The 48536-nt window shown below is 50.3% G+C and carries 49 protein-coding genes and 3 pseudogenes; 16 read left to right on the top strand and 36 right to left on the bottom strand.

What is annotated here, in order from left to right; all coding sequences use genetic code 11:
• From BCV73_RS00245 to BCV73_RS00200, 10 genes are all read right to left on the bottom strand, one after another.
• The coding region (locus BCV73_RS00245) for a VWA domain-containing protein (protein ID WP_256992700.1) at positions 1-2626 on the bottom strand (2626 nt) is incomplete at its 3' end.
• The gene (locus BCV73_RS00240; protein ID WP_089545530.1) at positions 2610-4610 is read right to left on the bottom strand and encodes a vWA domain-containing protein; all 2001 of its coding nucleotides are present in this window, start codon (positions 4608-4610) and stop codon (positions 2610-2612) included. The genes BCV73_RS00245 and BCV73_RS00240, both read right to left, overlap by 17 nt.
• 33 nt (positions 4611-4643) lie before the next feature.
• Positions 4644-5579: a DUF58 domain-containing protein gene (locus BCV73_RS00235; protein ID WP_089545529.1), complete on the bottom strand. Its 936-nt coding sequence runs from the start codon at positions 5577-5579 to the stop codon at positions 4644-4646.
• Positions 5576-6565, bottom strand: coding sequence for an AAA family ATPase (locus tag BCV73_RS00230; RefSeq protein WP_089545528.1), 990 nt, complete (start codon positions 6563-6565; stop codon positions 5576-5578). Before BCV73_RS00230 ends, BCV73_RS00235 begins: the two co-directional genes overlap by 4 nt.
• Before the next feature lie 23 nt (positions 6566-6588).
• Complete coding sequence (locus BCV73_RS00225; protein WP_089545527.1) at positions 6589-8271, bottom strand: phage tail tape measure protein; 1683 nt, start codon at positions 8269-8271, stop codon at positions 6589-6591.
• An 85-nt stretch (positions 8272-8356) separates the two neighbouring features.
• On the bottom strand, positions 8357-9292 hold the full coding sequence (locus BCV73_RS00220) for an ABC transporter permease (protein WP_089545526.1): 936 nt from the start codon (positions 9290-9292) through the stop codon (positions 8357-8359).
• Positions 9289-10218: an ABC transporter ATP-binding protein gene (locus tag BCV73_RS00215; protein ID WP_089545525.1), complete on the bottom strand. Its 930-nt coding sequence runs from the start codon at positions 10216-10218 to the stop codon at positions 9289-9291. Before BCV73_RS00215 ends, BCV73_RS00220 begins: the two co-directional genes overlap by 4 nt.
• On the bottom strand, positions 10215-12587 hold the full coding sequence (locus BCV73_RS00210) for a DUF7408 domain-containing protein (RefSeq protein ID WP_089545524.1): 2373 nt from the start codon (positions 12585-12587) through the stop codon (positions 10215-10217). The genes BCV73_RS00215 and BCV73_RS00210 overlap by 4 nt, the downstream gene beginning before the upstream one ends.
• Positions 12588-12953: 366 nt before the next feature.
• Positions 12954-13853: a formyltetrahydrofolate deformylase gene (gene purU / locus BCV73_RS00205; RefSeq protein ID WP_076173460.1), complete on the bottom strand. Its 900-nt coding sequence runs from the start codon at positions 13851-13853 to the stop codon at positions 12954-12956.
• 70 nt (positions 13854-13923) lie between these two features.
• Positions 13924-15045 carry a deoxyribonuclease IV gene (locus tag BCV73_RS00200; RefSeq protein WP_089545523.1) on the bottom strand — a complete coding sequence of 374 codons (1122 nt, stop codon included), beginning with the start codon at positions 15043-15045 and terminating at the stop codon, positions 13924-13926.
• A gap of 180 nt (positions 15046-15225) precedes the next feature.
• On the opposite strand from BCV73_RS00200, the gene BCV73_RS00195 reads away from it, so the two are divergent.
• On the top strand, positions 15226-15639 hold the full coding sequence (locus BCV73_RS00195) for a DUF2621 family protein (protein WP_240913435.1): 414 nt from the start codon (positions 15226-15228) through the stop codon (positions 15637-15639).
• Positions 15640-15837: 198 nt separating this feature from the next.
• Complete coding sequence (locus tag BCV73_RS00190; protein WP_089545522.1) at positions 15838-16743, top strand: TIGR01777 family oxidoreductase; 906 nt, start codon at positions 15838-15840, stop codon at positions 16741-16743.
• A gap of 17 nt (positions 16744-16760) precedes the next feature.
• Here BCV73_RS00190 and BCV73_RS00185 read toward each other — a convergent pair whose 3' ends face one another.
• The 10 genes and pseudogenes from BCV73_RS00185 to BCV73_RS00140 all read right to left on the bottom strand — a co-directional run bounded on the left by BCV73_RS00185 (position 16761) and on the right by BCV73_RS00140 (position 27192).
• Positions 16761-18863 carry a DUF6382 domain-containing protein gene (locus BCV73_RS00185; protein ID WP_143811812.1) on the bottom strand — a complete coding sequence of 701 codons (2103 nt, stop codon included), beginning with the start codon at positions 18861-18863 and terminating at the stop codon, positions 16761-16763.
• A gap of 46 nt (positions 18864-18909) precedes the next feature.
• A complete protein-coding gene (locus BCV73_RS00180) occupies positions 18910-19416 on the bottom strand; it encodes an A24 family peptidase (protein WP_256992699.1) in 507 nt (168 codons plus the stop codon).
• A gap of 170 nt (positions 19417-19586) precedes the next feature.
• On the bottom strand, positions 19587-20618 hold the full coding sequence (locus BCV73_RS00175) for a pilus assembly protein (protein ID WP_143811811.1): 1032 nt from the start codon (positions 20616-20618) through the stop codon (positions 19587-19589).
• Positions 20587-22812, bottom strand: coding sequence for a TadE/TadG family type IV pilus assembly protein (locus BCV73_RS00170; RefSeq protein ID WP_089550040.1), 2226 nt, complete (start codon positions 22810-22812; stop codon positions 20587-20589). Before BCV73_RS00170 ends, BCV73_RS00175 begins: the two co-directional genes overlap by 32 nt.
• 32 nt (positions 22813-22844) lie before the next feature.
• Positions 22845-23531: a TadE family protein gene (locus tag BCV73_RS00165; protein WP_256992697.1), complete on the bottom strand. Its 687-nt coding sequence runs from the start codon at positions 23529-23531 to the stop codon at positions 22845-22847.
• Positions 23512-23700 (bottom strand): Flp1 family type IVb pilin, encoded by a 189-nt coding sequence (locus BCV73_RS00160; RefSeq protein ID WP_076173469.1) that lies wholly within the window; start codon positions 23698-23700, stop codon positions 23512-23514. The genes BCV73_RS00165 and BCV73_RS00160 overlap by 20 nt, the downstream gene beginning before the upstream one ends.
• 11 nt (positions 23701-23711) lie before the next feature.
• A complete protein-coding gene (locus BCV73_RS00155; protein WP_089545519.1) occupies positions 23712-24584 on the bottom strand; it encodes a type II secretion system F family protein in 873 nt (290 codons plus the stop codon).
• A gap of 13 nt (positions 24585-24597) precedes the next feature.
• Positions 24598-25377 carry a type II secretion system F family protein gene (locus tag BCV73_RS00150; RefSeq protein ID WP_089545518.1) on the bottom strand — a complete coding sequence of 260 codons (780 nt, stop codon included), beginning with the start codon at positions 25375-25377 and terminating at the stop codon, positions 24598-24600.
• 206 nt (positions 25378-25583) lie between these two features.
• A pseudogene (locus BCV73_RS00145) lies at positions 25584-25940 on the bottom strand (CpaF family protein); the annotation flags it as partial.
• A 148-nt stretch (positions 25941-26088) separates the two neighbouring features.
• Positions 26089-27192 (bottom strand): DUF3800 domain-containing protein, encoded by a 1104-nt coding sequence (locus BCV73_RS00140; protein WP_089545517.1) that lies wholly within the window; start codon positions 27190-27192, stop codon positions 26089-26091.
• A gap of 329 nt (positions 27193-27521) precedes the next feature.
• On the opposite strand from BCV73_RS00140, the gene BCV73_RS00135 reads away from it, so the two are divergent.
• The 3 genes from BCV73_RS00135 (at position 27522) to BCV73_RS00125 (ending at position 30916) form a co-directional block, all read left to right on the top strand.
• Complete coding sequence (locus BCV73_RS00135; RefSeq protein ID WP_089545516.1) at positions 27522-28208, top strand: DUF4365 domain-containing protein; 687 nt, start codon at positions 27522-27524, stop codon at positions 28206-28208.
• Positions 28209-28367: 159 nt separating this feature from the next.
• Positions 28368-29732, top strand: a complete 1365-nt coding sequence (locus BCV73_RS00130; RefSeq protein WP_019007868.1) for an ISNCY family transposase — start codon at positions 28368-28370, stop codon at positions 29730-29732.
• The gene (locus tag BCV73_RS00125; RefSeq protein WP_143811810.1) at positions 29666-30916 is read left to right on the top strand and encodes a hypothetical protein; all 1251 of its coding nucleotides are present in this window, start codon (positions 29666-29668) and stop codon (positions 30914-30916) included. Before BCV73_RS00130 ends, BCV73_RS00125 begins: the two co-directional genes overlap by 67 nt.
• Positions 30917-31061: 145 nt before the next feature.
• Here the strand turns inward: BCV73_RS00125 and BCV73_RS00120 are convergent, their stop codons facing one another.
• From BCV73_RS00120 to BCV73_RS00100, 5 genes are all read right to left on the bottom strand, one after another.
• Positions 31062-32429 (bottom strand): VWA domain-containing protein, encoded by a 1368-nt coding sequence (locus BCV73_RS00120; protein ID WP_089545514.1) that lies wholly within the window; start codon positions 32427-32429, stop codon positions 31062-31064.
• 3 nt (positions 32430-32432) lie between these two features.
• Positions 32433-33527 carry an AAA family ATPase gene (locus tag BCV73_RS00115; RefSeq protein WP_089545513.1) on the bottom strand — a complete coding sequence of 365 codons (1095 nt, stop codon included), beginning with the start codon at positions 33525-33527 and terminating at the stop codon, positions 32433-32435.
• A 199-nt stretch (positions 33528-33726) separates the two neighbouring features.
• Positions 33727-34086 carry a hypothetical protein gene (locus BCV73_RS00110; RefSeq protein ID WP_120460073.1) on the bottom strand — a complete coding sequence of 120 codons (360 nt, stop codon included), beginning with the start codon at positions 34084-34086 and terminating at the stop codon, positions 33727-33729.
• Between the two features lie 145 nt (positions 34087-34231).
• Entirely contained in the window at positions 34232-34573 is a 342-nt protein-coding gene (locus tag BCV73_RS00105) for a DUF4258 domain-containing protein (RefSeq protein ID WP_009225706.1), read from the bottom strand.
• 25 nt (positions 34574-34598) lie between these two features.
• A complete protein-coding gene (locus BCV73_RS00100) occupies positions 34599-35495 on the bottom strand; it encodes a DUF6744 family protein (RefSeq protein WP_089545511.1) in 897 nt (298 codons plus the stop codon).
• 885 nt (positions 35496-36380) lie between these two features.
• Between BCV73_RS00100 and tnpA the strand changes: the two genes are divergently transcribed.
• The 11 genes and pseudogenes from tnpA to BCV73_RS00050 all read left to right on the top strand — a co-directional run bounded on the left by tnpA (position 36381) and on the right by BCV73_RS00050 (position 43757).
• Entirely contained in the window at positions 36381-36521 is a 141-nt protein-coding gene (gene tnpA, locus BCV73_RS35565) for an IS66 family insertion sequence element accessory protein TnpA (protein ID WP_249413059.1), read from the top strand.
• Positions 36522-36599: 78 nt separating this feature from the next.
• A complete protein-coding gene (locus BCV73_RS35560) occupies positions 36600-36812 on the top strand; it encodes a hypothetical protein (protein WP_256992696.1) in 213 nt (70 codons plus the stop codon).
• A gap of 9 nt (positions 36813-36821) precedes the next feature.
• Positions 36822-37070 (top strand): IS66 family insertion sequence element accessory protein TnpB, encoded by a 249-nt coding sequence (gene tnpB, locus BCV73_RS00090; RefSeq protein WP_089545510.1) that lies wholly within the window; start codon positions 36822-36824, stop codon positions 37068-37070.
• Positions 37071-37155: 85 nt separating this feature from the next.
• Positions 37156-37371 carry an IS66 family transposase zinc-finger binding domain-containing protein gene (locus BCV73_RS36180; protein ID WP_374705976.1) on the top strand — a complete coding sequence of 72 codons (216 nt, stop codon included), beginning with the start codon at positions 37156-37158 and terminating at the stop codon, positions 37369-37371.
• Positions 37284-38028, top strand: a pseudogene (tnpC, locus tag BCV73_RS36175) (IS66 family transposase); the annotation flags it as partial. The gene BCV73_RS36180 and the pseudogene tnpC, both read left to right, overlap by 88 nt.
• Positions 38023-38277, top strand: a complete 255-nt coding sequence (locus tag BCV73_RS36170; RefSeq protein WP_374705975.1) for a transposase domain-containing protein — start codon at positions 38023-38025, stop codon at positions 38275-38277. The pseudogene tnpC and the gene BCV73_RS36170, both read left to right, overlap by 6 nt.
• A gap of 381 nt (positions 38278-38658) precedes the next feature.
• Complete coding sequence (locus BCV73_RS00070) at positions 38659-40017, top strand: AbiJ-related protein (protein WP_068786869.1); 1359 nt, start codon at positions 38659-38661, stop codon at positions 40015-40017.
• Positions 40018-40257: 240 nt separating this feature from the next.
• Positions 40258-41868: a TIGR02391 family protein gene (locus BCV73_RS00065; RefSeq protein ID WP_068786870.1), complete on the top strand. Its 1611-nt coding sequence runs from the start codon at positions 40258-40260 to the stop codon at positions 41866-41868.
• A gap of 237 nt (positions 41869-42105) precedes the next feature.
• Positions 42106-42291: a hypothetical protein gene (locus tag BCV73_RS00060; protein ID WP_068786871.1), complete on the top strand. Its 186-nt coding sequence runs from the start codon at positions 42106-42108 to the stop codon at positions 42289-42291.
• 115 nt (positions 42292-42406) lie between these two features.
• A complete protein-coding gene (locus tag BCV73_RS00055) occupies positions 42407-42625 on the top strand; it encodes a hypothetical protein (RefSeq protein WP_068786872.1) in 219 nt (72 codons plus the stop codon).
• 94 nt (positions 42626-42719) lie between these two features.
• Positions 42720-43757, top strand: a complete 1038-nt coding sequence (locus BCV73_RS00050; RefSeq protein WP_089545506.1) for an RNA-guided endonuclease InsQ/TnpB family protein — start codon at positions 42720-42722, stop codon at positions 43755-43757.
• Positions 43758-43840: 83 nt separating this feature from the next.
• Here the strand turns inward: BCV73_RS00050 and BCV73_RS00045 are convergent, their stop codons facing one another.
• The 11 genes and pseudogenes from BCV73_RS00045 to BCV73_RS35325 all read right to left on the bottom strand — a co-directional run.
• Positions 43841-44248: a hypothetical protein gene (locus BCV73_RS00045; RefSeq protein WP_089545505.1), complete on the bottom strand. Its 408-nt coding sequence runs from the start codon at positions 44246-44248 to the stop codon at positions 43841-43843.
• A gap of 69 nt (positions 44249-44317) precedes the next feature.
• Positions 44318-44608: a stage V sporulation protein S gene (locus BCV73_RS00040; protein ID WP_009226418.1), complete on the bottom strand. Its 291-nt coding sequence runs from the start codon at positions 44606-44608 to the stop codon at positions 44318-44320.
• Positions 44608-44772: a hypothetical protein gene (locus tag BCV73_RS34895; protein WP_179231838.1), complete on the bottom strand. Its 165-nt coding sequence runs from the start codon at positions 44770-44772 to the stop codon at positions 44608-44610. Before BCV73_RS34895 ends, BCV73_RS00040 begins: the two co-directional genes overlap by 1 nt.
• Complete coding sequence (locus tag BCV73_RS00035) at positions 44769-45257, bottom strand: JAB domain-containing protein (RefSeq protein WP_009226417.1); 489 nt, start codon at positions 45255-45257, stop codon at positions 44769-44771. The genes BCV73_RS34895 and BCV73_RS00035 overlap by 4 nt, the downstream gene beginning before the upstream one ends.
• A 136-nt stretch (positions 45258-45393) precedes the next feature.
• A complete protein-coding gene (locus tag BCV73_RS00030; protein WP_256992695.1) occupies positions 45394-45750 on the bottom strand; it encodes a hypothetical protein in 357 nt (118 codons plus the stop codon).
• Positions 45751-45775: 25 nt separating this feature from the next.
• Positions 45776-46117 (bottom strand): type II toxin-antitoxin system PemK/MazF family toxin, encoded by a 342-nt coding sequence (locus tag BCV73_RS36165; RefSeq protein ID WP_157273511.1) that lies wholly within the window; start codon positions 46115-46117, stop codon positions 45776-45778.
• A complete protein-coding gene (locus tag BCV73_RS34890) occupies positions 46092-46253 on the bottom strand; it encodes a hypothetical protein (protein WP_157259345.1) in 162 nt (53 codons plus the stop codon). The genes BCV73_RS36165 and BCV73_RS34890 overlap by 26 nt, the downstream gene beginning before the upstream one ends.
• Positions 46254-46339: 86 nt before the next feature.
• A complete protein-coding gene (locus BCV73_RS00020; protein WP_009226414.1) occupies positions 46340-47221 on the bottom strand; it encodes a hypothetical protein in 882 nt (293 codons plus the stop codon).
• Between the two features lie 18 nt (positions 47222-47239).
• Positions 47240-47920, bottom strand: a complete 681-nt coding sequence (locus BCV73_RS00015; protein ID WP_009226413.1) for a RecB family exonuclease — start codon at positions 47918-47920, stop codon at positions 47240-47242.
• Positions 47920-48351: a single-stranded DNA-binding protein gene (ssb, locus tag BCV73_RS00010; protein ID WP_068786896.1), complete on the bottom strand. Its 432-nt coding sequence runs from the start codon at positions 48349-48351 to the stop codon at positions 47920-47922. Before ssb ends, BCV73_RS00015 begins: the two co-directional genes overlap by 1 nt.
• A pseudogene (locus tag BCV73_RS35325) lies at positions 48348-48536 on the bottom strand (hypothetical protein); the annotation flags it as partial. The pseudogene BCV73_RS35325 and the gene ssb, both read right to left, overlap by 4 nt.

Raw genomic sequence — 48536 nt, 5'->3', positions numbered from 1 at the left:
GCGCCGCCAGCCGGCCCAGGCCGGCGTCCGGGGCCTCCGCCCCGCCGGCCGGTGCTTGCCGCCGCCGCAGGATGGCGGCGGCCCGCGCAGCGATGGCGCCCCATGGGAGCGCCAGGCGGCGGACGGCAATGTCCGCCACCCACAGCACCAGGGCGGCCGCCAGCAGCGCATAGCTCCAATCATGGAGCTGGCGGCTCGGCTTGGCTTTGGCGGCAAATACCTGCTCCGGATGGTCCATCGACAGCATCCGGCCGCCGGTCAGCTCAGCCAATCGCTGAAGCCCCTGATCCGCATTCCCGTCCGCAATCCGGTATTCCGGGGAGTAAGGGACGACCAGCCCGGTGCCGGGCGCAGCCGGCTTGCCGCTGCCATCGAGCAGCGTCATCAGATACGAACCGGACTGGTCCACCGGCAGCTCTCCGGTATAGCTTCCCGGCGCCTCCTGAACGAGATCCACCTTATGCTCCTGCAGATCATCCCCGGTAATGACCGCCTGCAGTTGATCCGTGCCCGCCGTATCCGCTTTGACTTCAAAACGGACCCGGTTCCCCTCGATCTGCGTGCTTACCTCATACGGGGAAGCCGTAAACTGAGGGAAGGTCCACTTCACCATCTGGGTCACGACATTGGAGAAGGCGGGCCAAGCTACCCAGTCCTTCGACCATTTGCCCATCAGGTCGCTTGTCCAGGCGACGGTTCGGCCGGATCCGTACTGCCACCTCGCCAGCAGCGGGTCGGGCTCCGGACTGGTCAGCACCGTCTGCGCCCCCTGCTTCGGCGTCGTGGCGACATAGCCGTAAACTTGCGGCACGCCATTTTCGAACAAAGACGTCCAGTCCCCGCCGTTTTGCAGTGCCGGCACAAACGGCTTGTCCACAATGTAGGACTTGGACATCATCGCGGCTTCTCGGCTGAAAATCGACGGTATCGACGAAGCGTCATCCACAAAGTAGTATCGGCCCTTGGCCTCATCCGCCAGCGACTGCAGCAGATTGACGTCCGCATCCATTCCGACCGCAACCGTGGACATCGTGATTTTGCCGCCCTTCATTTGCTCGATCAAATCGCTGTATCCGCCGTTTCCGGCCGACTGTCCGTCGGTCATCAGAATGATATGCTTCCGCTGGGCCTTGACCTTCAGCATTTCCTCCACTGCGGACGCCGCGGCCGGGTAAATATCGGTCCCTCCATCGCTTTGGATGGACTGAATCTGTGAAATAACGTCTTCCTTGCCGTTCGCCAGGGGCTGAGGCGTCACGACCCACCACGGCTGGGAATCAAAAGCGAGCACGCCGACCGTATCCTTGGATCTCAGCATTTCCACCGTACGGATCGCCGCTTCTTTGGCGAGCTCCATTTTGTCCCCGCTCATGCTGCCCGAACGGTCAATGACCAGGATCAGACCGAGGGACGGGATCTCCCGCTTGCCCTCCAGCTCCATGGAGACGGGGAGCAGCTTTTCGATCGGTGTCTTGAAATAACCGCCCATGCCGTAACTGTCCTCGCCACCGGCCATCATAAAGCCGACCCCGTAGGTGCGGACCGCCTGTTCGATCATGGCCATCCGCCGCTCGCCCACCTGGTCGCCGGAAACGTTGTTAAAAATGATGGAGTCATACGCTGCATATTTCGCCGGCTCCAGCGGCAGAACACTCGGATCGATCCGCTCATACTGAACCAGGCCCGATGAGAGGGCCGACGCAAGATTGGCTGCGTTCCCCTTCTCGCCTTCCACGATCAGCACCTTGGGCGGACCTTCCACCCGGGTAAAGGCATATCCCGCATTGTTGGCCGACTGGCGGTCGCCGTCCATGAAAATTTCGGCACGGTAGCGGTGAAGCCCCGTTTTTTTCGCCAGCCCCTTCACGGCGTACCGGTTGTCTCCCGGGGTCACGTCCACCGACTCGCGTCCGATCTCGGCGTTGTCTTCATACAGCCGGAGCTCACCCTTGCCTTTATAGGTGCTCCGCACCAGCACTTCAATATAATAGGACTCTGCTTGGTAGAGCTTCTCCGGGACTTTGACTTCCTCCACGGAGACGTCCTGCTGTTCGGACGAAGGCATCTCCAGCACGTCAACCGGGATGCCCTGGTCCTTCAACAGCCGTCCAGCCGACAGCATGCTGCCGACATTCTCCTCCCCGTCGGTGATCAGGACGATCCGGGAATCCGAGCGGCTGTCCAGCATGCTCCCGGAGAGCATCATGCCGGCTTCCAGATTCGTGTATTCCCGCTTCAGGTCCGCATTCAGCCGAAGGGAGCCCGGGAGCTCACGGGTCTCTTTTTGCTCAACAGCCGCGTCCAGACCTGTGGATACCACCGCGATGGTGTCCTTCGCTTCCTTGCCTTTGGCCGATTGTCCAATAAACGCTTCGGCGCTTTCCGTGTCCGTCATGCTCATCGAGCGGTCAACGACATATACGACCTTCTTTTGGTGCAATACAGTATAAGACTGCAATCCGGACAGCATCAGCACGAGCAGCAGCAGGATCACGGAACGGATGGCGATCGCCCAGGTTTTGCGGCGGCCGGCCAGGCGAAAGTCCGATTTGTACGCATACACCATCAGAAGCGCCAGCGGAAGGAGCAAGAGCAGCAGCCAAGGGTGATTAAATTGAACGCCCACGCTGGTACACCCCCCATTCGGTCACGATCATCAGCAGTACGACGGCGGCGGCCAGCCACATGAGCGAGTAGCGGCTTTGACCGATTTTCCCATCCGTTCCCGGATCCCCTGCCTGTTCTCCGGCACCTGCCTCAGCCCTGCCTGTATCGTCTTGGCCCGATTTCAAAACAACCGGCTTAGAGGAGGCAAAGGTCCCCTCAAAAGGATCGGCAGCCGCCTCCACCAGATAGCTGATGGTGTTCCCCTGACTGTTTCGCTCTTCAAAAGCATACAATCCGGGTACTTGCGGCGCCGTCTGCAGGGAGGATATCGCCCGCTCCCGTTTTTGCACCTCCGGAACCGGCGCTCCCGCACCAGGCACCCCGGTATGCTGCACCTTCCATTCCGCTTGCTCCGCATCCGCTGCGATCGGCACCTCCATTCCCGATCCGGCTGTTACCCTGCCGAGACCCGTACCTTCGCCTTCGTTCAGCCAAGAAACCGCGTTATGGACGAGGATCGGAAATTCCGCCGACAGCGGCAGATCCGTGTCCTGCAGCCGGAACAGAAACGACAGCCGCGGATGTCCCGCTTCCTTGCCTGCATATATTGCCGGCGTACCGCCGATCGTCACCAGCGGCTCGGCCCAGGCCGGCAGCGGTTCCTTGTGCAGCTCGCCCACGTAGAGGCCTTTCAGCGTGATGTACCGGTTCACCGGATGATCGGATACTTTAGGCTCCTGACCGTTCACCTTGACTTCCGGACCGCTGCCGCCGATCGACCACAGCGGGGTCTCTTCAAGCAGCTGCTTCCAGGAACCTTCCTTCGTAAATGCAGGCGCCTGCCCGTCCACAACGATCAAATCCGGCGGATCCTTGGGAACCTGTGGAACAGACGCAGCGTTCCCTGAATCCGCCGTTTTCGCGGAATTGCTGGGCTCTTCCGTTGTCATCCGGGTCACCTGCGCTCCGGTCAGCTGCAGCGCCTTTTCCAGAAACAGATTGCCCGGCGTCAGCAGCAGAATGCTCGGCTCCCGGCTGCTTTTCCCAAAAGCGTAAGCTGCGTTGTCCGCGGGATATCCGTCATCGCCATCCAACTCAATCCGGTACACGTCAGCCGGCGGCAGAGACTGCAGAACCAGCGTGGCGCTGTGCCGGGTAAGATCGGCCGATTCGGTACGAAGCAGCTTGTTGTCCCCATAAATGCGTACATCGACCGGCGCCTCCCATGTCCCGCACGAGCCGAGCACAGCCACCGCATCATTACCTTCCTTGCCCTGCTGAATGCCAAACTGCTGGATGCCGGCATTTTTCACCGGACCGTTTCCAACCAGGACTGTATGTGCAGGAACTTCAAACGTCACCTGGTCGCTGGCGCCCTTCCATTCGCCGTCCGTAAAAAGAACAACCTCCGCGTTCTGCTCCTCCCGCGTAAGCGCAGAGGCCAGCGACAGCGTCTCATTATACGCCGCCTGACCATAGTAAGGCGTGAGACCGTCGATCGCATCCTGAACGCGCTTCGCATCCTTTTCCCGGGAAATGATCACGTCGGGCTCGGATTTCATGCTGAGCAGGGTGACCTCGCTGCCGCGGGCATGCTTCTTCACGTACTGCTTCATCTCGGATTTCATTCGTTCGATCCGCGTCTCCTGCGGGTCCTGGGAAGACTGTCCTGCATTGCCGGCTGGCGGCGCCGCTATTGCACCCATGCTCCCGGATGTATCGGCGACGAAGACGATATGCCCCCCGCTATTTCCGGATACCCACAGATAAGGCTGCAGCAGGGCAAAAACGAGCAGCGCGGCGGCAAGCAGCTGCAGCCACAGCAGCAGACGATTTTGCAGCTTCTGCCACGGGCGGTTGGCTTCGATATTTTTCAGCACCCGGTCCCACAGCAGGTGGCTGGGCACGGTGGTGTCTATAAACTTGCGTTTGAGCAAATACATCAGCAGAATCGCCGGTATGCTGAGCGCAAACCACAGCCCTGCCCATGAACCGATTCCCACAATGCTTCCCCCTTTCTCTGTAAGCCAAGCTCGTCAGGCGATGACGAGACCTGCCTCCGCCATTACGCCAAACACCGCCTTTTGCAGGCTCATATCTGTCGAAACCCGGATGAAGGTCATGCCGCGATCTGCAGCCAGCTTCATCAGGTATTCCTGATACCGTTCAAGCTCGTCCTGGTAGGCCCGTAACACTTTGCCGGTGAAGGCGATATCCTTCCCGGTGCCCAGCTCGCTGTCGATCAGTCTTAGGTCGCCGCTGTAGGCCGGGTCGATTTCCTCCGGGGCCAGCACCTGAACGAGTACGACCTCCTGCCCCGCCCCTCTTAGGCGGCTCAGCATCAGCCCGAGATCCTCCTCCCGTTCATCCAGCCAAAAGTCCGAGAAGATCCAGGTCATCCCCGGCAGTCTGGGCATCGCTCCCGGTGCGCCGAAGGCGGCCGCGAGGCTTCCTTCTTCTCCGGGGGCCGCGTCCTGAAAAAACCGAAACAGCCGGTGGGCCGCCCCGCGCCCGCGGAGCACGGGCAGGCGGGCGTCGATCTGGCTGCTGAAGCAGCAGGCCTGCAGCCGTTCGTAAGAGCACAGCGCAACATATCCGATGCTGGCGGCCAGCTGCTTCGCATACCGCAGCTTGGAGGGAATCGCTTCATTCCCATCCCCTTCCCGTCCCCGGGTTCCGCCTGCAAAATCCATCGATGCCGAGCAGTCCACGTACAGGCTGACCATCAGCTCCTGCTCGTCCATAAACTGCCGGACGAACGGCTTGCCTGTCCGCGCATACACGCCCCAGTCGAACCTGCGGATGTCATCCCCGGGAGCGTAAGGCCGGTAATCGGCGAATTCGAGCGAAGAGCCGAGCCGGCTGGAGCGCCGCTTGCCCTGCAGGGTACCGGCCACACGCTTCGCAGAGCCAAGGCTCATCCGCTCCAGCCGGACCATCCAGTCCGGGGGCAGCAGGTATTCCGCGCTCATCCCTGCGCCTCCGCCCGCTCGAGCATCTCGCGGATCACCTGGTCCGTCGTAATGCCCATGGCCTGGCCTTCAAAGTTCAAAAATATCCGGTGCCGCAGTGCCGGCACCGAGACTGCATGGATATCGCCGGTGGACAGGTGCATCCTGCCTTGGCAGACCGCCCGGACCTTCCCCGCCGAAATGATCGACTGGATGCCGCGCGGCCCCGAACCGAAGCGCACGTACTTCTTGACGCCCTCCGGCGCCGACGCCTCTTCCGGATGGGTCATCATCAGCAGCCTGGCCGCATAATCCAGCACTTCGTCGGCGACCAGCACTTCCCTTGCTCCCTGCTGGATTTCCAGCAGCTCAGCGGCACCGGCCTGCTTCCGCACCTCGGGCTGACGGTTCGTCGTTGTCCGCCGAACGATTTCCTTCAGCTCCTCACTTCCCGGATACGGCACGAGAATTTTGAGCAGGAACCGGTCCAGCTGGGCTTCCGGCAGCGGATAGGTCCCTTCGTTTTCAAGCGGGTTTTGCGTCGCCAGGACGAAGAACGGTTTCGGCAGAACGTGCGTCTCGCTGCCAACCGTCACCGTTTTCTCCTGCATCGCCTCGAGCAAAGCGCTCTGCGTTTTCGGGGTCGCCCGGTTGATTTCGTCCGCCAGCACGATGCTGCTGAAGAGCGGCCCGCGCTGAAAAGACATCGAGGTTTCCCCCTGACGGCCGAAAGAAATGACCTGCGTCCCCGTAATGTCGCTTGGCATTAAATCCGGCGTAAACTGGATGCGCGAGAACGACAGGTCGAGCGTGTCGGCAATCGTACGGACCAGCATCGTCTTGCCTAGGCCGGGAATGCCTTCCAGAAGGGCATGGCCTCCCGCAAAGATGCACCACAGCATCTGCTCGACGACCTCCTGCTGGCCAACGATCACCTCGGCGATCTGCTCCCGTACCCGGGATATCGTCTCTTTCCAAGCTTCCGGATGAATTTGCGTATCCAGCATTAGCCTTCCTCCTCAATTGTAGATCAGGGATTCGGATTGATTCCCGTAAAATATTCCTCGACCAGGCCCTGCATCTGCTGCGGCAGGTCGCTGCGCCCCAGCGACTTTTTAGCCTCGGCCTCATATTCTTTGTATACTTCCTCGTAAGGACGGCTCGCTCCCTCGACTCCCGGAGCCACGCCGCCTTTCTGGACCGTTCCGCCGCCGCCTTGAATCGGACCTTTGTCCGCCTGCACGTTCCCTTTGCCGGCGAATTCGCGCGGCGTCGTGACGAGCTCGCGTCCGCCTTGGCCGAGGCCTGCGCCGGAACCTCCCGCCCCTTGGCCGGCCCCTCCGCGTCCGGATCCACCCTGTCCGGCGCCGGAACCGGATCCACTTCCGGATCCACTTCCGGATCCCTGGCCGGGACTATTACCTTGGCCCGCCCCGTCAATCGGCTCCGATGGATCGCCTCCGCCGCTGTCCGAAGGTTCGCCCATCCCGGCCGAATCCGCCAGGGCCAGCTGTTCCGCCGCGCCGCCGGTGGCCCAGGCATCCGATACGGGCATGCCGGCCGCCGTCATTTGCGAAGCCAGGCCGAGCCCCTGAGATGCCAGGCTTGCGGCCAATGCCGAAGCGGCGTCGGATTGGCTGGAAGACGCCTGGCTCGCGGCAATCGCTTTGGCCAGCTCATCCTCCAGCCCCTTCAGGGCTTCGTCCAGCTTGGAAGAGTCCGTGCCGGCCAGCGCCTGCTCCGCCTTGTTGAGCGCTTCTTGAAGGGCCTTGGTGTCCTGTTTCTTCCCGGCCTCTTCGGCCATCTTCTTCAGAGCCTCCCGGAGCTGCTCCTTCTCTTCCGGCGACAGCTTCCGGATCTGCTGCTTCAGCTGGTCCAGCGCTTTTTTCATCGCAGCCTGATCCTTCTGCTCCAGGCTCTTCCCGATGGAAGACAGCTGGGGCGTCTGCTGCATCTTCCGGCCCAGCTCCGACAGGTTCTGCGCCTTCTCTTCCTGCTGTTTGGCCGTCTGCTCCATCGCCTTCATCGTTTTCTCCAGCTGCTCCAAGGCACGGTCCGGGTCTTTGGTCCCGTCCAGTTCCTTTTGCAGGGTCTTGAGGTGGTCAGCCAGTGGTTTTTTCGCCGTCAGATCCAGCTTCTTCGTTTCGAGCTCTTTCACCAGATCCTCCGTTTTCTTTCGCTGCTCCTGAACCCACTGCTTCTGCTCCGCCGCCTGAGCAAGCTTGTCATCCATCGGGCTTGGCAGCAGCGCCAGAGCAAGGCATATGGCAAGCCCCCCGCCGCAGCCAGCCCACCACTTCGTCAGCTTCGGCCTTCTCAGCCTTGTCTTCATCTGTGCCGCAAACAGGCGTCCGTATTCGGCCGCCTGGGTCCGCTGCCATCGAGCCGCCGCCGAATCGTTCCCGGCAAAAGACAACGCGGTCACCATCATGTCGCTTCGCTCCGCACTGCCGCTGGCGAGATCCATCGCTTCAGCCGCTTCCTTCACACGGATGCGGTGCAGCAGCCCGGCAGCCAGACCGGCGGCCGCTCCTGCTACCGCAAGCCCGGCAGCCACCAGCTGGTAGAAAGGAATCGGCCACAGCCTGGCGGCGAGCAGGAGAAGCAGCGCTGCGATCAGTCCGCAGGACAACCCATATGCCAAATACCTCAGCATTCTGAAGACCTGCAGACGGGCGCGGGCCCGGTGGATCGCCTGCATGATCGGGTCCATGGTTTCCACCTCCTTTTTAATGGATAAAATACTCGGCCAGTGTCCTTATCATCCCGTCCTGCTTTCTTTAAATCCCGTCCAGTACTTACTTCACGGGCTCCATCGTTGCTCCGCCATCCGTGCCGTCTGTCTCTGCCTGCTTCCTTCTACGGCGAACCGGGCGAATCCGGTGGATGCTGATCCAGAGCGACACGATGATGACCACGCTGTACACCACCACAAATTCCTGCCACAGCTGAATCGGCGCATCCGCGTTGAGCGTCGTTCCCCGGACGAGGAAAGCCTGTTTGGAAAAGCTCGGTTCGAATAAGCTGATCAGCGCCGCCGCCGGATTCAGGCCCAGGATATAACCAACCCAGGAGTAATCCGGTTGCAGCACTAATTGTGCATTTTGTCTCTGAACCAAGCTCAGGGCGAACAGATACAGCAGTCCCGTCAGCAAAAAGATGCACAATCCAACGCCATAAGTCACGATCACGGAGATCATCGTCCTCTTCAGCAGCGTGGAGAAAAGAACCCCCAGCGATCCCAGCATCAGCATAATGAACAGATAGAACAGGAACAGTGAGACCAGCTGATTCAGGGAGATGCCGCCATACATAAATACGATGCTGTATACCGGCAGCGTCGCTACCACGATCAAGGCCATAAAGCTGAGCGAAGATACCAGCTTGCTCAAAATGATCGTCGACGAGCTCTGCTGGGTGGTTAGCAGCATGCTGAGCGTCTGCTTTTCCCGCTCGCTGCTGATGACGCCCGCCGTCAGCGCCGGTGCCATGAATGCGATCAGCACCAGCTGGGCAAAGCTCAGCACATAGAACATGATCTGGCCCATGCCCGAGTTGAATCGGGTCTGCCCGCCGCTGTTCCCGAGGTACATGCTGACATAAATAAAGCCCAGGGCGATCAGCCCGAGAACCAAAATATACACCATCAGGGAAATCGCCGACCGGGGGGTCCGCATCCGCAGCCGGAATTCCTTATCCAGCACGGGATTGATCCATTTGCGCGTCCAATTCATGTCGCAGGCCCTCCTTTCGTAATTTCGAGGAATACGTCTTCCAGATTGGTCTGCGCCTCGTGAAACGAAAGTACGGGGTAACCCCATGAGACGATTCTCTGAAGCAGGGCTCCTTGATCCTCATCCCCACCGCCGAAATGAACATGGATGCCGGTGTTGTCGGCAAGCACGCCGCTGACGTAAGGTTCATCCCGCAGCCGTGCCGCAAGCTCCTCTTCCTTATCCAGCGAACGGATGTGAAGCACTTTTTTGACGCGAAGACGATTCTGGATATCGGCCACCCGGCCTTGGGCGACCATTTGCCCGTGCTCGATGACGCCGATTTCATCGACCATTTCCGCCAGCTCGGGCAGGATGTGCGAGGAGATGATGATCGTTTTGCCCATCAACTTCAGTTCCTTCAAAATTTCGCGCATTTCGATGCGCGCCCGCGGGTCAAGCCCGGATGCCGGTTCGTCGAGAATGAGCACCTTAGGGTCATGCACCAGGCATCTGGCCAAGCACAGCCGCTGCTTCATCCCCCGGGAAAGACTGTCGACGTAAGTGTCCGCTTTGTCGCTCAAGTTGACGAGCTCCAGCAGCTGGGGAATCAATTTGTCCCGCTCCCCGCGCGGGATGTTGTAGCTGGCTCCGTAAAAATGCAGGTACTCCGTCGTTTTCAGCTGGTCATAGACCCCGAAGAAATCCGGCATGTAGCCGATTCTTTTGCGGACCTCCTTGGGGTTTTCGGTTACTTCAAAGCCGTCTACCCGCGCGGTGCCCGAAGTGGGCAGCATAAGCGTGGCCAGGATCGACATCGTCGTCGATTTGCCGGCCCCGTTCGGACCGACGAATCCAAAAACCGTTCCCTGCGGAATGTACATATTAATATCTTTTAACGCTTGAAAGCTCCCATAAGTTTTCGTTAAATGTTCGATTTCGATCATGGCTTCTCCGCCCCCTTCAGACTGATCTCCGGAAGTTTCAACTGGACGTGCTCTTGGGCTGTCAGCATCAGGCGAATCCGGCCGCCCGCCAAGTATTGTTGGACGTTCTTTTCAGCCTTCCACTGCTTGGTGGCATCCCAGGTTACCGGGTCCCACGTCTGTTTGTCATTGTTGAAAATCCGGTATTCCGTTTTCTTCCCGGGGTTGTTCGCACGGAGAGTCAGCACGGCAGAGGCACCCTGCTTCAGCGCAGGCACCGTGTACTCGAAGGTGATGCTGCCTTGGTCCATTTCGGTGGTTCCGCTTGGATCTTCATACCATCCCGGCGACGATATCTGCGTAACTTTCGGTTGAATAAACCCGAAAGGAATGTTGAGCTTTCCGTTCTGAGCCCAGTTGATGGAAACGGGCTGTGCCCACAGGTTCAGCTGATTGCCTTCCAGCTTCTTGCCCTCCATGGTGTAGCTGACCAGCGGATCTTTGCTCCAGGCCATCACGTAGGAGCCTGACTGATACCATGCCGTGTTCGGAACCGTGGTCATCAGAATTTCGCGTTCCCGCGTAAATTCGTCCGCCTGGCCTCCGGTAAGGTTGCCAAAGATTTGGTTGGCCATATTGTACGGATTAACGGCGGTCGGTTTACTGGCAGCCGATAGGGGCTTGGTTTCCCCTTTGCCGAAGTCGCCGAGCTCAAACAGGCTTCCGCCTAGCGCCAGCACCGCATGATTCAGATTATAGGATGTGTTGTTCGTCACCTGCCCTCCGATATTCCCCTTGGCATCCAGCTGGATCTTCACATCGAACTGGCCGACCTTCCGGTTCTCCCTGCGATTGGACCATACCTTTGCGAGGGACCACTGCGGCATATCACTCAAGGTCAATCGGGTCGACTGATCACCGACCTCCACAAAGCTGTTCGAACGGTTCGAGCTGCTGAAAGCCCCGTTGGTCCGATCAACCGTCAGATAGGTATGTGCCGGAAAATCAATCGTGAACTCCCCGCTCCGGGGCGTAAAGAACGCCGAAGCGCTGACCTCCGAGGCATTGCCCTTGCCGTCCAGCTCCAGCATGTTGATGGTATGGGCGAGCTGTTTGGTTTTATCGGCCGCTCCGATCATATAGACAGTGCCGCTGGCGATAACCGCGATGAGCGGAATGATCCACCAGGCCCATTCGCGCTTGTCGGCCCTTTTCAGAATCCAGTACAGCACCGGCGCCACAATCACGGCATAAACGATGAGCAGCCAGGCCATGACTGGAAAAGACGGCATTTTGAGCGAAGGAAAATAATCCAGTACGTTGATGAGATTGTACATCTGGTTCTGCATCATGTTGAATTTGTTGTTCGGCTGATTGGACAGCGCCAGGTGATCGCGCAGCAGATACGACCACACCGACGGATGACCGCTCCAGGAAGCCAGCGGTTCCATCGACAAATCGTAGGCTGCATACAGCACGGTGCCCTGCTCGACTTGGCGGGAGGCGATGAGCGGCTTGCCGCCGGCCTGATACATGACCTCTCCTCCTTCTACCGGGGAAGCGTCGGAGAGCGTAAGCTCACCGCCCAACTCCAGCGGCTTGCCGCCCAGCTTGGCGAGCTCCAGAAGGGATGATGCCGTGTAAGTGCCCGTATACTGAACCGGAGCAATCTGCTCGAAAGCGGCCGCCGACTTCGGATATGCCGCACCGCCGGCAAGGACCAGCTCGCCGCCGGAACGCACCCACTGCTCTACGGCTGCGGCCTGCCCTTTGGACAAGGTGTCCGAGGCAAAACGGTTCAGCACGATGACGTCAAGGCTGTCCAGCAGCATCGGATCCTCAGGCAAATCCGTGCCTTTCATCGGCAGAACGTTCAGGTCATACCCGCTGCTCCGCAGCACGTTTAGAAAATTCATCGTGTCGGGGTCCTCCGACAGAACAGCCACATTGGAGGCCGTCACAGGCATGCCTTTCAAATAAGGCGTACCGGAGCTGAAGCTGACCCGCTTGCCCTTTTGGAAAGAATTTTTATAAAAGCGGATTTCATTCGTATCCTTGGTGAAGTTGTCCCCCGGAACGCCCATGATGACGACCTTGGCCGTACCCTTCGGCAGTTCGACGTGCTGGACGTAAGTGGCGGGAGCCAGTCCGGTGTCGATCTGGATAACCAGATCTCCGGAAATATCCTGGCTGCTGGTGAGGGTGAATTTGACGGGATTCCAGCTGCCCATTTTCATTTTGCCGTTGTAGCCGATTTCGGTTTTCAGCGAAATGGAAGGGTCATCCTCCGCATGCGCGGTGCCGCCCCATCCAGGCAGGAGCAGCAGCACCCATATGGTAAGCAGTACTGGAAGTACGATTCGCCTTATGTAACGTCGAAATGATTGCATGATTGTCTCCTCTCTTCTCTCAGGCTTCTTTGGTCATTCTACTATAGGGATGCGGCGAAATTGGTAAAATATTTTCATAATTTTGGATAAATTGTCCGAACTGGGCTAAATCGACAAAAAAATCCCGCTCCATGAAGAGCGGGACGGACATACCTACAGCTTGATGCGCACGGTGATCCCCATAGCTCTATGTCATTCATCCTATTGACGAACGTGATAGGGTCAAACCCTGCATCCTCGTCACATCTCCTGAAAACTAGCGAGCCGCTTCTCGTACGCAAAAAGCCTTTATTCATTTTTTCAATGATTCATAGATACTGGCTGCCTGCGCTATAGTTCGCGCCAAGGGTGCCTGTCTATTGTGGGTTACCCGTTAAAAACGACCGTCTTGTTCTCGTGCACCAGAATGCGGTCCTCGATATGCCATTTCACCGCACGCGCCAGCACGACACGCTCGATCGTCCGGCCGATCCGCTTCAGCTCGCTGACATCGTCACGGTGGCTGACCCGCTGAACGTCCTGCTCGATGATCGGTCCCCCATCCAGTTCCTCCGTCACGTAGTGCGCGGTCGCCCCGATGATCTTCACCCCGCGCTGATAGGCTTGGGCATACGGTTTACCGCCGACGAAGGCCGGCAGGAACGAATGGTGGATGTTGATGATCCGGTTGCGGTAATGCTCGATAAAGAACGGTGAAACGATCTGCATATACCGGGCGAGGATGATCACGTCGATGTCACCGCCAACGACTTCAAGCTGGCGCTGCTCCGCTTCCTTCTTCGTATCCGCCGTCACCGGAATGTGATGGTACGGAATGCCAAACGATTCCACATATTCCTTCATATCCGGATGGTTGCTGACCACCATGGCGATTTCGGCATCCAGGTCGCCGGCCTGCCACTGCCACAGCAGCTCGACCAGACAATGGTCTTCCTTGGATACGAAAATGGCCAGCTTCTTCTTACGGCTGACGTTCTGCATTTTCCAATCCATCCGGAAGGTCGATGCCACTTCGCTGAATTGGCTTTCCAGCTCCGGCAGCCTCTTCTCCAGCTCCGGCAGGTCGAATTCAACGCGCATAAAGAACATGCCGCCTTCAGGATCCATCGTATATTGGTCCGATTGGACGATATTCGCGCCATGTTGATGCAGAAAATGCGATACCGCCGCCACGATCCCCGGTCCATCCGGACATGAAATCAGCATTCTTGCGCGGTTGGCGTGCGCACTTCCCGTGTTGTTTTCTTTTTTGACGTGCAATTCCATGTGTAAATCCATTCCTCTCTCTCGTGTTCTCTCTCTTGAACCGTATGGCCCCTCTGTGATTCCATTCGGCTTACGCCAAAATCCCTTTACCCGCAAACCAGGCGGTCAGGCGCAGATTGATCTGCTCCTCGCTGAGCTCAGGGAACAGTCCCGCTTCGATAATCATGTCGTACAGGCGCTCCATCGGCTCGCGCGGATCGGCCTTCTTCGCCTTGGCGTCGGTTTTCAGCACATTCCACACGTCCAGCACATATTGGCGTGGATCGACTTCCTGTTTGCCAAAGAAAGAATGCAGCTGTTCAACCTGGCCAAGGAACTCAGAGCCGAAGCGTTCGCCGACATTGCCGCGAAGCAGCGCAATCTCCACCTCGTACATCGGCCGCTGCGTCTTCGCATCCTTGCCGATCCACGGCGTTTCCAGAATGAACGGGAGCCCTTGCAGCTTCTCGTGGTGGACAACGCGGTTGATGGCGTCAAAGCCGATCCAGCCGGATCCGATTGGCGTATGACGGTCTTTGGCGGCGCCGCGCGGATTTTTGCTGTCATTGATATGAACAACGCCGATCCGGTTCAGACCGATGATCCGGTCGAACTCTTCCAGCACGCCATCAAGGTCGTCCACGATATCATAACCGGCGTCATGAATGTGGCAGGTGTCCATGCAGATCGTCAGGCGTTCGTTGTGCTTCACCTTGTCGATCATGCGGGCGATTTCGTCGAACGTGCGTCCCATCTCCGTGCCTTTGCCGGCCATCGTCTCCAGCGCGATATGAACCTCCGTCTCGTTGGTTCCGTCGAGCACTTCATTCAAGCCGTCGGCGATGCGCTGAATGCCGTATTCGGCATCCATGTCGGTGTAGGCGCCGGGATGCAGCACGATGTTTTTGACCCCGATAGCATGGGTCCGGCGGATTTCCTCCTGCAAAAAGTTTACGGCGAGCTCAAACGTATTCGACTTATAAGAGCCGAGGTTAATAATGTAGGGCGCGTGAACGACGATTTCGTCGATGCCGCTCTCCTTCATTTGGGCTTTGCCTTCTTCGATGTACATCGATTCAATGGGCTTACGCCGCGTATTCTGCGGTGCGCCCGTATATATCATAAACGAACTCGATCCATAGGTGTCCGCTTCTTTGGTTGCAGTTAACAGGCCCTTGTCCGAAAAGGACACGTGAGAACCAATTTTGAGCATGGTTTATCCCCCTTAAACGAATTATCCCTTATTTTATCGTGGATAATGAAATAAATCTATAAATGCGTTATAATTCTAAAGAATGGAATATAACTGCGATAAACGATTTATAGAGGTGAAAATATGCATAGTTCACTGGGCACAAAGTTGCTGACTGCAACGGCGCCGTCCAACACGTTTATGAATTCCATATTTGTGTGGGCCATCATTTTGCTTGTGTGCATGGTGATCGGCGGATATTTTATGATCCGCAAATTTCTGAAGGTGCTGCCGAAGAATGACGGCAAGTCCAAGCTGGACTGGCAGAATTACTGGGTCGAAACCAGCCGGCATCTGTGGACGGACGAATCCAAGGCGTTTTTGGACAAACTGGTGAAGCCGGTACCGGGTCCCTTCCGGGATATCGCCAAGCATTCGATTGCAGCCGAAATCGGAAAAATTGCGGTGGAGAGCGGAGCCAAGGAAGTGACGCAGGATCACTGCATCCAAGGATATATCAAAGCAACGCCAAAACGGGATAATAAATTCCTGGTGGCCTTTTTGAACAAGAACCAAATTGACTATACGCCTTACAAGCATCTGATGGACAAATAATCCGCAGCTGGGACCGGGTTTTCAGGACCTTTTCCGAAGACCCGGGAACGGGAAATAGAATAGCGCTTTATAGAAGGAACACCCCCGTGCAGGAGTGCTCACATTGAAGAAATGGGTTCATTTCGACAGTCTGATCTCTGCCGGGGGTTATTTATATACATATCATAAAATGAAATCAACTTCGGAGGAGAGGATCGGATGAGAGTCGCCATTTGCGGAGGTACCGGCTTTATCGGCAGCGCGCTATCAGAGCATTTGCTCAAGAACGGACACGAGGTGACTGTTGTCACCCGCAAGCTTTTGCCCGATCATAAACGCGACCCTAGGCTGGTGTTGTATACGTGGGATGAGATTGCGAGCCATCCCGAATTGATGGAGGGCATCGATGCGCTGGTCAACTTGGCCGGTTCTTCATTAAGCCAGCGGTGGACCGCCAAGGCAAAGGAAAGCATCATCCGCTCCCGCCTCACTACCGTGGCTGCCGTCACCAAGCTCGTGGAGGAGCTGCACAGCAAGCCCGGGGTCGTCATTCAGGCCTCAGCTATTGCCGTCTACGGCACCTCATGGACCGACACCTTTGACGAGAACAGTCCGAAACGGGTCATGGATTTTCCTTCGGATGTCGTCAGCCGGTGGGAAGACGCTGCCGACAGCATCCGGGGCGTACGGCTCGTCAAGCTGCGCATCGGCGTCGTGCTTGGAAATCAGGGCGGAGCCTTCCCGATCATGCGCCTCCCCTACAGGCTGGGGGTCGGCGGCAAAATCGGCAGCGGCCGGCAGTGGCTGTCCTGGATTCATCTGGAAGACATCGTCCGGCTGATCGAGTTTTGCATGACGCATCCGGAGGCCGAGGGTCCGGTAAACGCCACGGCACCTGAGCCGGTTACTAATGATCAATTCGGGCAAGCCGTTGGCCGTGCGTATCATCGGCCTCATTGGTTTCCGGTACCCGCCGTGATGATGAAGGCCGTTCTTGGCGAACAATCCTTAATCATCTTGGAAGGCCAGCGCATTCTTCCGGCCAAGGCGCTCGAGCTGGGCTTTAAATTCCGGTATCCCCGCCTTCAGGAGGCTCTGAACGACCTTGCCAACGAGCAGGGATAAACGTTCTACGAGGGATCTCAGGATACCTTGAACGTATAGACTCCACTGATGATGGTGAAGGTGTCCCCATCCTTCAGCGGATATTCCTTGTAGGGCACCATAGGCTCTCCATGCAGCTTGGTTCCGTTGCGGGAGCCCAGATCCTTGATCAGGTAGCCGCCGTCCTTGCTTCTGGCCAGCTCGACATGCGCGCGTGAGGTGCCTGTGGAGGCTTCTACATACTGGGCAACCTCTTCCGACCTTCCGATCACGAAGTGCGGCAGCTTCAGCTCGATTCGTTCAGAGGGGCGCCCCTGCTCCCCTTCGCGAATCAAATAATAGCCGGGACTGCCGGAGCGCCGGCTTTTCCCTCCGGCAGCACCATCCACAGGCGCAGATAGAAGTACAGTCGCATGACTTCGTCCGGTGCCGGACATAGCCTGTCCTTCCTTCAAACGGAAATCGTGCCCGGCGCTTCCATCCGATCCGGCATGCTCGTTGGCCGCACATTCAACCCCGGGTGCATGGATAGCCTCAGCCTCAAGGTGGCTCCACAGACGCTGCCGGATGTCCGAATAATGTTCCCGGTCGGCCGAAGTTTCCCGACCTCCCCGACCTTCCCGATTTTCCCGATTTTCCCGACCAACCCGACCTTCCTGTCCGATCCCAACCCCGCTCCCCAGCCCGAGCCCCTTTTTGTTAGAGCCCACCGCCGAGTAGCTGGGTCCGCTTGTCTCGCTTGTCCTCTGCCCTCCTCCCCTCAGCTCAATACCTGTTGATGCTGCAAGTAAATCCTGCGAAAACTTCCACTTCCAATCCGGTTCCGCATCCTCTGTTCCGTGATCGTCATCATCGCGATCCTTTCGTCTGCTGCCTTTGCCGAACCAGCCGGTCAGCTGCTCCACCTGAAAACGTGGGATTCTCTTTCGTGAAGCCGCATGGCGATCATCATCGATTTCACCCGATCCGAAATCCGGGATTTCTCCTTCCATCGCTTGCTGCGCAGAACGGCCCAGCTTTAGCTTTCCAGACCAGCTAAGCCAAGCCGCCACACCAAGCAGAATCGTCAATAGGACACTGATCAGCAGCGAGCTTGTCGTAGGTTTCGGCATATAAATCATCCGCCAGATCACGGCCGCACACAATAGACAGCCCAAAGCAATATAAGTCTTTCCACCAGACTTTCCGTTTGCTTCCCGCTCATCGTTTGCGTCTAAGGCATCGTCACGGTCCGGATTCCGGTTCCAATGGTCAAACGCTTCCTGAAGCCCGCCCACTCCCGGAAAGGAGTCCCTTTCAAGGCCTTGCTGGTCTGCCTGCTGCAGTGGTACGGACCGCAGCCGATCCCCTTCGGCTGCCCGGGCATTTGTTCTTGCCGTCTGAAAAAGAACCACGCTGCCCGCTGCCGAATCTTCTGCTTCTCTTATTCCTTTTCCCGGGACACGACTGCCGCCTGGCAACCCTTGTCTGTCAGCCTGCTGAGTATGATCCTGATACCCTTCTAACGCCTGGACACCTCCCGAATGGTCAGCATATCCATGTCCATCATCCTCCTCGGCGGTTAACAGTTCGAGCAGGAGCTTTTTAAAGCCAGAGACCGAAAAGTCCTCGCCTCCGGTGAATTGAAGCAGTCTTTGAACACCGTTTCCCTTCAGCTCCTGGACCGTGGCCATCAGCCGCGTGACTAATTCCTTCAATCGGATTCGCAGCGGCTTGTCCTGAAACGGCTCCTCTAGTGGAACATATGTAAAATAAAGCGTTCCCGAGTGCAAGGATCCGTCAACGAAGATGTAATCCTCGTCCAGCACATACTTATCCGGCTGCAGCATGTAAGACTTGCTCTCTTCCAGCGTCCCGGCCACCTGGCACAAAAGCCCGTAATAATCCGGCATGCTGAGCTTCTCTCCCTTCAGCATATGGGACAGCATCTTCTTGCCTGTAATGTCATACTGGAGTGTTACCCGGAGATCCATCTCCTTCAGGCGCAGCGGAAGAAATCTGGCAATCCGGGAGGCCGAAATCATAGATAACTCTATGTTGTTTAACTCATCGTGACGGTACCCTTCAGCAGGGCCAATGACCATAAAGGTTCCGTCATGCTGAATAAAGTCACGCATCAGGGACTCCAAACCGGTGTTCACCTCCAAAAACCATCTCTAGAAACTTATCACTTCGTTAACTCGAGAATCACAAATACATGCACACGCACATAAAGCCAGGCAGCACGGCAAGCATAAACGGAAAATGAAGCTGCTCTTTCCGATTTCCCCTCAAGCTGGTCAGACTCCTTAATACAATAAATCCGGACAGGTTTCCCGCGGCTTGGCGCAGTCGCTTCATTGCGTCCCTCCTCCACAAGGAGATCAACAGCCCGATAATTCCCGCAAAGATGACCGAATAAACCACGCACTGAACCGCAAACAGAGCGCCCATCCAGGCACCGATCCCGGCAAACAGCTTCACATCTCCGGCTCCGACCGCGCCCATCCAGTACATGACGAGCAGCACCAGGAATCCGGCAGCCATCCCTTTCCCTGCAAACGCGAGCCCGGACCAGCCGTCCCAAATTCCGTGGAAGGTTATCCCCGCGATTATTGCGCTGAAATTTAGCTTATTCGGGATTTTCATCGTCCGGATATCGGTCACAAAAGCAGCGGCAATCAGCACTGCACATCCATATATGGCTGGATTCACGGTACAACCGCCTCCTTTCCCCTTCTTTATGTAGTTGAACCAAACTAACTGTTACCGTAATTACGGTAGAGGTATCGGACACATGAGGTTAAGTAGGCCAAAAGAGGTTTTTCACGACCCAAATCAGGCTGGTACACCAATTGAGGTAAAACCACCATTTGAGGTATGAGCTATCCCTTTACGACGGTAAACATAACCTCCAGCCGCTGGCCGTCCGAAGTCGTAATGACGAAGGGCCAGGTTCCGGGTGTCGTGTTAGGTCCGACCCACCATTCCCACTCGATGGTTCCGTCCGCGTCCGCCTGCTTTTCCCCCAAGTATTTGGCGGTGCTTTGACCGCTTTTATAAAACACGGATAAATTTGCCGATCCGTTTGGAGCGATCTTGGCGCGCACCTTGGCCTTTTTGCCGACATATGCGGGATCGGGTTTGGACAAAATGCTGATGGATGTACGTCCATCAACATCCCCTTCACCCTCTCCTGTGCCTTCTTCATCGGTGGCGCCGATCCACAGGCGTTCCTGTGCCTTGGCCTGAATCACGATTTTTCTATTGATAAAAGGGACCTTTATCGGCAGCTCGTAGCTCACTTCAATGCCAAAGTACGGATCCGTCCTGTTCTTGAGGTCAGGGATTTGAATATTGGAAACATGAATTCGCTCGTAGCTTAGAAAATGGCTTTGCATTTGTGGCTTCAATATCGGTTTGACCACCGGATCGAGCACCGCCTCTGCCGTCTGATTTTTTAAATCCTGGAGCGGGGCTTCGGCCCGCCCCACTGCCTCATTCGTCCATTCCTTCAGGGGAGACGGAAGAGCCCCCGTATATTGGGAAGCCCAATCGCTTAGCGACAGCTCGGGAACCGACCAGCTCCCGGAGTCACGCTCCTTGGATTCGTCTCCCGTCCCTGCGGATGCTTCCGGCTGGATGGCCAAAGCCACCGGATATATGTGGGAAGATACCAGCTTGACGGTATCCGAAACGGTGCTCTGCAGCGCCGTAGAAATGAGTGTCATCTGAACGATATAAATCAGAAAAATGACGAAGAACAAAAAGACGGGCAGCACCAATGAGGCTTCCAGGACGATACTGCCCAGCTCCCGTTTCCCCCGCTTCGGAAACGCCTTGGCGAAAGCAGAAGCTCTCCCCCAATTCATGCGGTGCAGCCGATCAATAAGCAAAATCCGCTTTTTTCGTAACATAGTAACGGTTTCCTTCCACGTTATCCGGATTGCCTCCGGCGTAACCCGCCATTTGGATCACGCCGGGCAAAAACCACAGCCTCATTCCGATCCGGACTTCTCCTGACGCATACGTGGCTCGTTCGGCGGGATTAATTCCCGTATTCAGACGAATCAGCGCCAGCATTCTGGACATTTTCTTCTCATTGTCGCTGTGGATCAGCAGGAACAATCTCAAGTAGTCGCGGTATGTCATTTGAATCTTAACGTAACTGGACAGCTCTACGGATCCTTCCCTGCAGAGCTTCACCATGTCGGCTATGGCCATCTCCACTCCGTACAGTAGAGCGGCAGCTAGAACGAGCAGCGGATTTCCCAGTTTGCTGTTCTTCACCAGCCCCTCCATGGTCCGAACCGCCAGCCGTGCCGCAAAAATTTCGGCATAGGCCGCTGACACATTACCCACCGGGTTATGGAAGCCGTACACGATATACTCCAGCTCTTGATGGCTTATGCTCATCTCATCGGCAACTGCATCCCCAAGCCGGCTTCCCGGGCTTGCCGCCGCATCTTTCAGCAATCCAAGATCGAAATGGGTAAAATACAGCGCTGCATATTCGTTCTGGAACAGTTCGTCCTTGATGCCCGACATCATTCCCGCCATGGATCCATACACCGAGTCCGTCTGCTTCATGGCCGATTTGCCCGCATCATAGGGGTCGTGATCAAGATCGGTCCCCTTGTACTCGCTACCTGCGTCTTCCTTATTAAAGGTCAAGCTATCGTCGTAATACTGCTGAAGCTCCTGGTATTCCTCATTGTGCTGCTTCACTTTCTGGTCCAGCTTATTAATGCTTTCCAAAATGCCCGCCGCTTCGGACAGCTTGGCCTTGCTCTGCTTTTCTTTTTCTTTCCTTTCCTTATCGGATCCCCGATGCTCCTGCAGCTGACCCGCCACCCGGTCGAGCTTATTCCCGCTGCCTGACACGGCGTAATCATGGACATAACGGTCAGCGGCGCTTACTCCCCGGATCACCTCATTTTTCATGCGCCCACTGCTTCCCTGAACTCCGGAAGACTCGGTAAGGGAAGATAAAAGAGTAGATAACTGGTTGTTATAGGCACTATAATCCTGTTTTTGGGTCTGAATTACATCATTCAATTCCTGAATCAGACTATCGGACAGCAGCAGTTGGTCTATGCCGTCCCGGATGCCATGAATCGCCGCTGGATCGCTTCCGGATGCTTCCGGTGCCGCCCCCGGGATCATCGCGCCCCCGACCTGATCGTAGCCTTCGGTCCCGCCGCGGTTTCCGGCTTCCGCAATCACTTCCTTCATCTTATCGTTGCTGCTCCGGGCCTCCTCCCAGTACTCCAGGGCATTCTGGAGTTCCTTCCCATGGCTCCTGGCCGCCGAGGACTGGATGCTCTGCAGGCGGGAAATGACCTTTCCTGAGCTGCGGTTATACTCCCGTATTTCCGAGCTGTACTGTTCCTCATCGTCTTCGCCACGGTTTGCATCCTGATTGACCTTGTTTACGTAGTCCTCATATTGTGCGGCGATGTCGGCCGCGGTGACCACTTCCGAAGAACCGAGCGATTGGTCCGGAATCGCCCCTCCGGCAGGCTTCATGATCAAATCCGGTGCCTCCTTCAGGCTTTGACCGGCCTTTCTCTGGGCCGCCAGCATCTGATCTAGGGCCTCCTCGCGCTTGTCATACAGCTTCTGCAGCTTGCCCAGGACATCCACCGTATCCGAGGCTTCCTTCATGGATTCGGACAGCGGCTTGAACCTGCTGACGAGTTCCAGGGAAAAGTCGATGGGCGCTTTATACTTCATCTCCTCGCTGACTTCCCTATTAAAAATGTCATACTCCCCCAGCATCCGTTCCATCTTGAGCGACGAGGTGTCCAGCTGAAGCGGAAGCAGATCAAACCGATCGCTGCGGTCTCCCTTATCCATCGTGCTGTTAAGCACGCCTGCCATAATCTGATCGCCGCTCGTGCTGCCGTGTGCAAAAAGTCCATACCTTTCCTGCAGTTCAGGGTCGTACGACGACATGACCGACCGGACCGCCGCACGGACCAACCGCTCGCTCTGCGCCTTCATCGCCGCAATCCGGGCGTAGTCGATAAATAATGCGACAAACGCAAAAATCATGGCCAAAACCCCAATTAGAAAGATGGATACCGATCCACTTTCCGAGCGTCTCATGCCGAACACCCGCCAATCCTCCTCTCTAGGTCCTAAGGCTGGCTTCCGGACGCTTGAAGCCGCTTCAGCACCCCAGCCGCGCTGCCTCGATCCATCCCTTCACCAGCATCATTCTTCTTGAACTTCGAGCCGTAGTATCTCATCAGATGGATGCTGCGGATAAATTCGACCGGATCCACGACCAATGAACTCCCGGAGGTTCGAAGCTCGCTCCCTCCGTCCAGCATGGCATCGAGCGGCCGAAGAGAGATCATTTGGTTCAAGCTGGCAGTTACTTTCCGCTGCAGCAAAGCATTTTTATAGGTCATATCCCCCTGCATGCCTGCCGGAATCGCCGAGCCGGTTTTGCTCAGCTTGATCGCCGTCAGCGCCTCTTGCGTGGAAGAGGTACTTGGAACAGGTACCGTCTGAGAGTTTTCGGCTCCTGCCCAGCCAAACAACGCACCAAGCCATTGATCGTCTGTCATTCGCCAATACAGCGAATCATATTGATTGACCGGAACCGAGCCGTCAAGCGCTTCTTTATGGCTGTTATCCCAGCTGTAGGCCGTGCGCTCCGCGGCTGCGGACGCCGCTTGATGCAGCATGCTCTGCTGATACATATATAGGGACAGAAACAGCAGAATCATCGTCGTGAACAGAACGACCGGCATGACGAGGGAGGCTTCCAGCGTAAAGCTTCCCTCGCATTCTTTTAACCTAGCTCGTAAATTCTTCACTTTTTTTGTTGACGTTAGCCAGCAGTTTGTTGATAAGCTCCATAATTTGCTTCTTAAACAGAAGCGCGATAATGAGGATCACGACGATAATCAGCAGCATTTCGAGCGTTCCGAGTCCCTCCTCGTCCCTCCATAATTTCTTGCCGCTTCGTCTTATCATTGTCAGCATTTATACCCCTCCTACATGTTCATCATCATAAAAGCCGGTGTGCCCACCAGCACAATCACGATCATAAAAATGACCATCATTGGAAAAACGAGCTTTGACGATGCTTGCTCTCCTCGTGTCCGGGTAATGGCCTTGCGCTTCTCCCATAATCCCCGGGACAAGTCGTTCAGCGCCATGGCAAAGTCGCTGCCCCCTCGCCGCAAATTGAGCAGCACGGCTGTCGTAAACGCGGATACCTCCTGCACGGCACAGCGTTTGCTAAAATTTTCAAACGACTGCTGAAAGGAATATCCGCCTTCCAGATCATCGATCATCCGGATTAGTTCCTTATAAAGCGGATGATCCCTTTGGGCTTCCTTCTGACGTGCGCATCGCGTGATGGCCTTCTGCACCGTCTCGCCGGCTCCGACAAGCAGTACGATCTTGTTCAGCAGCTCAGCCAGCTCGATCGTAATATCCTGGTCCCGCTTATCGACCTTCGTGTGCAGGTCCTTAATGATCGCGGCCGGCAGAAGGATGGCCAGCAGCCCTCCAATAATAAGCCCCGTATTCCCCCCGGCGGCAAGCGTCAGCAGGCAGCCCAGCATCAGCATCAGCCAGCTGTAACACAGCATCTCTCCGGCATACAGGAGCGTCATCTCCACGCTGTGCCGCTGCCCGTAAATCTTCTGAATCGAGCGCTGAAGCCTGAAGAAGAAGAGTGGAAAACGAGCAGTCAGCTTGTACCGGTCGATGATGTACAGCATGGGCCGCATCACCGCTCTCAGCCGAATCCCTTCCATCGGCAATGTCATCAACCGCTTATATTTGTCGCCGCAGCGCTGGTTCTGCACCACCCAACCTCCCGCCAGCAGAGCCAACATCACGGCAGCCAACAATTTCATGACTTCACCCCGTTCACACCTTGATATTCATCATTTTCATAATCCATAGCAGGCAGCCGGCCAGTCCCGCCAATGCACCTGTCGAAATCACGATACCCATCCCGCTGTACAGCGGCTGCATATAATCTCCGGCCGTAAAATTCATAAACATCAGCATCAGGATAGGCGCAGCCAACAAGGCTCTGGATTCAAACTTTTTCTGGGCGATCATGACCGAGATCTCCTGTTTGATATCGAGCTTCTCGCCGATCACCGTTGAGGTGTGCCGCACAACCTCGACAAGGTCCCCGCCCGTGCGCTTACACGTCGTGAACACATCCGCAAAATTCGTAATATCCTCCATTGCCGCACGTCGGCTGAAGTCATTCAATGCATCCTCGACCGGTTCGCCATACTCCATCCGCGCGCAGATAATGCCCAGCTCGGTAATCAGGTCATTCTCCGCATCCGGGTCGAGCATCCGCAGGTCCTGAATAGCCTCCCTAAATCCGTTCTCCACCGATTTGCCCGCAGACAGGGAGGAAGACAGCGAATACAGCGCCTGCTTAAAGTGAAGATTCATCGCGGTCCTCCGGCGCTCCAGAAGATGAGCCTTCCAAAACCGCGGAACGATCCATCCGCCGGATGCCATGATCATAGCTACGAGCCATTGATGATAGAACAAATACCCGATTCCGAAGCATAACAAGCCCCCAATAGCAATGCATGCCATACGCTGGAGCCCGTTCAGCTCATAAGTCTGGTAATCCGGAAGCTTCTTCCCTATACCCTCTGGAGGGGGAGATCCGTCCATGCCTTGCCTCCTGAGCGCCCTGCCTGGCTTCTTGGGAGGAGCGGCCTCCCTCCGGTTACCGTTGCTCCCTGTTCCCTGCTGTTCGTGTAACATCGCTTCACCTCCTTGGTGACAGTACCCAACTGGTTTATTAAGGCCTTTTCATTTGATGCTGAATCAAGCAGCCCGCGACCCCAATCTTCATATTTGAATTAAAAATGTCTGCTTCACTTCTTTGCGGCGGCGATTCCCGCAGCCTGAAGCTTTGCGACATGAATCAATCCGTTTCCCGTCGGCTCCAATTCCCCTGCAACCTTTCCATCCTTCTCCCCCGTCTCCCGAAAACGGAACAACGGATTAAGGACCACCTCACCGTTCTCCAGCCCTGCCACCTCGCTGATTTCAGTGACCTTCCGCGTGCGGTCGCGCATCCTGGACAGATGGACAAAAATATCGATCGCCGAGCTGATCTGCTGGCGGACGACAGGCACAGGCAGATCCGCTCCGCTCAGCACCATCGTCTCCAGCCGGCTGATCATATCGCGCGTGTTGTTCGCATGGCCGGTCGATAAGCTCCTATCATTGATATTGTGTATATCATTTTCTTGATTAAATTGACCTCCACAATACCCATGATGGGGAACTATCATGGGTGTTGTGGTAGTGATAAGAGAATTAAAAAACAGCCTCCAAGGAGACTGTTAAGGTAATACTCAATCAAGTTTATGTATGTTAATCCAACATGCGAATGTTTATAAAATCATAATATTGCTCAGTTTCAAACGTTTCTGGATTAATTCCAAATTTGTCGAAAAAATACTTTGCCAATTGATCCTTTACATTAGTTCCATCCGGTAAGTTTAATCTTCGATTAAGGCAACCCATGAAAACATCTGCCACTTGGATAAAAGGATCAATATGTGATTCCACTGCTGTGAATGCTCCGAGTTTTACCATTCCATCAAAGCCTGCTTTGATATGTCCAGCTACATCCAGCCTCAAGGCTTCTAAAAATAGAGTATCTTTAGCATCTTCTTTATCTTTTATAATATTTAGTGTACGAGGAATTGATATGCGGCCTGTCTCAATTTCATGCCGTAATCCATCTGATATTCCCACTTTATAGAGTCTAGTGACTATATCCTCTGGCTTCTGACCAGATCCCTTTTGACAGAAACATAGTGCTTTGAACCCAATATTTGCTGATTCTTCAGCTACTATATCGATTAATCTAACATAGTTTTCTATATTTTTCTTATCTACATCGACAAAATGGAACTCGTCTTTCGACTCCATCTCTAATTGTTCTCGTAAATCCATAATTTTTGACCGAAGGTTCCCGCCTTGTCCACTTCTCCACATGCCACCCACTGAAATAAAATCCTGAGTTTTTCCTGTTTCATCGTAGAAAATAAAGGACACTGGTGTCGCATCTTCACTAAGCTGAATCTGGCTGGTTCGGTATGTATTTTCTCGTTCCGTTCTTATTCTTTTGACATCTTCACTTGATCCAAATTCACCAAACGTATTTTGAATCTTTGCCCTTGCCCTGGTTATATCGCTTTGTTGTTCTAGTTTAAGAAATGCTTCTTTCGTGATGTTCCCATCGTTATATAAATCATTTTGAAATATTTCCCAATATCTCAATGTGAGTAACCGATCTGAATCACGGGTGTCAGGATAATGATTAAGGATGAATGCAACTCTTGCTGTTACAGTTTTCAAAACCCCTTCACTCAATTGCTTCATTAAATTCTCTTTTTCCTTTTGTACTTTTATTAATCGTTTCTGTTCTGGCGTCACTGCTTCAGATACATTCTCCGTGTCTCCCAACATCGAGTCCCTCCCCCTGATTCGAGATTATTCGACTATATTTTAACATATAAGATATAGAAAATACATTTTTCCAGTTAATCTACCTCTCCTTTCAGATGAAACTCTAGATATGTATGATCTTGATCATCTTCATCCTTATTTAAATTACATGATAGTTCAATTTTCGATGGATAAATCCTACATGTATTCAGTAGTAATACCACTTTTTATGACTTCTTTGATAATATTACCTTATAGATCATCGCTTACTTAAAACTGCTTAAGGTGAATTTTTTCCAAAATTATTCTAGCGATATACAATCGCTTTCTGATAAGGAGCATTAAGAACTATGAATAAGCTGTCAACTGATATTATAGAAAGACTCGCTGTACAAGCAGTCAAAAGTGAAGTTACTAAGCCTCCATATTTCTTAAAAGCTGAGATCCCAGAAGGAGATAAAGGAGTATCATTTGATGGAGAGATAATCGTTTTTAATGATAGTTCTCACACTGCAAGTTCCTTCAGAGGATCTATTCCAGTACAAGTGAAAGGTACACAAGTAAAGTCCTTTTCTGATAATAAAAGAACATTTTCACTTCAATTAGCTCACTTTGAAAACTATTATAAAAAGAACGGGGTTATTATTTTTGTAGTTGAATTACGAAAAGAGAGAAGCAAAATCTTTTATAAACAACTTCTTCCTCTTGAACTTTCCCAAATTATCAAAAAATGCAAACATAAAGGAAAAAAATCGCACAGCATTGAATTAAGATCCTTAAAAGGTACAGACATGCATCGAATTTGCCATGCTTTTCTGAAAGAACAATTACATCAACCAATTGTACTTATAGAAGATGGTGAAACATTACTAGATGAGGACCATCAGCAATATGTCTTCAGAAGTCTCACATTTAATCCATCAAACATGGACTTTAGTGAGCTATTTGAACATGATTTTTTTATGTATGCATTGGAGAAAAATCTGCAAATCCCCATTAGTGTTGGAAGGTTTTCGTCTTTAACTAGTTTCCCCTGAAAAAGTCAGGGTGTTTTGAGCATAATTAAAAGGAATTCAGCACCTCAAAATGGAAATTGTTATTGACGAGATAACAAAGTTCCACACCCCGAGGGAAGAATTCCTTTGCTATAGGAGTTCAACAGAAGCCCTCGGGAATCCTTCCAAGAGGTGAAGAAAATGTTGAAACTTCGAGACGAGCAATTGACCATCTGGGATGCCATTCTCCCGGAATCTGTTAGAAAGTTGCCGGTCGAGCTTGCAATCATAGATCAATTACTGGACGACGACCGTTTTCTTCAACCGTTTACTGAGTTGCACCCGAAAGGCAAGAAAAGCGGCCGTCCTACGCTTGCAATTGAAAAGTACATCCGTCTTATGGTCCTGAAGCATAAATACAATTTGGGCTACGAGTCACTCGTGAAGGAAGTCGGTGACAGCATCACATGGCGAATGTTCTGCCGGTTTGCCATCGACGAACCGATGCCCGACCCGTCTACGCTCATCTATGCCCGCAAACGCTACGGCGACAAGATCGTCGAAGACATCAATGCCGCACTCGTAAAGCAGTGTGAGGAAAAAGCCGTTCTGAAAACCCGCAAATTGCGCACGGATACGACGGTTGTGGAATCCGACATCCATCACCCGACAGACGCTACGCTGTTGCAAGATGGCGTAAAAGTCATCACTCGAACGATTCAGAAAATCCGGAAAGTCGCCTCCCACACTGTTCAAGGCTTTGAAGATCGTACGGCAGAAATCAAGGAAAAGATTCTGTCCATCGCGAAAGTTCTACGTCGCCGCACCCGTGAATCTTGGGAAGAAGTTGACCGGATCACTGGGAGCGTAATCGAAGTAGCCGAGAACGTTGTGAACAAGGCGCAAGCCGTTATCGAGAAACTGCAAGACAAGGGCAAAGCTGCTCTTCGACAAAGTAAAACCAAACTGACCGAGGCGGTCACGCTAACCGGCAAGTTGTTGGAACAAGCCAAACAGGTCGTTTCCGGCAATCGAATCATCGCAGATCGGATCGTCAGTTTCTTTGACCCGGAAGCAAGACCGATTAAGAAAGGTAAGCTGGCCAAAGGAACTGAGTTCGGCTACAAGGTGCGAATCGACGAGACGGAAAGCGGCTTTGTGACCGGCTACGCTGTCTACGAGGGGAACCCCTCGGATGATGAACTGCTCGTTCCCGCTGTACAGGCGCATATCAAGCAATTCGGCAAAGCGCCGCAAGCTGTAGCGACCGACCGCGGTTTCTCAAGCAAGAAGAACGAAACGGCCATTACCGAACTTGGTGTGAAGCGAGCTAGCTTGCCGCGAAAGGGCAAAAAAGGCATTGCCCGATCCGAGTACGAAAACGAATTATGGTTCAAAGACTTGCAGCGTTACCGTGCAGCTGGAGAAGCGAAGATTAGTCTTCTCAAGCGGAAGTACGGTTTGAACCGCAGCAGGTATCGGGGCTTTGTCGGCTCAAAATGCTGGGTCGGCTTCGGGATTCTGACCCACAACCTGCAAAGAGCGGCAAAAATGCTCCAAAACTAACATGGAAACCGATCATTAGGGAAAGTTCCCCCTCACAACCCAGCCAGCAACCCGAAACTATTTTTGAAAATCGACTTTTTCAGGAGCAACTAACTAGCAGTTCTGAGATGGATGTAATTATCGATGGGAACATTCAAAAATTTAATGTATCATCAACATTCAATTCTGGAACCTTGACGATAACATTCGAAAATGTTTTGAAAATGGTTTTAGATGGAACCGAACTCAAAATTAGCAATTACCAGTTCCACTCTTTATCCAGTCAATTAAAGGTTATACCATTATTGTCAAGTTTAATAGAAGGAAAGAAGTTGACGCTACCTATTGGAGACATCCAAATAACCGATTTTTCAGAAAAGAACATAAGATTTATTAATGAAATTAAGGAACACATACTATTTATTGAGGACTTAAAAGAGGCTTTTCTATACTTTTCTATAGATCCAAATACTAACTTTTCTGAAACTAAGGAAGGAATAGAGTTGAATTTTGGTCTTTCTTTTTTAATTAGGGCCTCCAAACATGGGGACATTTCGAATTTCAAAAAGCGATTATCCAGCAAGAATAATTCATGCCTCATCAATTTATTAATTGGGGATCAAACTATTGTTTGTTTGTACCATGACGGTAAATTGAAAAATATTTTTTCTAAAGATCAAATTGATATAAAAGCCATTCTTGGCTACAATACACCTGACCAATGCGACTACAGCATTTTTGTACAACTAAATGATGAATCGCTTACTAAGGGAACAAACTTAGATTTTCAAGCGATAAAAGAGTCTTTTCAAGAAATTGATCCTTTCGTTAATGAACTTGCCTGTAGTACAACAACTAATTTTTGTTTGCGATGTATTGCTGCTTATGACAAGTCTAATAGAAGAGAATTGCTCTTATTAGCAAAATATATTCTATCCATGCATCCGTCTATTGAAACAGATGATTTTAATTATATTAATCTCTTACAAATCAATAAAAGACTTAACGGCTCATTAACAGCAGAGGAAGAAGATAAATTAATAACTATCAAGAGCACAGCCCCCTCGGATATTCTGAAACAATTCGGTGTTAGCATTTTACTTGAAAGCAAGATTGAGGCTAAAAGACTCTACTCTAAGTTGGATAAAAAAAACCAAGAAATTATAGATTCGACGCCTATTATGAAATTGTATTCGGACTTGTGAATCTCATTTTTATTCGTTTAGGAAATTCAGAAAAGAAAGCCCAAGAATGTTGATTTACAGCATTCTTGGGCTTTTTCACTTAAGGCGCGCCCAGCTGCCTTCTAAAAATTAAAGACAGGGGAAAAATACTTTGCCACGCTCTTTCTCAAATTTCAAACGCCTGATACACTGACTCATCTTCAAATGAAGAAGCTCTTACAATTCGATCTGAGAAACCTTCCACTCCTTGAACAGATTCCCTTCCAAGAAGTAAAGATAAGACCGCAAATCCTTTCTTGTCCTTCAACTCATTCCACGACTTTAGAAAATGCTCGTTCACATGGGATTCGCCGTCTGTCACAAACACAATATCCGCTTTATTAAAGCGACTCTGTTGGATGACTTGACTTGCTGCCCTAAGTGGAGGTTCAAAGCTTGTTCCTCCACCTAAAAAAATAGTGGCCAGTTGTATCATATCCTGAACGGTAATTTTCCCACGCTCATAGATTAACGGGGCAGCAGCATTCGAAGAAAATGGAATCCATGCAAAATCTCTTCTTTGCTTACGGGCAATACTCATTAAGGCAAGGGCAAACCCTTTTGAGATTGCGTCCTGGTTTGTCATACTTCCCGATTGATCCAAGCATAGAACAATCGGCCCCTTACCAAGCTGTTCAGGCCCCTTTGTTTCGTACTGAAGTGTTTGGCCCTCAACATATCGGCGCAGGAAATCCATTTTGGTCAAAGGGCTGGCATAACTGCCAAGTTCCATTGGCAATAGCTGCTCTACAGCATTGCCCTGCCGAACACCGTTACGGCTGGTCGCATCCTTATGCTTAGAACGCTGTTTACGATTGGCGATTACCTTCATGCGCCCAGCCCATTTCGCAATCTCCTTCAATTTCTTATCGTGACTCAACTTTTCTGCCAGAAGCAATTGATCCTTTAATGGAACCTTTTTTAGTTCACTATCTCCACTTCCCGCCTTGATTCCACCCAAGAGAGACTTTACATTCTCTTTGGCTTCTATGGCTTCCTGTGTAGCTTGAGACAACATTCGAGATAGAGAGTTTCCTTGCTGGTTTAGGGCTGCGGACAAAGCATCTGCTGCCTGCTGAGAAGCGCCCTGTTTTCCATTCATCAGGTTCTGTAATGCTTCAGCTAATTCTTGATCCCTCTGTGCTTGTTCTTTCACCCAACCAAGAACCGTCTCGCTGTACTTTGTTGTGCCAAGTGCAGCGGCCAGGTCATCCAGACGAGTAAACTCACGAAACTCCTGATAGCCTTCGTCTGACATCACCCGTTCCATAAGCTGATGATTCATCTCTAACCCTTCAGGAACTTCTTCCAGCAACTCAGGCTTCATTTTAAAAAGGCCTGCCCACATGTCACCCATTAAAGGTTGGAAAGAGGGAAATAATTTACTTCCCTCTTTACTAACCTCTCTGAGCTTCTTGGACATCTCTAAAATCTGCCCGAAGCGTCTCCGATCATATGAATCTGTGTTTAAAACAGAACCTTTAAGCTCCTTCATCTCCTACACTCCCAACACTTGGGATGCGATATCAGTTAACGACTTTTGGACAAGAGCAACAGCTTGCGCAACTTCCGTCCGGTTCGGATTATCCTTTTGAAGCTTTTTAAGTTCGCTGACTAAGCTTTTAAGCTTCTTCGTGCTTTCTACAGCCACATCCGTTGAGTTGTTAGACTGTTCAAGACTCTTCAAGATATCAGCAGCTTCAGTTTTAATCTCTTCCACACGTGTCTTCACCGCATCCTGAGCATGATTGCGAACGATCTTTGCGACCTTATCACGCTGCTCCGGCTTTTCCCACAGACTATGCTTGAGAATCATGAGGTCTTCAAGTTCTGCGTGATCTCTTCCGGCTAACACAGCCTTAGCACGAATTACTGAAAGAACTTGCTTGAAACGCCGATCTGAAGGACGAATACCTTCATCCATTAACTCGCGTCTGAGCTTGCTCAGTGCATCAAATACCTCATCAGGAATAGTGACTGTATCACTAAAGAACTGGAGTTCAAATAATTCATCTATGCTCATATCGGCTGGAGATGGTGCAGAACCTTTCAACATGGAAACAAAGGACTGATCTTCGCCGATGTAGTCCACTTCATATCTCAGCAAGAAGCGGTCAAACAAGGCTTCTAGTCCCTCACCTTCTTCTGGATATTCATTTGAACTACCGATCAAGGACATTAAGGGAACCTGTGCCGGACTGCCATCGTTGTAGAACACTCGTTCATTGATGAGAGTCAGCAAGGCATTCAAAATTGCACTGTTAGCCTTGAATATTTCATCAAGAAATGAAGTGTGAGCTTCCGGCAGCTTTCCTGTCGTATTCCGCTTGTACACGCCTTGTTCCAGTTCTTTCAACGAGACAGGTCCGAATAACTCCTCTGGTGTACTAAAACGTGTCAGCAGCCATTGGAAGTAATTCGCGCCTGTAATCCGCTTAGTTAGATCACTTACAAGGGCGCTCTTTCCTGTTCCGGGCGGCCCGATCAACAAAGCATGCTGACGGGCGATCATAGCTACCATGAGCCCTTCTATTACTTCTTCACGCTCAGCATATTGACTATTTAATGCCAACTGAATATCCTTAATTTTCATTTAACTACCTCCATTTATAGATATAACAAAAAGAGCCAATGCTTCTTTATAATGAAGTCATCAGCTCTTTGTTTTTATAATGTGGGGTCAATCGCAGGAAGTCCAAGATGCCCACGTCAACTCCACATTCAACCTCCGAAAAAATAAAAGCCACGAATCCCGCACGGGAAACTCATGGCTTTTAAAAGTGTTTTTGTTTTTACACCGTGACTGGCAACCCGATCCATTCAAGCAGATCGATGGCTTCAGGCACCGGACGACGATTCTGGATGCATTCCAAAACCATTTCATTCACTTCTTCTTCGATGCTCGCGCGGAGCATCAAATCTGACACCGTTTCGCCATCGTCAAAAATGTATTCCGGTATGTTCGTAACCGTCACTGTGTAGATTTCATTCCCGACCTCCACAGTGTAAACTTCCGTTCCGTACCGGAGATGACCAGTTCGTCCGGCCAGTTCAATCGTTTCCGGGATTTTCTCGCGGTACGCTTCCATGGCCATGCGCGAAAACTTCGCCAAGCTGCCGTTCGCAAATATTCCCGCTTTAAGCTTAAACATACGGTTTTCCTCCCTGTTCACCCGAACGGCTGGAAGGGTAAAGTTCCGCGGATGATCAGCCTTGGGTCGTCCGACTTTGGACATGACGATCACACCCCTTTACCCTTTATTATATCCGTTCAGATAAATTTTTGCATTACAAAAATTATTTTCTTCTTTGGAAGTTGTCTCTCCACTCCCCGCTTCGGGGGTCGTATGTCGTTTTCACCGTCCACGATTCTGGATGGACAACATTAAAAACACATACGACATGGAGCGGACGGTATTGCCCTTTTCCGATTTTAAGAAAATACATCAGAACGATGGTAACATCCGCACCGTCCTGACGCCTCTCAATCGGCCATCCGTTCAAGACGGCGTTTCGTATGTCTATTTCGGAGATGCCGCGCTCAATTTGTCTGTGAAGCGCATGTTTGGAAATCACAAGCTTTCCATCTCCCTCTTCAAGCAGCTCAACAAACTTTCTATGCTCAGTTTCGGCATTCATTTCTTTTCTTCTCCTTTCTGGAGAATTACACGGCCATATTCACCAGCGCTTCACCCACTTTCATGCGAAGCGCCGACACCAGACGTTCCATTTCCGCCAGATCGCCGGTGACAATTTCGCGATACTGCGCAAAATCGTTTGCCACCGACCGAGCGTTTTCTATCAACTCTTTCATCTGGCCTTTGGTCAGCTGTCTTTCCGTGCTTTCTTCGCATGCAGCGAGAGTGTCACGGAGATGATCCAACAGCTTGCGTGTCACCATGTTTTTCATATCCATGGTGTTCATTACAGGAACCTTCTCTGCTTCTCCTTTTTCAAGAGATGATACGAATTTGACCAATGTATCCAAGTTGCTCTCAAACTGTGCCGGTATGAAGTAAACACCACCTGATGGTCTAACCGGTGTAGGTGACATACTCTTTAAGACGCTGGTAATCAACGTACGTAGTGTAGTAGATCCATAATTGTTTCGATAAATTTCAAACTGCAACGCAGCATTATTAACTAGTTGCTGCGCCATTGATGAAACATAGCTGGTCTCTACTGTCTCCGTTTTTCGATCTAATACCAGTGCTCCTACATCAGGAACATATTTTAATCTTCTACCTTTCGTATCCTTGGTTTCGCAAACTAAATTTCGTTGTACGAAGGCGTTAGTTGAAGCCACCTCGCGGAACATGTAGTTCTCATAGACTCCTGGTGACACTTCTCTTTTGAATTTTTCACTTGTGGCTCTTCTAAAGGCATCCGGGAGCCGGATATCCTTCGGCATCCAACCAGCCCCTAATCCGGAATCAACAAGCTTTTGTTTTAGGTCGTCCGGGGTAATCAGCATGTTGGATAGAGAATTCCAGGTTAAAAATCCAATCGCGTTGTCTTTACTGGATGGTACAGCAACTACATCCTTTAAAATGGCATTCATAAGAAAAACCTCCTCATTTTTAATAAAAAAAGACCAATTCCTAAAAGTAAGGAACCAGCCTTTGCTTAACATTTAATTTGGTTAATGGCCTACGCCCGAAATACTTTCTCATTCAAATCAGAGATAATGAGGCTATTTTTCATCTGCTGAGTCAGACTAGCCATTTCGGTTATAAGTTAAGTGAATTCGGATTGAACACAATTTCCTTTTCCAAATAATTTGAACATGGGTTCATTCATCCTCTCATTTTTATTAAAAAGCAAAAAAGCCGATCCCTGCACAGAATAATCCATGCAAAAATCGGCTTTTAAAAACAGTATCCAAATTTCTAAAGGCGCATGTGAATGCGTAAAATAAAACTTTTATCAGAGCCTTTCGGTACTCTTCAATCCTTTTCTTCTGCAAACGGAAGTGACGGATCAAGTGAAATTGTCCTGCATTTTTCCTCTCTTCATATCTGGAATTTCCAAATAGAAGCTTACAGGGGAGGTAATAAAACTACTTGTCCTTTCGGGACAACAAGCTCTTGTCTCCAGCAAAATTGGGAGTATAGAGGTACATATAATTACAAAATTATTATAACATTCGCCCTTCAGAAATACAATCGTATGTTCGCTAGAAAGTCCACTGAAACCAATATCAGTTATTACTTTTATAATGTATCACGCCTGATGATTAACCACTAAATGGTAGAAAAAGAGCCCGTAACTCGATAAAATGATTATACCCCTACAAACGCAACCTAAAGGTGAGGTAACAACGCCATGAAAAAGTCTATCACGATCCAGTTTACCCTTCAATGTAAGCGTCAAACTGCCCCCACCTTCAATCAGCAGAAGATGCGTGAGACAATGAAGATAACCGAAATCACAAGGAGGTTGTCTCATGACGACAAGCGAACAGCTGCGACAGCAGTGGTACGCACGCATCGCCGAGTACCGGGCCAGCGGCCTAACCCTGAAAGCTTGGTGTGCGTCCAATGGCTGTAAGGTCGATCAAATGAAATATTGGATCTACAAATCTTAAAACGCGAATCTTCCGTCGCGACATCTTCCGTTGCGCTTTCTGCGGCGGCGCGCTTCATCCCACTGGCCGTGACGGATAATGAAGCAACAAGTCCTTCGCTCATCCTCCGCGTTGGCCCGGCACAGATCGAGCTTCACGCCGGTTTCGACCCCAGTTGCTCCGCGAAGTCGTGCAAGCGCTGGCGGGGGCTGCGCCATGCTGACGATCCCGAATCCCGAGAACGTTTATTTGGCTTGCGGCCCCATAGATTTGCGCAAGTCCATCGACTCCCTCGCCGCGCTCGTGCAGTAGGGCTTCGGCCTGGATCCGTTCTCGCCCAGCCTCTTTGTGTTTTGCAACCGCCAGCGCAACAAGCTCAAAATGTTGCTCTGGGATCACAACGGCTTCTGGCTGTTGTATCGGCGGATCGAGCGCGGAACGTTTCAATGGCCGACCGGCCACGAGGGAACGGTCACCGTTTCCAGCCGCGAGCTGCACTGGCTACTGGACGGGTTGGCGCTGGAACAACGTAAAGCGCATCCGATGGTTCGGGCCAAGACTGTCATTTAGCAAAAAGCGTAAGAACCAGCGTGAAGTCAAGCTGGAGGGCCTGCGCACCGAGCGGGTGGAGTATCGTCTCCCGGAGGAGGAGCAAATGTGCGCCTGCTGCGGGGGCGCAATGCACGAGATGAGCACCGAAGTCCGGCGCGAGCTGAAGGTCATCCCGGCCGAAGTGAACATGTTCGCTATGTCTACGGTTGCCGCCACTGCGAGCGCAATGGCATCGAGACGCCGATCGTCACGGCGTCGATGCCTCGTCCCGTCCAGCCGGGCAGCCTTACCTCGCCTTCTAGCGTGGCGTACATCATGAGCCAGAAGTATGTGGAAGGGATGCCGCTCTACCGTCAGGAACAGCACTGGGCCCGTTTCGGCGTTCAGTTGTCCCGGCAGACGATGGCCAACTGGATGCTTCACGGCGCTCAGTGGCTGGGTCACGTGTACGAACGGATGAAGGCGCATCTGCTGCAGCAGGACATCGTCTACGCTGACGAGACGACGCTGCAAGTGCTGCGGGAGCCCGGACGAACAGCGGAGCAGAAATCGTACTTGTGGCAGTACCGAACCGGCCCATGGAGTCCGGCGATCGTCCTGTACGAATACCAGCCGACGCGGGCAGGTGAGAATCCGAAGCGCTTCCTGTCGGGCTTCACCGGTTACCTGCATACGGACGGATACGACAGCTATGATAAAGTCGCTGGCGTGACGCGCGTTGGCTGTTGGGCGCACGCCCGGCGCAAGTTTGTTGAGGCGGTCCAGACGCTGCCGAAGAACGTGCCGGCGGCCGGCACAGCGGCGCAAGAGGGATTGGACTTTGGCATGGCTACAGGAGCAACAACCAAGGATGCTGCCCAAAAGTCTGACCGGGGCGGCCATCACCTATTGCCTGAATCAGTGGGAACGGTTGAAGGGCTATATCTTGGACGGACGACTGGAGATCGACAACAATCGAAGCGAGCGTGCCATTAAGCCGTTCGTCATCGGGCGGAAGAACTGGCTGTTCGCCAACACGCCGCGGGGCGCCCAAGCGAGCGCAACAATCTACAGCCTTGTAGAGACAGCCAAAGAAAATCGGTTGCATCCGTTCTATTATCTGACGTACCTGCTGGAGAAGCTGCCGCAGTTATCCAATCCACAAGATCCCGAGGCGCTGGATATGCTGCTTCCCTGGTCGCCATCGCTACCTATCATCTGCCGCGTGTTTTCTTCTACCAAATAGGATAACGAAATCCCCATCTGATCGCTAGGTGGGGACTATTTGACGCTTACCAATAAACAGGCTACATATTCAGAGAAGATCCCCTGTTACAATATTTTGATTGGTGTAAATCCTTTGAGCAGAATTCCTAATAAGTACAGTGTTTTCAGTAAGGATTGCAAGGAGATCAAGCGTATTAATAAATCTTTTAATAAATTCGGTAGCGCAGCGAGGATTAAGGAATTGTGTAACTCTAATGTTAAGAGATTTTGTGATGAACGAGATCACAGTTTCTTTGCAATGGAATACAACATTGGTCAGGCGCTCGATATCGAGTGGGAAATGCTCTTGTGGGGTATCTATAGGAATCCTTGATCGTTTTATTTGAAAAGGGGGTATTCGATGGCGAGTATTAACGAACTCATAGATGCCATAGTTCAGGTACTACTTGAGGAAAAGGCATACGACATACCGACTGTTTGCACTAAATATGGATTGGAAAGCGGAGATGAGTCTGAGGCGTTTAGCAGTAGAAGGGTTTACGTCCAAAAGAGGCTCAAAGGTAAGGATCAATTATTCCTCTTGGACTTAGCTAAGCGGATTATAAACGACTACGGCTCAAAGGCAAACTCATTATCAAAGTTGGTTCTTCGACTTAATCCAACGGGACTTTATACAATCAGTGAGATCACAAGGCGAAATATCATGGATGAACTCCATGCCAGAAATAATATCCCAGGTAAATACGAATTGGTCGACTTCTTGAATCGGGTATGGGATTTGGACAGCATGCCTTCAACTGATTCCCGCTTTAAGACTGCTTCAGGTGATATATGGCAACATATGATCAACAATTCAGACTGGGATGAAGTCTACTTATATGAGAAGTACTTAGAGCTAATGATAGCGCCAGATGATGTGTTTATTAAATTCTTGGAACAGGTCGTACATCCATTGGTTCGACAGCAAGACGAGCAGGATGAATACATTGAATTCATCAATAAGCATTTAGGAAATGATGGATATAAGTTTAGTCTGGCGGACAATATTTCAGGGTTTCCAGTTTACCGTATCGATAAAGTGCTTGATGGGGTAAAAGGTAATGTGAAAAATTTGATATTCGCCGCGGTGGGTCAGAAGCCTGAAATTGTAATTAGTGACTCGATCAATAACGACATAAGAATTGTAAAGCATGAAAAAAATTGCTTAGTCTACGACCGCACTATTCCGAATACAGGTCTGTATTGGGCTGACCTAGTATCGTGGTGGGCTGAAATGAATGGGGTATCAGAGCCAAATTTAGAGACCGAAAAACAGCTCTATGTGCGTTTATTTCAAACATTATCTTCTCCACCAGAGAAGCTGCTATTTAAGAGTTACTTTAAATGTTTTAAGGATTTGTTCGATAAGAACTTCCCTGCACTAATACCTCAAGTCTATTTACATTATGATCCCTACACGATAAAACAGCGAGCAGGAAAAGCGTATTTACCAAGACAGCGTATGGACTTTCTCCTACTGTTTTCAAACAAGCAGCGTATTGTACTTGAAGTAGATGGAAAGCAACATTATTCTGATGAAGATACATCAAGTCCCAAAAAGTACGCCGAGATGGTGCAAGCCGACAGGGAATTAAAACTCAATGGGTATGAGGTCTATCGATTCGGCGGGTATGAATTGATGGACGAGGAAGCGGGAGCAAAGATCGTTAAAGAGTTCTTCGAAGGACTGTTCAAAAAGCATGCGGTTAAGCCATCATAACTTTCAATGCAAAATGACCCCCATCGATAAATCTTGAAATTAGTTAACCGGCATTGAGTAATGGATAAGCAATGAATTGATACGAAATTCAATAGAAGTGGCTATCCTAGATGGGTAGTCAATCTTTCTTTTCCCGAACGTGTTTTTTGTCGATTCGTACTTTTGGAGCAGGAGTTAAGACCTTTGTTGGTGAATTTTTACAAATGCTAGTGAATTCAAGGTTTGGAGTGATTGATCGATATGACATCGGAGATACAATGTCCGTTATGCGGATATTATGCAGTACTAGAAAGAGACGGTTCTGAGGTATACCAGATAAATTGTCCGAGTTGCGGTGAGTTTAATATTACCCAAGATTGCTTTGATGATTTACCAGCTGAACGTAAACTTCAGCCGCAGTTGATGAAGGTTTCGGCATTTATCCGATCCCGAGCTATCAATAAAGATCCTATACCCACATTATTCATTGATGATCCAGGCGATCATTCCGAGGGGTATTCGATTCAACAAATCATTGACCAGTTCCCATCCATTACAGATCGTAAGTGGAAAGCCCTGAGTAATCTTAAAGGACTTTCAAAATATTTTGGCGATGCAGTTTTGATCGAAACCAAAGACTACCCTGTTTTCTACCCTGAGGTAAATCATGAACAGCCTTGCCTAATGATGATGAAAACATTGGTCGGTGAAGGTCTGGTTACAGGTGACGCAAAGTTCCCAACTCATCTCACAGTAACGGTAAAAGGTGTATCCCAGCTAGAAGCTCAAGCTTCTTCTACAGCACCAGTAGTTACCCTTCCAGCACCTAAGGCTCCTGTAATTGAAGAGCCAACTCAAGTTGCTGTTCAACCGAGTAAATTGGAGGGGCTTCACCCAAGAGTGCTGGAGGTCGCCCAAAAGCTTTTCCAAGATGGACATTTCCGTTCAGCTGTCCTCGATACGTATGTAGCATTGGATAATGATGTTCAAAGGAAGAGCCGTCTTACCGCTACAGGTAAAGCTTTAATGGATAATGCATTTTCTAAAAATAGTCCTGTTCTAAAGTTAAGTGATGCTCCAGACGCGCAATTAGGTGCGATGTTACTATTTTCGGGAGCAATTATGGGAGTTCGGAATGTCTTAGCGCATGATCAAAAGGCAAATCCATCAGAACAAGAAGCATTAGAGCTGCTTCACTTTGCTTCGACTCTGTTCAGGAGACTAGACCAAGCGGTGAATGTTGAAGCAGAGAAGCTTATGGTTGAAATTTCTCAGCTTTCGTTTAAGCTTGACGGTAAAGCATCCTATTCGAACAGCGCCCAAATTAGGAAGTACCTTGCTCCTTCAAGGGAGTATGTTGACAGTGGGTTGCATAGGATATGTTTCGAGAAGATCCTTATGTTAATTAGAAGCGGATACTTCAATGACCAAAATGCGGGTATCGATTTGTTACTGGAGTGGGATGAAACACTTCTCGACCATGTAACCGATGATGATCATATTGAATTAATCACTTACATTTATAAGGCAGCTGGTGGCTCGTATCCGTCGAACTCTGCTGTAGATTTGATTAAAGGTGGCTTTAAGCCAATAGCGAGGAGTCTTAAGTTATTTCAGAAGCATTTACTTTCTAGCCCTGAGTTATTTCATGAGATATTGGAGAAGATTTGGTGGAAGGACGCCTTTTTCAGATCGATCGCAACATATGCTGATATAGAGTTTCTGGACGCATTCCTCAATAAAGTAGTCGATAGAGAGTTTGTGTTAAATCGATCTGACTTGAATAATCTGAGTTATGAGTTGAATCACGTAGGAAGAACGGGGATTAGAGAACTAACTGACAAGATCGACAAGATGAACAAGGAATCTTAATATTGTAGCAAGAAGTCACTAGAGAGATATATTCCACAGCTGTCGTGAAAATCGGCAGCTATTTCTTTTGTAATGGATGCTTTATTGTCGTTAAGGCAGCTTGAGGTCTTTATTTAATCCCAATCTTCGACTCATATATTCAATCACATCTGTGAATCACATATCTCCAATTACTTATGCAAATGCTTCCAGTTCAGTATAATGAGCTTATGACAATATTCTAAGGGGGTTAACCGGATGAAAGCATCACAGGACTTTATCAAGCAATTGGAGTTATTGTATGAACAGTATGAGCAAGAAGTAACGGAGAAGCTGAAAGCGGGTATTCTTAAAGATACCACCGCTAAGACATACCTAACCCATTCAAGCAACTTTGTCAGATGGTGTAGAAATGATTTTGTGCCTGGGGACAGAAATAAGTAGTGTAGCCGTGTTAGCCGCGGCAGACTAACAATATGCTGTTAGCCATGCCAAATCATCTGCAGATTACAGAACCATATGCAATGATATGGAAAATACGGGATAAGGGGGTATCACAATGCCTGTTCCAGATAAGAAAATTGTCGTTAGCAAGTTGGAGAAAAAGTACGGCTGTTCCTTCTCTATGATTAAGGGGAAGAAAATTATGTATCAGGGAATTGTGGATGAAGAACAAATCGTAGTTTGCACGAAAATGCCTTCTCGGCGATTATTGGGGTGTTTTAAAATGTCAAGAGGAATGTTTGTTCGCACTCCTGTTTTGGGGGTGAAACAATAAAAGACCTTGGCCAAGGGCCAAAGCCGGTGCGGAGTTTTTAATTCCGAGAGGCTATATTTATAGTGGGAGGTGATTTGATGCAACCTTGACTGTTATGATTCGCATTTTTCCAAGTTGTCCTGACGATTTACGGAGACTTGGAAAAGAATATATCCGTGTCGTCAATCAACTAACCGAACATGCCCAACAGATTGGCAAGTTTCCAAAAGTCACTACAAAGGACATCGTATGTTCTCTTCCTTCTGCGGTCTGTAATCAAGCCATTCGAGATGCTAGAAGTGTTTTCAGCAGAAGCAAGAAACTTGGAGTGCGACCAATTCTAAAAAAGCCCGTTTATTTTGTTAACAACCAAAATTACACAGTTACCGATAATACGGTGTCTTTTCCCATCATCGTTGATGGTAAGACAAAGAAGACAACATTTCTTGCTACTCCAACGAATCGAGACATGAAGCTGTTAGCGAAAGCTAAACTTGGGCTGATGCGAATCGTTGAAAAATCGGGAAAATGGTACGCTCAAATATCGTTAGAAGCTCCAACAACCGAATCGAATGGTGAATGCATGATGGGGATTGATCTCGGTCTAAAAGTTCCTGCTGTTGCGGTTACTTCCACAGGAAAAACTCGATTCTTCGGTAACGGGAGAATGATTAAGTATGTTCGTAGAAAATACCAATCTCGCCGAAGAAAATTAGGTGAACTCAAAAAGTTGACTGCTATTCGTAAACTGGGCAATAAGGAAAGCCGTTGGATGCGAGATCAAAACCATAAGATTAGTCGTCAAATTGTCAATACAGCCATTCAAGAAGGCGTGTCGGTCATCAAGCTTGAACGACTGGAGAATATTCGCAAGACGGCAAGAACAAGCCGTAAAAACGCAAATAATCTGCATAGTTGGACGTTCTATCAACTGCAACAATTTATCGCCTACAAAGCCAATCTTGTAGGCATAAGGGTTGTGGAGGTTGACCCTGCTTACACTTCCCAAACATGCCCTGCCTGTGGGAGAAACAATAAAGTTAAAGATCGGAGATACGAATGTTCATGCGGATTCAACGCTCATCGCGATCGGGTTGGAGCCATCAATATCATGCGTCAACCTGTGGCAGATGGTAACAGTCTGCCAGCCTAAGATGCTATATGCACTGTCTTAGGACGGGCTGATGAGACAGCCCTGAACTTGGGGAACTACGGATAGCAGAAATGCACTTCCAACTACCACCCAAGAATACCACTGATACCGAAGGTATCAGATTGCGGCTTTAGCCGTGGGAGTCTCAAACCGGGATAGGTCATCCGGATGAGGTTTACCCACATATTTCCGGAGTATACAACCATCGAATGATAAGGTGGATGTGAAAAGATGAGGTCGGCTCCAGTAGGAATATCGTCCGTTAGTGCATTCCATCCACCGAATTGAGGATTCAAATCCAAGTGAATTGAGCGGATACCTTTAGATTTAGCCACATCCGCTCCTGTACCACCACCGGCGAAAACTTCAACAAAGCGCTTTGGCTGGTAATAATCCAACAAATCCGCGATTAAATATCCTGAGCAGTTTCCTCGATATTTGCTGTTTCCGTATGGACCACGGTTAGGGTAAGAAACAATACTGCTGTTCATTCTCCATTCCCCTCTCATGTGAAAAAAAGCAGCTCTCCAATTCCAGGGAAAGCTGCTTTCATCTTTGAATTATCTATTCTCTACGACTATTTTCATTCCGGCGACTTTCTCACCCTTCGAATCTGAAACCATAAAAGATGGAGTACAAACCATGTCCACATTCTGCACAATTGACTCCTGTGCAATAGCTACAGCTTTCACTGCCTTACTTATGGCGTTATCTCCTACCGCTTGCAACTCCACCACGCCACATTTACGAATTACATTAGCGATTCGCTGGGCTGCTTCAACTGGATTGGCATGAGCAGAAATTTTGCAAATACTAATCATTATGCCAAACACCTTCTCCCTGAATTTCATTAGCTATTAGAAGCATTCATAACCACCTTTCCTTCCTTGCGCAAAGTTTTCACCGTAACTGTACTCAAAACTTCAGGAGGGGCAGCAAGCAACAACGCAGCTACCCACCGTTCCTTACCATCCCTCTTCAAAAGCTCAGTTAAAAAGCGATCCTTGGCTGTCATATCATGCCCTGCTCCTTTAAAGAAACATATCCTTCCGTTCCGATAACAACATGATCCAGGACATCGATGCCAATTATTTCACCAGCTTGTATTAGTCTTTCGGTCAATTTCTTATCTTCAGAACTAGGAGCAGGATCACCTGAAGGGTGATTATGCACACAAATAATGGATGCAGCTCCTTTAATGATTGCAGGTTTAAAGACTTCACGAGGATGCACGATTGCGGAGTTTAACGTACCGATAGAGATAACCTCTTTAGACAAAATTCGATTCTTTGTATTTAAAATAAGGATCATAAAATGTTCCTTATCTAATCCAACTAAATCGGTAGCCACAGCCTGAAAAACATCGGCTGGTGTATGGATATAGTGATCTTTCTCCCCCTCCATTACTTTTCGAATCAGTTCAAGCAACTTCTCAGCCTGTTTGCGTCTTCTAGGTGGCAATGCATTCAACTGAGATTCCATCACCATAAAATCTTTCATTTTTACTCCTTCCCGTTTACCCCGAGCCGCCTTACGGCGGTGTCGGAAATAAACACCGCCGTTTAACGCCGGGCGAGAGGCGAAATTATTTATAACTATCTCGAACCATAATTTACTCTGAGAACTAAAGATGCAATTAGACTTTTCTCGAATCGAAACGCTTCGTTTCTTTCAACGTGCCATATTGGGACAAAGCAGCTTCATCCCAGCCGAGCTTCTTAATCGAAGTAGCCGGAAGACTAAGGAACTCCCAAGCATTCTTTCCTTCTGCTGTAATCGCCACGGCTAATTCCTTTAAACCATCGGCTCCAAATTGCCAAGAAGTCGAAACACTGTATCCCCACAATTTATCTCCAGCTTGCAGTGGGCCATTATCATCCACATAAGCCTTCAAGTTCACTTTCATTTGCTTCAACGCCGCTTCCGTACGCTCGATTTCTAAGGCTAGTTCAATTGCTTTTTCTTCGGTCAATTTTTCAATTACTGCTGTCATTTTCAACACTCTCCTAATTTAATTTTCATAAAAATAAAGACCTACAAGCATTAAGAACCGCTTGTAAGTCTTCATCAGTTAAAATTCCTATTTCATGTTTTAGTCGTTCATAATGAACGCTACTCAATTTGGACGTTCTAACATAGGAAGGAAAGACCAACCCGGCTAACTTCCAATCGAGCAAGTTTATGTCCCAATGATTCCGCATATATGAACTTGTTATTGGAGCAATCAGTAAATCTTCATCCTGATTGTCCTCCATTAACACAACGACAGGTCGCTTCTTGGACTTGCTTACATCGTCACGATAAACAATTTCAGCAATCCAAACACTCCCACGTTTAAACGTCCTTGTAGAGTTCGTCATAAACATCGTCCTTGTCGTTCAGCCAGAAATTATACTCAGAGCCAACGACCCAAGCATCTCTAGGAATATCTTTTAATTTAGCATTTTCCGAATTTGTATCTTTGGATTTTGCCACTTGCTTCTCCTCCTTGTTCATGACGCCCCTCCTTCCGCTCAGTTTGTTAAACTCTTTGTTAAACTCATTGTAATCAAACGGAAGGGGAACATCAATGATCAGATATTTTAGATATGACAATCCACGACGACCAAATAGTGATCAGGATCGGCTGTTTTGATGAATGTATCAAAGTATGAAGTATTAAAGTTTCGGGCTTCTTCGGAGGTTTCGGAACCCATACCAAACCAGCCCATATCCCCTTTTGCATGCCACTTACCATCCGGCGTAATCACTGCATAGGTAGAAAAGCTCAGCACCTCACGAATATAAGATTGCTTATCTCCGTATCTTTCAAGGATAAATTCCGGTCGATAAAGGCTTCTTCCGGCCATCATCTCTTCCCAAGCCTCAGTCGCCTCGGCCGCCATGATTTGAATATCTGGTGCAAGAGCTGCGGGTACTTGGTACCCTTCAATCTCAACCGTCATACCTTTATGCTCGGTTTGTTCAATAAAGAAAATGTCCTTGATCCGAGCAGCATCAGCCCGTTTTCCTGACTTCAGCAAAAGCGAACCTGACCATCTGCCACCAATGGAATACCAGTCCCATTTAGCATTAGGATTCTCCCAGTAGCCGTACTTTCCTGTTTCTTCATCACGTGATGTGTACCCTACGTATTCGACCATGAAATCATCAAAAGAAGGATACACTTCCGTATATCGAATCTGAACTCGTTTTAAGTGACCCGGCACTTCATATCCGATTACACTGCCACTTGGAGTTACTTTTCTGAATACCTTATCATATGGCGATACGATACGCCCGTCTTCCAATTGAATTCGTTCTAAAGATTCATTTTCATAAATCTTGCGGTACTCTTCTTCAACATCATGGAACTCCAGATACTCTTTTGGACAATCTCCCATGTTGTTTTCTTGATAAGGAGCCAACAAATCCTCAACTTTATCCAACGACTCTGTAATCACCGCAACTGTAAAATGACTCATTTATCTCATCCTCTCAACTTAATTTTTCGAATTTTGATAACACTCCAGCACAAACGGACAATGCTTACATTGGCTGCCTGGAGTAGGCGGAAACAAAGAAGAAGCCATATCCGGGAATGATTCCAGACAAGACTTCTTCATTTCAATTTCTTCCGCCAAACCACGCGCCCATTCTCTAGCTTCATTGGCATCAGACTCGTTATATACAAACGATTCTGCTTTCCTGAAGCGTAGAAAGTACAATGTCCCCATGACTTGCCGGAGTCCTCTCATTTTCATAATTGCCCAAGCATATAATGCAAGCTGCCTTGTATCATTTGCTCGGTACGGCCGCCAATTCGATTTCCAATCCCAAAATCGTTCCTCTTCCAGAAGATCAATGTAGCCTTGAAGTTGAATACCGTCTCCAAGTGGAAGTACAAAATGAACTTCCGTTTGTCCCCTGACTTCCGGAGCACGCTGCACCAATGAAGCAATCTCTTCATAAGTCACTTCGGGATGAAAATCTGATTCAATAATTGCCTCTATAATGGCTTCATGCTCAGATACTCCATTGATCTTTAGCTCAATCGCTTTATGAACTGCTTTTCCAAGAGCTAGTGGTTTAGTAACTGGCTCTTTTTTACCTAAAATGTACTTTTGGTAAAATCGATAAGGGCAAGTTTCATAAAGCGAGAGCCGGGAATAAGAGTACAGCATTAGAATGGCAAATCGTCATCAGAGATGTTCCATCCATCTCCGGCTGAATTGGTTCCTTGATTATTTGTCGAATTTTGACGACCATTACCGGTTTGAGAAGTCCCGTTAGATGTGTTAGTAAGGAATTGAACATACTGTCCAACCACCTCCGTTACATATACACGACGGCCTTCATTGTTCTCATAGTTACGAACCTGAATTCGGCCCGTAATTGCAACCTGGTGGCCTTTCTTCACATAGTTAGCTACATTTTCAGCGACTGCCTTCCATACTACAACAGGAATGAAGTCTGCTTCGCGTTCTCCATTTTGATTCGTGAAGGGACGATCTACAGCCAATGTGAATTGTGCCACTGCTACCCCAGAAGGTGTATAACGTAGCTCAGGGTCCTTTGTCAGTCTTCCAATTAATACTGCTTGGTTCAAGCTCATTTTTTATCCTCCGTCTTCACGCCTGCCCTTTCAGGTTCAGGACTTACAGATTTAAAATTGCAAACAAATCTTTCCGCGTCTTCCGTCCACTTAGGACGTACTGAACAAGAATAAATTTGGAGCACATCGTCCAATAAGGGAGCTTCAATTTCTTTCTCGCGTTGTCGGATACGCTCAATGTACTT

Source organism: Paenibacillus sp. SSG-1 (assembly GCF_002224835.1).
In the GTDB taxonomy this organism is placed as follows: domain Bacteria; phylum Bacillota; class Bacilli; order Paenibacillales; family Paenibacillaceae; genus Paenibacillus_AQ; species Paenibacillus_AQ favisporus.
The sequence above is the reverse complement of the archived record's forward strand: the minus strand, read 5'-3'. Positions and strand labels throughout refer to the sequence as shown.

Excerpts from the sequence above, each read along its gene's own strand:
- BCV73_RS00235 (WP_089545529.1), bottom strand. The coding sequence starts at position 5,579 with ATGAGCGCGGAATACCTGCTGCCCCCGGACTGGATGGTCCGGCTGGAG.
- BCV73_RS00230 (WP_089545528.1), bottom strand. The coding sequence starts at position 6,565 with ATGCTGGATACGCAAATTCATCCGGAAGCTTGGAAAGAGACGATATCC.
- BCV73_RS00225 (WP_089545527.1), bottom strand. The coding sequence starts at position 8,271 with ATGGACCCGATCATGCAGGCGATCCACCGGGCCCGCGCCCGTCTGCAG.
- BCV73_RS00220 (WP_089545526.1), bottom strand. The coding sequence starts at position 9,292 with ATGAATTGGACGCGCAAATGGATCAATCCCGTGCTGGATAAGGAATTC.
- BCV73_RS00215 (WP_089545525.1), bottom strand. The coding sequence starts at position 10,218 with ATGATCGAAATCGAACATTTAACGAAAACTTATGGGAGCTTTCAAGCG.
- BCV73_RS00210 (WP_089545524.1), bottom strand. The coding sequence starts at position 12,587 with ATGCAATCATTTCGACGTTACATAAGGCGAATCGTACTTCCAGTACTG.
- purU (WP_076173460.1), bottom strand. The coding sequence starts at position 13,853 with ATGGAATTGCACGTCAAAAAAGAAAACAACACGGGAAGTGCGCACGCC.
- BCV73_RS00200 (WP_089545523.1), bottom strand. The coding sequence starts at position 15,045 with ATGCTCAAAATTGGTTCTCACGTGTCCTTTTCGGACAAGGGCCTGTTA.
- BCV73_RS00195 (WP_240913435.1), top strand. The coding sequence starts at position 15,226 with ATGAATTCCATATTTGTGTGGGCCATCATTTTGCTTGTGTGCATGGTG.
- BCV73_RS00190 (WP_089545522.1), top strand. The coding sequence starts at position 15,838 with ATGAGAGTCGCCATTTGCGGAGGTACCGGCTTTATCGGCAGCGCGCTA.
- BCV73_RS00175 (WP_143811811.1), bottom strand. The coding sequence starts at position 20,618 with ATGTTACGAAAAAAGCGGATTTTGCTTATTGATCGGCTGCACCGCATG.
- BCV73_RS00170 (WP_089550040.1), bottom strand. The coding sequence starts at position 22,812 with ATGAGACGCTCGGAAAGTGGATCGGTATCCATCTTTCTAATTGGGGTT.
- BCV73_RS00160 (WP_076173469.1), bottom strand. The coding sequence starts at position 23,700 with ATGCTGACAATGATAAGACGAAGCGGCAAGAAATTATGGAGGGACGAG.
- BCV73_RS00155 (WP_089545519.1), bottom strand. The coding sequence starts at position 24,584 with ATGAAATTGTTGGCTGCCGTGATGTTGGCTCTGCTGGCGGGAGGTTGG.
- BCV73_RS00150 (WP_089545518.1), bottom strand. The coding sequence starts at position 25,377 with ATGGACGGATCTCCCCCTCCAGAGGGTATAGGGAAGAAGCTTCCGGAT.
- BCV73_RS00140 (WP_089545517.1), bottom strand. The coding sequence starts at position 27,192 with ATGTTGGGAGACACGGAGAATGTATCTGAAGCAGTGACGCCAGAACAG.
- BCV73_RS00135 (WP_089545516.1), top strand. The coding sequence starts at position 27,522 with ATGAATAAGCTGTCAACTGATATTATAGAAAGACTCGCTGTACAAGCA.
- BCV73_RS00130 (WP_019007868.1), top strand. The coding sequence starts at position 28,368 with ATGTTGAAACTTCGAGACGAGCAATTGACCATCTGGGATGCCATTCTC.
- BCV73_RS00125 (WP_143811810.1), top strand. The coding sequence starts at position 29,666 with ATGCTGGGTCGGCTTCGGGATTCTGACCCACAACCTGCAAAGAGCGGC.
- BCV73_RS00120 (WP_089545514.1), bottom strand. The coding sequence starts at position 32,429 with ATGAAGGAGCTTAAAGGTTCTGTTTTAAACACAGATTCATATGATCGG.
- BCV73_RS00115 (WP_089545513.1), bottom strand. The coding sequence starts at position 33,527 with ATGAAAATTAAGGATATTCAGTTGGCATTAAATAGTCAATATGCTGAG.
- BCV73_RS00110 (WP_120460073.1), bottom strand. The coding sequence starts at position 34,086 with ATGTTTAAGCTTAAAGCGGGAATATTTGCGAACGGCAGCTTGGCGAAG.
- BCV73_RS00105 (WP_009225706.1), bottom strand. The coding sequence starts at position 34,573 with ATGAATGCCGAAACTGAGCATAGAAAGTTTGTTGAGCTGCTTGAAGAG.
- BCV73_RS00100 (WP_089545511.1), bottom strand. The coding sequence starts at position 35,495 with ATGAATGCCATTTTAAAGGATGTAGTTGCTGTACCATCCAGTAAAGAC.
- tnpA (WP_249413059.1), top strand. The coding sequence starts at position 36,381 with ATGACGACAAGCGAACAGCTGCGACAGCAGTGGTACGCACGCATCGCC.
- BCV73_RS35560 (WP_256992696.1), top strand. The coding sequence starts at position 36,600 with ATGAAGCAACAAGTCCTTCGCTCATCCTCCGCGTTGGCCCGGCACAGA.
- BCV73_RS36180 (WP_374705976.1), top strand. The coding sequence starts at position 37,156 with ATGTGCGCCTGCTGCGGGGGCGCAATGCACGAGATGAGCACCGAAGTC.
- BCV73_RS00070 (WP_068786869.1), top strand. The coding sequence starts at position 38,659 with ATGGCGAGTATTAACGAACTCATAGATGCCATAGTTCAGGTACTACTT.
- BCV73_RS00065 (WP_068786870.1), top strand. The coding sequence starts at position 40,258 with ATGACATCGGAGATACAATGTCCGTTATGCGGATATTATGCAGTACTA.
- BCV73_RS00060 (WP_068786871.1), top strand. The coding sequence starts at position 42,106 with ATGAAAGCATCACAGGACTTTATCAAGCAATTGGAGTTATTGTATGAA.
- BCV73_RS00055 (WP_068786872.1), top strand. The coding sequence starts at position 42,407 with ATGCCTGTTCCAGATAAGAAAATTGTCGTTAGCAAGTTGGAGAAAAAG.
- BCV73_RS00050 (WP_089545506.1), top strand. The coding sequence starts at position 42,720 with ATGATTCGCATTTTTCCAAGTTGTCCTGACGATTTACGGAGACTTGGA.
- BCV73_RS00045 (WP_089545505.1), bottom strand. The coding sequence starts at position 44,248 with ATGAACAGCAGTATTGTTTCTTACCCTAACCGTGGTCCATACGGAAAC.
- BCV73_RS00040 (WP_009226418.1), bottom strand. The coding sequence starts at position 44,608 with ATGAAATTCAGGGAGAAGGTGTTTGGCATAATGATTAGTATTTGCAAA.
- BCV73_RS34895 (WP_179231838.1), bottom strand. The coding sequence starts at position 44,772 with ATGACAGCCAAGGATCGCTTTTTAACTGAGCTTTTGAAGAGGGATGGT.
- BCV73_RS00035 (WP_009226417.1), bottom strand. The coding sequence starts at position 45,257 with ATGAAAGATTTTATGGTGATGGAATCTCAGTTGAATGCATTGCCACCT.
- BCV73_RS00030 (WP_256992695.1), bottom strand. The coding sequence starts at position 45,750 with ATGACAGCAGTAATTGAAAAATTGACCGAAGAAAAAGCAATTGAACTA.
- BCV73_RS36165 (WP_157273511.1), bottom strand. The coding sequence starts at position 46,117 with ATGACGAACTCTACAAGGACGTTTAAACGTGGGAGTGTTTGGATTGCT.
- BCV73_RS34890 (WP_157259345.1), bottom strand. The coding sequence starts at position 46,253 with ATGAACAAGGAGGAGAAGCAAGTGGCAAAATCCAAAGATACAAATTCG.
- BCV73_RS00020 (WP_009226414.1), bottom strand. The coding sequence starts at position 47,221 with ATGAGTCATTTTACAGTTGCGGTGATTACAGAGTCGTTGGATAAAGTT.
- BCV73_RS00015 (WP_009226413.1), bottom strand. The coding sequence starts at position 47,920 with ATGCTGTACTCTTATTCCCGGCTCTCGCTTTATGAAACTTGCCCTTAT.
- ssb (WP_068786896.1), bottom strand. The coding sequence starts at position 48,351 with ATGAGCTTGAACCAAGCAGTATTAATTGGAAGACTGACAAAGGACCCT.